The organism is Nocardiopsis lambiniae, from assembly GCF_031845465.1.
Taxonomy (GTDB): domain Bacteria; phylum Actinomycetota; class Actinomycetes; order Streptosporangiales; family Streptosporangiaceae; genus Nocardiopsis; species Nocardiopsis lambiniae.
Window position 1 is genome coordinate 229,584 of record NZ_JAVREP010000008.1, and the last position, 42,916, is coordinate 272,499.

Annotated in this window: 35 protein-coding genes, 1 other RNA gene and 1 pseudogene (1 of these 37 running past the window's edge); 18 read left to right on the forward strand and 19 right to left on the reverse strand. The window is 72.7% G+C overall.

Translation table 11 applies throughout. The annotated features are described in order from the left end of the window. Positions 1-1,023, forward strand: partial view of a septation protein SepH gene (gene sepH / locus RM479_RS14495; RefSeq protein WP_311512260.1) — the 3' portion only. 483 nt of this gene lie to the left of the window's left edge; the window shows 1,023 of its 1,506 coding nt (coding positions 484-1,506); its start codon lies beyond the left edge, outside the window; it ends in the stop codon at positions 1,021-1,023. A gap of 266 nt (positions 1,024-1,289) precedes the next feature. Further along, positions 1,290-2,687, forward strand: coding sequence for a carboxylesterase/lipase family protein (locus RM479_RS14500; RefSeq protein WP_311512261.1), 1,398 nt, complete (start codon positions 1,290-1,292; stop codon positions 2,685-2,687). 95 nt (positions 2,688-2,782) lie between these two features. Here the strand turns inward: RM479_RS14500 and RM479_RS14505 are convergent, their stop codons facing one another. Further along, positions 2,783-4,234: a PH domain-containing protein gene (locus tag RM479_RS14505; protein ID WP_311512262.1), complete on the reverse strand. Its 1,452-nt coding sequence runs from the start codon at positions 4,232-4,234 to the stop codon at positions 2,783-2,785. 530 nt (positions 4,235-4,764) lie between these two features. Then, complete coding sequence (locus tag RM479_RS14510) at positions 4,765-5,283, reverse strand: PH domain-containing protein (RefSeq protein ID WP_311512295.1); 519 nt, start codon at positions 5,281-5,283, stop codon at positions 4,765-4,767. 199 nt (positions 5,284-5,482) lie between these two features. Here RM479_RS14510 and RM479_RS14515 point away from each other — a divergent pair, with 199 nt between their 5' ends. Together RM479_RS14515 and RM479_RS14520 are read left to right on the forward strand one after the other, a co-directional pair. After that, on the forward strand, positions 5,483-6,439 hold the full coding sequence (locus RM479_RS14515; RefSeq protein ID WP_311512263.1) for an ATP-binding cassette domain-containing protein: 957 nt from the start codon (positions 5,483-5,485) through the stop codon (positions 6,437-6,439). Further along, entirely contained in the window at positions 6,436-7,266 is an 831-nt protein-coding gene (locus RM479_RS14520; RefSeq protein WP_311512264.1) for an ABC transporter permease, read from the forward strand. The genes RM479_RS14515 and RM479_RS14520 overlap by 4 nt, the downstream gene beginning before the upstream one ends. Positions 7,267-7,329: 63 nt before the next feature. On the opposite strand, the gene RM479_RS14525 is transcribed toward RM479_RS14520, so the two are convergent. Beyond that, the gene (locus tag RM479_RS14525) at positions 7,330-10,668 is read right to left on the reverse strand and encodes an AfsR/SARP family transcriptional regulator (RefSeq protein ID WP_311512265.1); all 3,339 of its coding nucleotides are present in this window, start codon (positions 10,666-10,668) and stop codon (positions 7,330-7,332) included. Between the two features lie 268 nt (positions 10,669-10,936). On the opposite strand from RM479_RS14525, the gene RM479_RS14530 reads away from it, so the two are divergent. The 3 genes from RM479_RS14530 to RM479_RS14540 all read left to right on the forward strand — a co-directional run bounded on the left by RM479_RS14530 (position 10,937) and on the right by RM479_RS14540 (position 16,782). Beyond that, positions 10,937-11,554 carry a YbhB/YbcL family Raf kinase inhibitor-like protein gene (locus RM479_RS14530; RefSeq protein ID WP_311512266.1) on the forward strand — a complete coding sequence of 206 codons (618 nt, stop codon included), beginning with the start codon at positions 10,937-10,939 and terminating at the stop codon, positions 11,552-11,554. Between the two features lie 349 nt (positions 11,555-11,903). Further along, a complete protein-coding gene (locus tag RM479_RS14535; RefSeq protein WP_311512267.1) occupies positions 11,904-14,084 on the forward strand; it encodes a hypothetical protein in 2,181 nt (726 codons plus the stop codon). A gap of 346 nt (positions 14,085-14,430) precedes the next feature. Further along, positions 14,431-16,782 carry a SulP family inorganic anion transporter gene (locus RM479_RS14540; protein WP_311512268.1) on the forward strand — a complete coding sequence of 784 codons (2,352 nt, stop codon included), beginning with the start codon at positions 14,431-14,433 and terminating at the stop codon, positions 16,780-16,782. Here RM479_RS14540 and RM479_RS14545 read toward each other — a convergent pair. The 5 genes from RM479_RS14545 to RM479_RS14565 all read right to left on the reverse strand — a co-directional run bounded on the left by RM479_RS14545 (position 16,734) and on the right by RM479_RS14565 (position 20,732). After that, positions 16,734-16,880 carry a hypothetical protein gene (locus tag RM479_RS14545; RefSeq protein ID WP_274811654.1) on the reverse strand — a complete coding sequence of 49 codons (147 nt, stop codon included), beginning with the start codon at positions 16,878-16,880 and terminating at the stop codon, positions 16,734-16,736. The genes RM479_RS14540 and RM479_RS14545 overlap by 49 nt on opposite strands. Before the next feature lie 1,074 nt (positions 16,881-17,954). Further along, an RNA gene (gene rnpB / locus RM479_RS14550) (RNase P RNA component class A) lies at positions 17,955-18,344 on the reverse strand. A gap of 50 nt (positions 18,345-18,394) precedes the next feature. Continuing rightward, a complete protein-coding gene (locus tag RM479_RS14555; protein WP_311512269.1) occupies positions 18,395-19,033 on the reverse strand; it encodes a histidine phosphatase family protein in 639 nt (212 codons plus the stop codon). Next, positions 19,030-19,776, reverse strand: coding sequence for a zinc ribbon domain-containing protein (locus RM479_RS14560; RefSeq protein WP_311512270.1), 747 nt, complete (start codon positions 19,774-19,776; stop codon positions 19,030-19,032). Before RM479_RS14560 ends, RM479_RS14555 begins: the two co-directional genes overlap by 4 nt. A gap of 86 nt (positions 19,777-19,862) precedes the next feature. Next, positions 19,863-20,732, reverse strand: coding sequence for a Nif3-like dinuclear metal center hexameric protein (locus tag RM479_RS14565; protein ID WP_311512271.1), 870 nt, complete (start codon positions 20,730-20,732; stop codon positions 19,863-19,865). A gap of 161 nt (positions 20,733-20,893) precedes the next feature. Between RM479_RS14565 and RM479_RS14570 the strand changes: the two genes are divergently transcribed. From RM479_RS14570 to RM479_RS14580, 3 genes are all read left to right on the forward strand, one after another. Next, a complete protein-coding gene (locus RM479_RS14570; RefSeq protein ID WP_311512272.1) occupies positions 20,894-21,772 on the forward strand; it encodes a deoxyribonuclease IV in 879 nt (292 codons plus the stop codon). A 675-nt stretch (positions 21,773-22,447) separates the two neighbouring features. Beyond that, positions 22,448-22,798 carry a hypothetical protein gene (locus tag RM479_RS14575; protein WP_311512273.1) on the forward strand — a complete coding sequence of 117 codons (351 nt, stop codon included), beginning with the start codon at positions 22,448-22,450 and terminating at the stop codon, positions 22,796-22,798. A 362-nt stretch (positions 22,799-23,160) separates the two neighbouring features. Continuing rightward, positions 23,161-25,554 (forward strand): Tex family protein, encoded by a 2,394-nt coding sequence (locus RM479_RS14580; RefSeq protein WP_311512274.1) that lies wholly within the window; start codon positions 23,161-23,163, stop codon positions 25,552-25,554. Between the two features lie 55 nt (positions 25,555-25,609). On the opposite strand, the gene RM479_RS14585 is transcribed toward RM479_RS14580, so the two are convergent. Further along, positions 25,610-27,097, reverse strand: a complete 1,488-nt coding sequence (locus RM479_RS14585; RefSeq protein WP_311512275.1) for a carboxylesterase/lipase family protein — start codon at positions 27,095-27,097, stop codon at positions 25,610-25,612. A gap of 185 nt (positions 27,098-27,282) precedes the next feature. On the opposite strand from RM479_RS14585, the gene RM479_RS14590 reads away from it, so the two are divergent. Beyond that, positions 27,283-28,239, forward strand: coding sequence for a quinone oxidoreductase family protein (locus RM479_RS14590; protein WP_311512276.1), 957 nt, complete (start codon positions 27,283-27,285; stop codon positions 28,237-28,239). A gap of 120 nt (positions 28,240-28,359) precedes the next feature. On the opposite strand, the gene RM479_RS14595 is transcribed toward RM479_RS14590, so the two are convergent. Continuing rightward, positions 28,360-28,653 (reverse strand): GNAT family N-acetyltransferase, encoded by a 294-nt coding sequence (locus RM479_RS14595; protein ID WP_311512277.1) that lies wholly within the window; start codon positions 28,651-28,653, stop codon positions 28,360-28,362. A gap of 154 nt (positions 28,654-28,807) precedes the next feature. Here RM479_RS14595 and RM479_RS14600 point away from each other — a divergent pair, with 154 nt between their 5' ends. From RM479_RS14600 to RM479_RS14615, 4 genes are read left to right on the forward strand one after another with little or no spacing between them, the layout of a single operon-like run. Beyond that, positions 28,808-29,563 (forward strand): SDR family oxidoreductase, encoded by a 756-nt coding sequence (locus tag RM479_RS14600; protein WP_311512278.1) that lies wholly within the window; start codon positions 28,808-28,810, stop codon positions 29,561-29,563. Continuing rightward, on the forward strand, positions 29,563-30,348 hold the full coding sequence (locus tag RM479_RS14605; RefSeq protein ID WP_311512279.1) for an SDR family oxidoreductase: 786 nt from the start codon (positions 29,563-29,565) through the stop codon (positions 30,346-30,348). The genes RM479_RS14600 and RM479_RS14605 overlap by 1 nt, the downstream gene beginning before the upstream one ends. Then, a complete protein-coding gene (locus RM479_RS14610; protein WP_311512280.1) occupies positions 30,341-31,348 on the forward strand; it encodes a phosphotransferase family protein in 1,008 nt (335 codons plus the stop codon). The genes RM479_RS14605 and RM479_RS14610 overlap by 8 nt, the downstream gene beginning before the upstream one ends. Next, complete coding sequence (locus RM479_RS14615; RefSeq protein ID WP_311512281.1) at positions 31,348-32,559, forward strand: acyl-CoA dehydrogenase family protein; 1,212 nt, start codon at positions 31,348-31,350, stop codon at positions 32,557-32,559. Before RM479_RS14610 ends, RM479_RS14615 begins: the two co-directional genes overlap by 1 nt. Before the next feature lie 59 nt (positions 32,560-32,618). Here the strand turns inward: RM479_RS14615 and RM479_RS14620 are convergent, their stop codons facing one another. The 3 genes from RM479_RS14620 to RM479_RS14630 form a co-directional block, all read right to left on the reverse strand. After that, the gene (locus RM479_RS14620) at positions 32,619-33,239 is read right to left on the reverse strand and encodes a TetR/AcrR family transcriptional regulator (RefSeq protein WP_311512282.1); all 621 of its coding nucleotides are present in this window, start codon (positions 33,237-33,239) and stop codon (positions 32,619-32,621) included. Positions 33,240-33,346: 107 nt separating this feature from the next. Then, complete coding sequence (locus tag RM479_RS14625) at positions 33,347-34,078, reverse strand: VOC family protein (RefSeq protein WP_311512283.1); 732 nt, start codon at positions 34,076-34,078, stop codon at positions 33,347-33,349. A gap of 56 nt (positions 34,079-34,134) precedes the next feature. Next, positions 34,135-34,551: a VOC family protein gene (locus RM479_RS14630; protein ID WP_311512284.1), complete on the reverse strand. Its 417-nt coding sequence runs from the start codon at positions 34,549-34,551 to the stop codon at positions 34,135-34,137. An 82-nt stretch (positions 34,552-34,633) separates the two neighbouring features. Between RM479_RS14630 and RM479_RS14635 the strand changes: the two genes are divergently transcribed. Further along, positions 34,634-35,251, forward strand: a complete 618-nt coding sequence (locus RM479_RS14635; RefSeq protein WP_311512285.1) for a TetR/AcrR family transcriptional regulator — start codon at positions 34,634-34,636, stop codon at positions 35,249-35,251. 10 nt (positions 35,252-35,261) lie between these two features. Further along, positions 35,262-35,771, forward strand: coding sequence for a GbsR/MarR family transcriptional regulator (locus RM479_RS14640; protein WP_311512286.1), 510 nt, complete (start codon positions 35,262-35,264; stop codon positions 35,769-35,771). 15 nt (positions 35,772-35,786) lie between these two features. Here RM479_RS14640 and RM479_RS14645 read toward each other — a convergent pair whose 3' ends face one another. The 5 genes from RM479_RS14645 to RM479_RS14665 form a co-directional block, all read right to left on the reverse strand. After that, positions 35,787-36,569, reverse strand: coding sequence for an ABC transporter ATP-binding protein (locus RM479_RS14645; RefSeq protein ID WP_397222191.1), 783 nt, complete (start codon positions 36,567-36,569; stop codon positions 35,787-35,789). Further along, a complete protein-coding gene (locus RM479_RS14650; protein ID WP_311512288.1) occupies positions 36,566-37,645 on the reverse strand; it encodes a FecCD family ABC transporter permease in 1,080 nt (359 codons plus the stop codon). The genes RM479_RS14645 and RM479_RS14650 overlap by 4 nt, the downstream gene beginning before the upstream one ends. Further along, on the reverse strand, positions 37,642-38,607 hold the full coding sequence (locus tag RM479_RS14655; RefSeq protein ID WP_311512296.1) for a FecCD family ABC transporter permease: 966 nt from the start codon (positions 38,605-38,607) through the stop codon (positions 37,642-37,644). The genes RM479_RS14650 and RM479_RS14655 overlap by 4 nt, the downstream gene beginning before the upstream one ends. Before the next feature lie 71 nt (positions 38,608-38,678). Beyond that, on the reverse strand, positions 38,679-39,710 hold the full coding sequence (locus tag RM479_RS14660; RefSeq protein ID WP_311512289.1) for an iron-siderophore ABC transporter substrate-binding protein: 1,032 nt from the start codon (positions 39,708-39,710) through the stop codon (positions 38,679-38,681). Between the two features lie 239 nt (positions 39,711-39,949). After that, on the reverse strand, positions 39,950-41,632 hold the full coding sequence (locus tag RM479_RS14665) for a glycoside hydrolase family 13 protein (RefSeq protein WP_311512290.1): 1,683 nt from the start codon (positions 41,630-41,632) through the stop codon (positions 39,950-39,952). A 212-nt stretch (positions 41,633-41,844) separates the two neighbouring features. Here RM479_RS14665 and RM479_RS14670 point away from each other — a divergent pair, with 212 nt between their 5' ends. Continuing rightward, positions 41,845-42,651 carry a cyclase family protein gene (locus RM479_RS14670; protein ID WP_311512291.1) on the forward strand — a complete coding sequence of 269 codons (807 nt, stop codon included), beginning with the start codon at positions 41,845-41,847 and terminating at the stop codon, positions 42,649-42,651. 109 nt (positions 42,652-42,760) lie between these two features. Here the strand turns inward: RM479_RS14670 and RM479_RS14675 are convergent. Beyond that, positions 42,761-42,916: pseudogene (locus RM479_RS14675) on the reverse strand (ATP-dependent Clp protease ATP-binding subunit ClpX); the annotation flags it as partial.

Consider the following 42,916-nt stretch of genomic DNA (forward strand, 5'->3'; position numbering starts at 1 on the left):
GAGGAACGCGTCGCCCACTGGCTGTACGAGCCCAGACACAACACCGTCTCCCCCGCCGACGAGGAGGCCGCCCGGTTCTCCTCCTCCGGGCCTCCGAAGACGCCCTCCACCACCGCGAACGTGACCCCTTTCGCCCCTCGGCGCACCGACTTCGAACCCTCGCGCGCCGCGATGCGTCCGGCGCCCGAGCGCGTGGGCGGCGCCCTGCGGCGACACGGGGCCCCGCCGGACGACCCCCTGCGGCCGTCGTCGGCACGGGAGGAGTCCGACCGGGCCGCCCAGCGCCCCGAACGGCGTGAGGAGCACGACCGGTGGCGGGCCGAGGAACAGCGCGAGCGCCCCGAGTACCGGGAACGTCGGGAGTACGAGGCGCCGCGGGCGCGCCCGGAACCGGCCGCCCACGACGGGTACCGCGAGGAGGAGCGGCGCGAGGAGGAGCGGTTCTTCGAGGAGCGCGGCCACCGGGCCGCGTACCGGCCGGAGCGGGACGAGTCCCGGGAACGACGCCACGAGGAGCCCGAGGACCGGGCCGGGCACCCCGCGCCGGTCGAGGAACCCGTACGCCCGGCGGCCCCGGTGTTCGAGGAACCGGCCGCGGACGGACGCCACGACGGACCCGCGCCCGACCCGATCGAGCGCCAGGGGGAACCGCAGGCAGAACGGCCCCGCGCCGAGCCGCGACAGCCCGAACAGGCTCCCGCGGAGCGACCCGAGCGGCGCACCGTCGAGCGGTCCGATCCGCGGGAACGCCCCTCCTGGCCGGCCGCCGGCGGGACGGAGCAGGCTCCGCCCGCGGCACCGTTGGCCCAACCCGCGCCCCGGCGCCGGCGTGCCACCATCGACCTCAACGACACCGGGACGCCGCGACGGGCCGCCGACCAGCCCCCGGCGGCGTCCCCGGCGCCGATCCCGGCCGCGGCGTCCGGCGGGGACCGCCCCGCGCCCAAGCGCAAGGGGCGCGGACGCCGCGCCTCGGTACCGTCCTGGGACGAGATCATGTTCGGGGCCAAGAAGGACGAGTGACCCCGGGGACACCGGACCCGACACCGCTTCCCCCGAGGACGGCCGCCACCGGCGGCCGTCCTCGGCCGTGTCCGAGGCCTCGCCGCTCTCCTCCACCCGGATGTCGCCGTCGCGCGGACCGGCCCCGCACGGGCCCGTGGAGGGCACGGCGACCCGGGCGACACCGCCGGCGCCGGTGGCAAGCGCCCATCGGCGGGGGCGCCCGGACCCGCCACCGAAGGCGGCGCATACGATCGCACTCCACCGTTCCCCCGAGGAGAGCACTCATGACCGTGGACGGACCCACCGTGCGCGTCGGCGCCGGCGCGCTGCGCGGTACCGCCGAAGGAGGGATCGTCCGGCACCTGGGCGTCCCCTACGCGGCCCCGCCCGTCGGCGAACACCGGTTCGCCCCGCCGGCGCCGCGCGATCCGTGGGAGGGCGTGCGCGACGCCACCGCGCACGGCCCCGGCGCCCCGCAGGCGCCCTACGAGGGCCCCATCGGGGAGATCCTGCCGTCGGTGGACCACGTCGGTGACGACTTCCTGCACGTCAACGTATGGGCTCCCGAACACGCCGAACCCGGTTCGCTGCCGGTGCTGTTGTGGTTCCACGGCGGCGCCCTGGTCCGGGGCGCCAACGCCCTGAGCGCCTACGACGGGACCGCGTTCGCCCGTGACGGTGTCGTGTTCGTGTCGGCCAACTACCGGCTGGGCTCGGAAGGGTTCTCCGTACTGGAGGGCGCGCCGCTCAACCTGGGACTGGCAGACCAGTTGGCGGCGCTGCGGTGGGTGCGACGGGAGATCGGCGCGTTCGGCGGCGACCCGGAGCGGATCACGGTGGCCGGGCAGTCGGCGGGGGCCTCCACCACCGCCGCGCTGGTGGCCCATCCCGAGGGCGGACGACTGATGCGACGGGCGATCCTCCAGAGCGGACCGCTCTCGGCGGTCGCCCCCGACAGGGCCGGGAGGGTGAGCCGGCTCATCGCCGAGGACCTGGGGATCCCCGCCACCCGGGACGCCTTCGCCGACACCTCCCCGAAGGAACTCGTGGCCGCCCAGCATCGGGCGATGGCCACGGGGAACCCGCTGGTGGGCGGACCGTCGTTCGCACTGGCGGTGGACGGCGACCTGGTACCGCGCTCCCCCTACGACGCGCTGCGCACGGGCGCCGCCGACCACCTGGACCTGATGATGGGCACCACCGTGGAGGAGCACCGACTCTGGTTGGCTCCCACCGGGGCCGACAGCGACCTGGGATGGCCGCTGCTCGCCCTGGGCTCGCTGCGGTTCGGGGTGGGGCCCGCGACCCTGCGCCGTTTGCGGGGCCGACGCCCCGACATGGGCACGGGCATGCTCGCCGGGGCCATGATCGGAGAGGTGGTCCTGGAACGCCCGATCCGTCGGGTGGCGCGGGCGCGCGCCGCCCGGGGCGTGGACTCGCACGTGTACGGGTTCGCCTGGCGCAGCCGGGTGGCGGGGCTGGGCGCGGCCCACTGCATGGAGCTGCCGTTCGTGTTCGACCGGCTGGGGACCCCGGGTGCCCTGGCCATGACCGGCCCGGACGCACCCGCCGAACTGGCGGAGCGGACGCACCGGGCCTGGGTGGGGTTCGTCCGCGACGGCGACCCGGGGTGGCCCGCGTGGGCCGACCGGGCCGGGCCGCACGTCCTGGACGCCGCCTGACGGGACCCGCCGGGTCGGCGAGACCCGGCGCGGCCGTCGGCGGGTGGGCGCCTCACCACCGGGAGCACTCGATCCGCGCCCCTGACCCGGCCGGGTCAGGGGCGCGGGTCGACCAGGAAGGGACGGACCATGTCCGGGGTGACGTCGGCGGCGAAGGCGACCGACGCGCCCAGGGAGGCGTCCTGCGCGGTGTACCCGCCCGCGCCGGCCCCCACGGTGACCTGGAGGTCGGCCAGACCGGACCTGCGCTGGAACAACGTCTGGCTCCAGGTCCAGCCGATCACCGCCGACCGCTCCACCGTGGACTGGGACCGGGAGATCGACCCCGAGCGCACGCTCACGCGTTCCCCGTCGTACCCGTGCCCCAGGGACCGGTAGCGGTCCACGCCCAGAGGCACCCCGGCGACCGTGAGGGCCAGCGTGAGGACGACCGTCCAGGCGGGGCCGAACGCGACCGCCGCGGCGACGGCCAGGGCCGGCGGGCCCACCGAGCGCAGCAGGCGGCGGACCAGCGCGGCGCGCGGGTGGCGGCGCAGCGTTCCGGTGTACCGGCCCAGGGCCCGGTCGACGACCGCCTCGACCTCGCTACGCGGGCCGATGGGCAGTAGCACCGATCGGCCGGCCGCGTCCCCGAGACCGGTGACGATGGCGCGCAGGCGCACGGCGCCGCGCAGACGTTCGAGCGGGTTGTCGGCCAGTTCGTAGCCTCGGATGCGCCGTTTCTCCAGGGTGACGCTGCGCCGGGTGAACAGGCCGCGTTCGGCCACCAGGGAACCATCGCGTTCGCGGAGCGTGAACCCCCAGTGGGTGATGGCGTAGGAGACCACCGCGAACACCGGCATCAGCAGCACGATGATGACGACGCCGGCCACGGCGAACATCACCAGTCCGCTGCGGTCGGAGTCCCGCACCCAGTCGATGAACGCGTCGGTGGCCCACTCCCCCGCCGTCTGCTGGACCGCGCCGAACAGGGTGGCCAGCACCGCGAACGGGGTGAGCAGGTAGCCCAGGCTCAGTGCCCCGTAGAGGTACCAGGAGCGGGGCACGGCGAAGTGGACGATCCCCTCGTCGGTCCCCCCGCCCTCCCCGGAGGGCGCGGAGGCGTCGTCCGGGGTGTCCGCGGACGCCCGCCCGGTCAGCACCTCCCGCCGGTGCAGCAGGACCCGGCGCAGCCGTTCGGCCTCGGCGATGTCCACGGCGTCGAGCTTGCCGTCCTCGGTGGCGCCGGCCGACCCGGCCGCGGCCTCGATGCGCACCACCGCCACGCCGAGGATCCGGTGCAGGAGGGTGCTGGTCACATCGACGCCCCGGACCCGTTCCAGGGGGATGGTGCGCCGGGAGCGGCGCACCAGGCCCCTGCGGATCTCCAGACGGTCCTCGCCCACCTCGTAACGTGTGGTCCGCCAAGTGACGAAGCCGTTGACGAGCAGGGCGACGATACCGGCACCGGTGGCGCCGAGCACCCACGGGTTGAACCCGCCGACGACCAGACCGATGAGGATCGGCAGCAAGAGGCTGCGGAGCTGGTTGACGGGGCCGACCACCATGCTGCGCGGGCTGAGCCGCCGCTCGCGCTCGGAGACGAGCGCGGTGGGGATCGGGTGTTCCCCGCCCCACCAGTCCCGAGCGCCCTCAGCGGTCTCCTCACGGGCGTCCGACGCATTCCGTGCGCCCGTTGCGCCCGCCGCATCCGGCGTGTCCGACGCGAGCCGAGCGCCCGGCGTGTCCAGCGCATCCGACGTGCCCGTCGCGTCCGACGCATCCCGTGCGCCCGGCACCTCCGCCACGTCCGGCGCGCTCGGCACGTCCGGTGAGCCCGAGGCGGTCGGCGCATCCGACGCGTCCGGCGCGTGCGACGTACCCGGCGCGCCCGAGGCCGTCGGCGCATCCGGCGCGTCCCGTGCGCCCGGTTCATGGGACATGTCGGGCGCGGGGTCCTCGGCCGCCCCACCGCCGGCCCCGGGACGCACCGCGTCCCCGGGAGTCGCGGAGGAGGAGGGGACATCGGGGTCGTGGGAGGCGTGCGGGGAAGGGGTGGAACCCGGGGCCACCCAGCCGTGCTCCTCGTGATCGGCCATCAGGTCGCGTCGTCCCGCAGCGCGCCCGCGCGCACGGCGAGCTCCTCGCTCAGTCCGCGCGCCTCCTCGGCGTCCAGGCCCTCGATGGTCGACGACCCGGCGTAGGAGGCGGTCTGCACCTCCAGCGTCGCCACCCCGAAGAGGCGCTCCAGCCACCCCTGGGTGTGGTCGACCGTCTGCAACCGGTTCACCGGGACCAGCTGCCAGGTGCGGCTCACCCACCCCGCGCGCGTGTAGATGACGTCCTCCGCGATCTCCCACCGGTGCACCCGGTAGCGCCAGGACGGCACGATCGCCGCCCTGGCCAGCGCGTACGTTCCGTAGACCAGGGGTACGAACGGAGCGTACTCGCGCACCCACGGCGATGGCCAGCCCCATCCGAGGGAGGTCACCGCCCACGCGGCCACGCTCAACATGAGCGTGACGAACACACCGCCCATCAGCAGGCGCACCGTCCACACGCCGACCGCGCGTCCGCTCACCCGACGCTCGGGTGGGCGGAGACGGGCCGTGGTCATCGGTTCCGACGTCGGGGGGATCTCGGGATCGGGCGGGGTGGAGTTCACGCACACGAGTCTAGGGCCGCGCGATGCCCGGTGGCCGGGCGATCCGGGGACACCGGGTGTCAGCCGGACGTGGGCGGCCCCCTCCCCATGTCAGCGTTCTGTCAGGGCCGAGGAAGAGACTGGTCATCGAACGTACGAACGGAGGAGCGCGATGACACACGCCATCCGCGCGGAGGGCCTGGTCAAAGAGTTCAAGGGCAAGAGGGCCCTGGACCGGGTGGACCTGACCGCCAGAACGGGGACCGTGCTGGGCGTCCTGGGCCCGAACGGATCCGGCAAGACCACCACGGTGCGCATCCTGGCCACCCTGCTGCGGCCGGACGCCGGACACGCGGAGGTCGGCGGGTTCGACGTGATGCGTCGACCCCACGAGGTGCGCCGCCTGATCGGTCTGACCGGCCAGTACGCCGCGGTCGACGATGAACTGACCGGGATCCAGAACCTGGTGCTGATCGCCCGCCTGCTCGGCTTCGACCGCGCCGGCGCCCGCGCCCGCGCCGACGAACTGTTGGAACGGTTCTCGCTGTCCGACGCCGGCGGCCGTCCCGCCAAGACCTACTCGGGCGGCATGCGCCGACGCCTGGACCTGGCCGCGAGCCTGGTCGGACGGCCCGCCCTGTTGTACCTGGACGAGCCGACGACCGGGCTGGACCCGCGCAGCCGCAACGGCCTGTGGGACGTGGTCCGCGACCTGGTGGACGACGGGGTGACCGTCCTGCTCACCACCCAGTACCTGGAGGAGGCCGACCGGCTGGCCGACGACCTGATGGTGCTCGACCACGGTCGGGTCATCAGCCGGGGCACCCCCGAGGAGTTGAAGAACCGGACCGGCGACCAGGTACTGGAGCTGCGCACCGTCGACCCCGGGCGGCTGCCGCTGGCCACCAGGATCATCGAGGCGGTCACCAGCGGCCCGGTCACCCGGGACGACCTGGTGGCGAGCGTCGCGGTCAGTGACCCGCGCGTGCTGCCCGAGGTGGTGCGCCGGCTGGACGAGCAGGGCGTGGCCGTCGCCGAACTGTCGCTGCGCAAGCCGAGCCTGGACGAGGTGTTCCTCGCCCTGACCGGGCACTCCGCCGAGGAAGAGACCGAAGGGACACCGGTATGAGCACCGTGACGACACGGGAGCCGTCGACGGATGACGGGGCCCTGCCCCTCGTGCCCGAGCGCATCACCCCCCTGACCACCGTGGGCAACGGCCTCCAGCTGGCCTGGCGCAGCGTCCTCAAGATCAAGGCCAACCCGGAGGAGGTCTTCGGGCTCATCCTCCAGCCCGTCATGTTCGTGACCCTGTTCGTGTTCGTCTTCGGACAGGCGCTGATGGGCGACTGGCAGGCCTACCGGGACTTCCTCATGCCCGGCATCGTGGCGCAGTCGGTGATCTTCGCGACCCTGGGCACCGGGTTCGCGTTGAGCCAGGACGTGGAGAAGGGCATCTTCGACCGGTTCCGTTCCCTGCCCATCGCCCGGTCGGCCCCGCTGATCGGAGCGATCCTGGGCGACCTGGTGCGCTACACGATCACCGTGGTGATGGTGATCGCCGTGGGTCTGATCATCGGGTTCCGACCCGAGGGCGGTGTGGTCGGTGTGGTCGCCGCCGGCGCGCTGGTGCTGCTGTTCGCGTTCGCCCTGTGCTGGATGTCGGCGTTCGTCGGCATGATCGTGCGCACCCCGATGGCGGTGCAGGCGTTCGGGATGATCCTGATGTTCCCGCTGACCTTCGCCAGCTCGGCGTTCGTCGATCCCGACAGCATGCCGTCCTGGCTGCGGGTCATCGCGTCGAACAACCCGGTCACGCACATCGTGGACGCCATGCGCGGGCTGATGCTCGGCGGCGATGTCGCCGGCCCGGTGACGTGGACGCTGGTGTGGGCGGCGATCATCACCGCCGTGTTCTTCCCACCCGCGGTGTGGGCCTACCGACGCCGCACCTGAACCGGTCCGCTCCGGTCGGCCGGGGACGTGTCGTCCCGGGGCGACCGGAGCGGACCGGCACGGTCACCGACGATGGGCGGACCCCGGATCGGGGACGATCCCGGACAGCCACCGTGAGGCCTTTTCGAGGATCTCCACCGCCGGTGACGCCGCCGCCTCCGACACGATCCGGGTGTACTCCCCGTCTCCGAGCCGGTCCCGGAGCCGTGCGTCGACGCGCAGCACGAGCGGGGTGGTGGTGTCGGGGACGCCTCGCAGCCCCACCGACCATCCCATCAGCAGGGCCGCCCGGTGGGGGTCCTCCTCCACCGTCATCGCGGCCATGACCTCCAACAGCTCCGAGCGGATCGGGCCCATGAGGCCGATGACCGACCACCACGAGCGCCCCGCCTCGCGCCAGGCCGCCTCCGTGTCACCGGAGGACCAGGAGATGGTCGCCGCCAAGGCGGACGAGCCGACCTCGACATAGGTCGGCGCGAACCCGCCGAGCGCCTCCACCAACGGACCGATCCGGTCCACCAGGGCGCGGGCGCGCGCGTGCTCGCCCCGCTCGCGCTCCCACTGGGCCTCGGCCAGCAACAGCAGCACCCGGTGCTCGGGCTGGGCGGGACCCCCCGCGGCCGACGCCAGATCCAGATCGGCCCGCGCGGCCACCAGATCGCCCCTGTCGATGTGGATCTGGGCGCGTCGGATCCGGAACACCCCGGCCATGCCCTCCAGGCTCCTGCCCTCGGCCAGGAGGATCCCCTCTGCCATGAGCTCCCGGCAGTGGTCCAGGTCGTCGTAGCGGCGCACGTCGATCACCTGGGCCAGGGCCTGGCACTGCCCCCAGGCGTCGTCGAGCGCGCGGAACCCCTCCAGCGCCTCGGTGGCCTGTTCCAACGCCGAGGGGAGTCGCCCGGAGAGGGCGTCGGCCAGGGACAGCAGGAGCCGCACCATGGCGCGCATCCAGGGATCGGGACCGTCCAGGGCGCGCGCGATCCGCGCCCTCGTGGTCCCGTCGCCCTCCAGTATCACCCGGTACATGAGGACGTAGACCAGCAGGGGGTGATCCTCGGGAAGGAGGCCTTCCACCGCGAGCGCCTCCTCCACCGCCCGCACGTGGCCCTGGACGTCGTCGAGGGAGGTCACGGACGAGGCCGACAGGTGGAACAGACAACTGGCGTGGGCGACCGCGCGTCCGGCCGGCACCTCGTCGCCCATCAGGTCGAGGACCTCCTTGGACCAGCGGGAGAGCGGTTCCCAGGAGTCGCCGAGGGTCCAGTACCACTGGGAGTACTCGATGAGGTCCAGGGCGGTGGCGACGTCGCGGCGCTCCAAGGCCCAGCGCACGGCGAGGGCGAAGTCGTCGTTCTCGTCATGCAGTCGGGCGAGCAGCTCGCCCTGCCGGGGACCGCGCAACAGCGGGTCGGCCGTGCGCCACAGGTCGCGAACGTGGCGGGCGTGCGCGTCGCGGACCCGATCGACCTCCCCCGCGTCGGCGAGACGCCCGGCGGCGTAGGCGCGCACGGTCTCCAGGAGCCGGTAACGGGGCGGGGCCTGGGCCCGTCGGGGATCCTCCGCGATGACCAGCGACTTGTCGACCAGGTCGAACAGGACCGTCCACACGTCGTGACCGGCGACGGTGCCGGGACGGTCGGGGTCCGCGCACACCCGTTCCAGGGAATCGAGGGAGGCGCCGCCGGCGAACACCGACAGGCGGCGCAGGAGCCGGCGTCCCGCCTCGTCCAACAGGTCCCAGCTCCAGTCGACGACGGCCCGCAGCGTGCTGTGCCGGGGTGTGCGGCGCACCCCGCCGCCCAGGAGCCGGAACCGGTCGTCGAGGCGGTCGGCGAGGTGGTCGGGGGTCATGACGCGCAGGCGGGCTGCCGCCAACTCCAAGGCCAGGGGCATCCCGTCGAGGGCTCGGACGATGCGGACGACGTGGGGGACGTTGTCGTCGGTCACGGCGAAACCGGGGCGGACGGCGCGGGCGCGTTCGGTGAACAGGACCACGGAGGGGGCCGCCGCGGCCTCCTCGGCGTCGGCGTGCTCGGCGGGCAGGGACAGCGAGGGGACGGGCAGGAGGTGCTCGCCGGGCGTGCCGAGGGGTTCGCGGGAGGTGGCGAGGACGCGCAGGCGCGGGCAGCGGGACAGGAGGAGGGCGGTGAACCGGGCGGCGTCGGCGACGAGGTGTTCGCAGTTGTCCAGGACCAGGAGCAGGGGCTGGTCGGCGATGAACGCGGCGACGCGTTCGGCGGGCGGCGGGGGCGGAGCCGATCGGGCCTGGAGGAGGGCGTGTTCGCGCAGGCCGAGCGTGTCGGCGACGGCGTCGGGGATGTCCACGCCCTCGGTGAGCGGGGCGAGTTCGACGAACCAGGCGCCTCGGTCGATCAGACCGGGGACCCGCGCGGCGAAGGCGGTGGCGGCCTCCACGGCCAACCGGGTCTTACCCGCCCCGCCGGGGCCCAGGAGGGTGACCAGGCGGTCGCGGGAGAGCAGGTCCACGGCGATGTCGACCTCCGCGCGCGGCACGAACCCGGTGAGCGGCACCGGCAGGCGCACGGGGACCGCCTCCACCGACACGGGGGCCCCGCCGGAAGGGGCCGTTCCCGCGGAGGGGCCCGGGCGATCGGGTACCGGTCGTGGGGCGCGCGCGGTCGCCGCCGCCGTCGTCGTCGGAGCGGAGAGTTCGCCGCGCAGCAGGCGCAGATGGACCTCGGCCAGACGCGGCGACGGGTCCAGTCCCAGGTCATCGGCCAGGCGGGCGCGGAACCGCGCGTAGACGTCCAGCGCGTCGGCGGTGCGACCGGCCGCCGCGAGGGCGCGGACGAGGAGTTCCAGCGGGCGCTCCCGGTGCGGCTCCCCCTCGGCCAGCGCCTCGGCCTCGGCCACCGCGTCGGCGGTACGGCCCAGGTCGAGCAGGGCCGCCAGCCGCTCCTCGCGGGCGGTCGACCGGGTCTCGGCGAGACGCGCGGCGACGCCCTCGGCCAGGCCGCGAGTGGTCAGGTCCACCAGGGCGGGTCCCCGCCACAGCCCCAGGGCCCGTTCCAGGTCGGCCAAGGCCGGGGCGGGGCGTCCGGCGGCACGGTGGGAGCGGCCCTCGCGGACCAGGTCCTCGAACACGAACAGGTCGACCCGGTCGGGCGCCACGGCCAACCGGTACCCCTGGGGACCACCCTCGATCTCCGCGCCCCCGGCCAGGGCGCGGCGCAGCCGGGAGACCAACGCCTGGAGGGCGTTGGTCGCTCCGACGGGAGGCGCGTCCTCCCACACGGACGCGAGGAGGCGGTCGGTGGTCACCCAGTGGTCGGGGCTGAGCAGCAGCAGCCCGAGGAGGGTGCGCAGCCGGGCACCGCCGATGGTCACGGGCTCCCCCGCGGCGTCGTGGACCAGCAGGGGACCCAGAGTGGAGAACCGCACCCCTCCATCATGGCCCCCCGGAGTCGGTGGGGTGTCGGCTCCCGGGGGGCGCGGTGGACATCCGGCGCCCACCGCGGTGGGCGGGGATCACGTGCGCCGGGTCCACAGTAGGGTTCGCTCAGGAACGTGTGCGGGTGTTGGCGCACGTCCCTCCGCCACGCCCGGCGCCGGGGCCGTCCCGGAGGCCGCGCCGCGAGCGGGTCCGTCCTGCGGGGCGCCGCGTCCCTGCCGCGTCCCGCGATTCCGAGAGTCCAGCAGGAGTCCCACATTGTTCCCGGCCCTCCCTTCCCCCCGGACGACCGGGGCGCGCCGCGCGCCCCGCACCTTCCCCGGCGCGCTCGCGGGCGCCCTGGCGGCGGGGACGGCGTTGACCCTGACCACGGGCTGCGGCCTGTTCTCCCCCGGCCAGAACGGGGACATGCCCGACGACATCACCGTCACCAGCCCCTTGATGCAGGAGGGCCGGCCGCTGGCCGACGCCTACAGCTGCGTCGGCGAGGAGACGGGGCAGGACGGGGAACGCGAGACCGTCTCCCCACCGCTGACCTGGTCGGGACTGCCCGAGGACACGGTGTCGATCGCGCTGGTGGTGGACGATCCCCAGGCCGCCGAGGTGTTCTGGGTGCTGTACGACCTGGATCCGCAGTTGGGCGAACTGCGGCAGAACACGGTGCCCGCCGACGCCCGGCAGGGGCTCAACAGCGCCGGTGAGGCCTCCTACGACCCGCCCTGCCCGGAGGAGGACGACCCGCACGGGTACCGGTTCACGGTCTACGCCCTTCAGGCGCCGTTGGACCTGCCCGAGGGCGCGGAGCTGGGATCGACGCTGGAGGCGATCGCCGAGCGTGCGATCGGGAGGGGTTCGCTCGTCACCGGCACCGGGTGATGTGGGTCATGATGGGCGCCTCTCCGCGGGTCCGCCCCGGGTGGACCCGTGCGGACGACGCTTCCGGGATTCCCCCAGGAAGCTCGGATCGCCCTCTGCACACAGGCCGCCACAGCGCATACAGTGGGGCAGTGCCCCCCGTCCCTTTTCAGATTGACCGATACCCGTCCACTCGCCGCGCGGCACGCTGACCTGAGACCGCACAGGAGTCGCCTGCACCACACCCGACCAGCAGGCCGGCCCTCCACGGGAACAGGCGGTCGCCGCCTCGCTCCGATAGGACCCGCCCGGACCGTTCGCCGGAGGAATCCGGGCGCGCGGCCGACCTCCCCAAGGTAGTGCGTACACCATGACCCTCACCGTCATCATCATCGCCGTCGTCGTCGTGCTGGCCGTGCTGCTGCTCCTGTTGCTGGGCATGCGCGCGCTCAACCTGGGGTCGCGTGACGACCGCTACGAGGACGACGACTACGAGTACGACGATGCCGAGGAGGGCGAACACGCGCCCGACGAGGAGGGCCACCGGGACGACGGTCGCGACGACGCACCGCGCGGACGCGGACGACGCCAGGGCGGCCGGCCCGAGCGACGCCCGGAGCGGCGGCCCAAGCCCAAGGCGCGGCGCAACAAACGCGAGGTGGACTGGGACGACGACGAGGACGGCGGCTTCTGGTCGAGTCTGGGCGGCGAGGACGTCGACGAGCGCGGCGGGGGCCGGGCCCGGGGCGAGCGGGCGGACGACCGGGGACCCAACGTCACCGCGTACGAGTACGAGGACGAGGACGACGGGTACGAGGACTACGACGACAACGAGGCGTCCGGTCCGGCCGGGGCCACCACCGTCCTGCCTCGCGCGACCGGTCCCGACCCCTCGTCCGACCTGGCCGTGCTGGCCAGTCTGGGCCGCAACGAGGAGCCCCCGCCGGTCCCGGAGGACGAGCGGGCCCTGCCTCCGCGTCCCGAGCGCACCGAACTGCCCTCCGCCGGATCCTCGACCGTGCCCGCGCCCGCGGGAGTGGACGACGATCCGCTGAGCTCCAGTTCCTGGAAGGTGAACACGCCCCCGTCGTCGGACACCCGGTCGCTGGCCGACCGGCTGACCGCCCCGAACACCGATCCCTCGGGCGGAGCGGGCCCCTTGGGCGGCCCCCTCGGAACCCCGCGTGACCCGCTCGGGGCCCCGTCGGCGAGCGGGTCGACGCCGCCCTCGGGAACGTCCCCCTACTCCCCGTCGTCCTACGACGGCGGCCGTGGGGGTTCCTCGCTCGACGCCGATCCGCTGGCCCCCGGTTTCCGGGGTTCCCCCTCCCCCGGTTCCACCACGGGATCACCGATCTGGTCGAGCCTGGACACCGGCTCCCACCAGCGACCGCAGGGCGGTTACGGGGCCGTTCCGGGCACGCCCGGCGACCCGCTGAGCGGTGGGTACCCCGCCCCGAACCGGCCCGACCCGTTGGCGGGCCACAACACGGGAACGCACCGGCGGTCCTCCCCGTACGACAGCGGGACGCACACCCGCTCCCCCTACGACACCGGGAGCCACGTGCCCGGAAGCCCCGTACCCGGGGATCCGGGCGCGCCGCGCCGTCCCGAGTACGACACCGGCTCCTACACCCGCTCGGAATACGACACCGGCTCCTACACCCGTCCGGAGTACGACACCGGCACCCACGGCCGGCCCGAGGACACCGGATCCCACACGCGTCCCGGGTACGACGGCGGAGCCCGCGCGCGGCCCTCCTACGACCCGTACGACAGCGGGACGCACACCCGCTCCCCCTACGACACCGGGAGCCACGTGCCCGGAAGCCCCGTGCCCGGAGGGCCGAGCGCGCCGCGCCGTCCCGAGTACGACACCGGCGAACACACCCGCCCCTCCTACGACACCGGCCCCTACACCCGCCCGGAGTACGACACCGGCACCCACGGCCGGCGGCCCGAGGACACCGGATCCCACACCAGGCCGCCGTCCCCCTCCCCCTATGGCCCGGGGCCGTCCTACGACACCGGATCCCACAGTCGGCCCGCCCGACCGGGCAACGACCCGTTGTGGGGGCCGGGCGAGGACTCCTTCGGCGCGCCGAGCACGCCCGGTGGCTACGGCGGCCCGGCTCCGACCGGACGCCCCGACCCGTTCGAGGGCGGCCCGGTCCCGCCGCGGCCCGACCTGCCCGGCGGCCCCTCCTACGGTGGCTTCCCCGGGTACGGCGCCCCCACCGGAGGCCACCCCGTCGACCCGACGCGCGGCGGCGCTCCGGTCCCGGGTCACGGTGCCCCCACCGGAACCAACCCGGCCTACGGGCGTCCCGCCGACGGCCCCGGGACTCCGGGCGACGGATACGACGACGTGCTGGGCGGGGAGTACCCGCCGCGCTCCCAGGAGCCGGAGTACGACGGTTACCGCCCCTTGGAGGAGTGGCACCGTCCCGGCGGCACGACCCCTGATCCCTACCGCGACGCCCCCTACGACCAGCGCGATCGCGATGACCGGGGGTACGACGACGGCTACGGCGACGGTCGGTTCCGCTGATCCCGCACCGCGGACACCGAGCGTGAACGCCGGTTCCGATTCGCGGTGAGGGCCGGGCGGTGCTCCGCCCAGGACTTCACACTGCCGAGGTGGCGGGTCTCGACCCGCCACCTCGGCTTTTCTTCTGTGCGTATTCGTACCCGTGTCATGTGAACTCGGGAAAATGGTTACCGAAACCACAACAGTCCGTAACACTGCGCTACCACCATTGACTACAGTTGGTGATTGACACGACACCCTTCGAGACATCTCGAAGAGTCCCCGTCGTGCCCGCACACCCCCCGGTCCGGACACCCGTCGTCCCGTGCGCCTACGCATCGCCTGCCCGAACAGAACAGGAGTCACCATGCGCAACGACGCCCAGGGAATACCGCCCGAACCACCGCTCACGGAGGTACCCGCTCCTCGCGCCGACCGCAAGGGCGCGGTCGCCGACGTCGGCGCCTCCCTCGTGGTCTTCCTGGTCGCCGTCCCGCTCTCCCTCGGCATCGCCGTCGCCTCCGGGGCGCCGCTCATCGCCGGGATCATCGCCGCAGTCGTCGGCGGCATCGTCGTCGGCCTCGTCGGCGGATCCGCCGTCCAGGTCAGCGGCCCGGCCGCCGGGCTGACCATCATCGTCGCCGATCTCATCGCCACCTACGGCTGGCGCGTCACCTGCCTGATCACCCTGCTGGCCGGGCTAGTACAGCTCGCCCTGGGGGCCTTCCGCATCGCCCGCGCCGCCTTGGCCGTCTCACCGGCGGTCGTCCACGGCATGCTCGCCGGGGTCGGCGTCACCATCGCCCTGGCCCAACTGCACGTCGTGCTCGGCGGGGAACCCCAGAGTTCCGCCCTGGCCAACATCGCCGACCTGCCCGCCCAGATCGCCCACAACCACACCCCGGCGGTGGCCGTCGGCGTCATCACCATCGCGATCATGTTCTGCTGGGGCAGACTGCCCGCCATCGGCAGGTTCCGTCCCGCCCTCGTCCCCGCCGCCCTGGTCGCGGTGGGCACCGCCACCGTGATCGCCACCATGGGCCGCTGGGAGGTCGAGACGGTCGCCCTGCCCGACTCGCTGGCCGACGCCTGGAACGGGCCCGCCCTGCCCCAGGACGGCCAGTGGCACGGCGTCTTCCTGGGCGTGGCCACCGTCGCCATGGTCGCCAGCGTCGAGTCCCTGCTCGCCGCCATCGCCGTGGACCGGCTGCACAGCGGACGCCGGGTCATGCTCAACCGCGAACTGTGCGGCCAGGGCGCGGGCAACGCCATCAGCGGCGCCCTCGGCGGCCTGCCGGTGGCCGGGGTGATCGTGCGCAGCACCGCCAACGTGCGCGCCGGCGCCCACAGTCCGCTGTCCACGATCCTGCACGGCGTGTGGATCCTGGTGTTCGTCGCCCTGTTCGCGCACGTGGTCGAACTGATCCCGATGGCCGCGCTGGCCGCGCTGCTGGTGTTCATCGGCGTGCAGATGGTCTCCATCGCCCACCTGCGCGACCTGCGCCGGCACCACGAGGCGGGCGTGTACCTGGTGACCCTGTCCGGCGTGGTGCTCCTGGGTCTGCTGGAAGGGGTGTTCCTCGGGTTCGCGCTGGCCATGGTGGTGTCCCTGCGCCGCCTGACCCGGCTCACCGTCACCACCGAGGAGCGCGACGAGCGCGTTCACATCACCGTGCACGGCTCCCTGACCTTCCTGGGCGTGCCGAGGCTCGCACACGTCCTGCGCACCGTCCCCGCCGGCGCGGCGGTCGACCTGGACCTGCACGTGGACTTCATGGACCACGCCGCGTTCGAGGCCATCCACGCCTGGCGGGTGGACCACGAACGCACCGGAGGCTCCGTGGACATCGACGAGGTGCACGAACGCTGGTACGAGCGCAGCTCACAACGGTCGGCACCGGCCACCAAGACCGCGCCGCGAGGGTTGGCCCGCTGGTGGGCGCCCTGGGAGATGCGCGGGGGCAGCGAGGCGGTCGACCCCATCGGCCTGCTCGCCGCGGGCGCCCGCGAGTACCACTCCAGCACCGCCGACCGGATGCGCTCGTTGATGAGCCGGCTGTCCCACGGGCAGAACCCGACCGCCCTGTTCATCACCTGCGCCGATTCCCGGGTGGTGCCCAACCTCATCACCGCCAGCGGCCCGGGGGACCTGTTCACCGTGCGCAACGTCGGCAACCTGGTACCGCCCCCGGACGGTCCCGGCGACGACTCGGTGGGGGCCGCCGTGGAGTACGCGATCGCGGTCCTGAGGGTGCCCTCGATCGTGGTGTGCGGCCACTCCCACTGCGGGGCCATGAAGGCGCTGCTGGAGAAGACCCACCTGGACCCCGACGCCACCGACACCTCGCACGTGCGGCGCTGGCTCACCAACGGGGCCACCAGCCTGACCCGCGCGGGCGAACCCGTCGGGGCGCTGGCGGGACTGCCCACCGCCGAGGCCCTGCGCCGCCTGGCCCAGGCCAACGTCCGACAGCAGCTCGCCCACCTGACACTGCACCCGCTGGTGCGCGAACGGTTGGAGTCCGGAGAGCTGGAACTGACCGGGATGTACTACGACCTGGAGACCGCCCGGGTACACCTGCTGGACACCGCGACCGGGGAGTTCACCCCGGTCCAGGATGTCCGGGACGTGACCGATCCGGTGCCGCACCCCCGTGAGGGGGACCTGGTTCAGCCGGTGGAGGAGTCGTCGGGCGCGTCGTCACGCCCGTCCTCCTGAACCCCCGAGGCCTGGTAGGTGGCGAGCAGCACGATCGCCACGATGGCCATGATCGGCAGGCCGAAGAGGATCACCCAGAAGCCGGTCGAGTCGAGCAAGAGTCACCCATTCCGTGGACGCGGATGCCCGCGAGGACCGACCCCGTCGGCCCCGCGGGTGTCCGCACCCCGCGTGTGCGGAGCGCGGAGCGCTCCGCCCAATCTATCGGTGCCCCCGCCGATGGACCATCACCACGGGGATGTACACACCTGCCCCACCCGCCGAAGCGGTGGGTGAGGAGGGAAGGGGGAGGGGACCGGCGAGCGGGCGTCCCGGATCGATCCGCCCCGACACCCGAAGAAGCCGCGCGACCTGTCGGTACAGGTGGCGCGGCTTCTCGCTGTTCCCTGGTGCTTCCCGGTCTCCGAGCAAGCATGGCCAAGGGCCGGGCAGCGCATGGCCACCTCGCCGAAAGCCGACATAACCGACATAACCGACTTCGACATCTTCATGCCCTGCGGGCTTTGTAGGCCTGTCGGACCAGATAGATGATCGTCCACGACAGAACCCGGCTGTTTCCATGCCCTACGGGCTTTGTAGGTCTACCGAACTGGCCTAACATACTCTGGTAGCCGAGGCTGCCGAGTGTTTCCATGCCCTAAGGGCTTTGTAGGTCTACCGAACCCTTCCCGATTCTCACAGGGTCCGGCCTGCGGTGATACAGCCCTTCTGCACGCAATACGCCTTCAACGCCGCCAAGGACACGTGACCGGGGTCACATTCTTCTCCCGCAAGGCCATGAACAGCGCAAACGCCGTGCACGCACAGAGGGGTTCTGACACCCGAATCGGATTCGGTGTACACGCCTCGACTGACAAAGACCTCTACTCACAGTCTGCCACGAGCACCCGTACACCCGCCTCCGGTTCTCCGCCTCCCGAACCGCTGGCTCCCTCACCCTGCTCGTGATTTCTCGATCGTCGTCCCGGTCCGGTTTCCGGGCATCCAGCCTCGACCTGCCCCGATGATCGGCTCATGCCCCTACCGGTCCCAGGTTGTTGAGGCGCGCCGCCGTCACGAACGAGCCGAGCGGGCAATCGGCCGCCGTGCTCGTCGGAGCGACACACGGGAGCAAACGGAACCGGAACACGGTCGGCTCCCCCGCGCTTCGGCGCAGGTCAGAGACTTGAAAGGAGGGGAGTCGGCCGGTAAGCCGGATTCTGTCGGTCCGTGAACGGACCGGGCGGTCATCCATCTGGGATCGCCGTTGCCGGCGACCTCGGTGCGGTCTACCCGCGGACTCGGGCGGGCCGCCCTCGATCATCCGCGCGGAGATCCGAAGATCCCCTTTTTGACCTTGCTCCGGGTGGGGTTTACCGAGCCGGCCGGATCGCTCCGGCCGCTGGTGGTCTCTTACACCACCGTTTCACCCTTACCACCGCGTGAGCGGTGGCGGTCTGTTCTCTGTGGCACTGTCCCGCGGGTCACCCCGGGTCGGTGTTACCGACCACCCTGCCCTGTGGAGTCCGGACTTTCCTCGAACCCGCGCACCCGGCGCGGTCCGCGACCGCCTGGCCGACTCCCCTCGCCGGAGAGTCTACCGCCGGTGGCCCGGGCCCGGGCCACCGGCGGTTCAGGCCAGGTGGGCGGTGTCGTTGAAGGACCGCATCACCATGGGACCGTCGGCGTAGACGTCCACCTCGGTGAGGGCCGCGGTGTCCAGGTGCATCCGGTACAGGGCGGACAGCGGCGCCGTCAGGGCCTGCTGGACCAGCACCTTGATGGGGGTGACGTGGGTGACCACCAGCACCGTGCGCCCCCGATGACGGGACACCAGGGCGTCACGGGCGGCGCACACCCGACGGGCCACCGCGGCGAAGCTCTCCCCGCCGGGCGGGCCGACCTCGGGGTCGGACACCCACCGGTCGACCGCCTCTGGCGCGTGGATCCGGGCCTCGGCGAAGGTCATCCCCTCCCAGTCGCCGAAGTCGGTCTCCACGAACCCGTCCTCGATCTCCACCGGCAGCCCCAGCGCCTTCGCGGCGAAGTCCGCGGTGCGCAGGGTGCGCTCCAGCGGCGAGGAGACCACCGCGTCGATCGTCCGGGCGGCCAGCCTTCGGGCGACCGCCTCGGCCTGGACGCGCCCCTGGGCGGTCAGGGGGATGTCGCCCCGACCGGCGAAGCGACGCTCCACGGACAGGGGCGTCTGCCCGTGGCGCAACAGCAGCAGTCGGGTCGGCGAGGTGTCGGGCGCACCCCAACCGGATCTCATCGGTTCTCGGGCTCCTCGACACGGACCAGGATGCGACGGCACTCCTCGCAGCGCACCACCTCGTCGGGGGCCGCGGAGCGGATCTCCCCGAGTTCGGCCGGGCTCAGCACCAGCTTGCAGCCGTCGCAACGCCCGTAGCGCAGCGGCGCGGCGGCCACGCCGCCGTACTGGGCGCGCAGCTTGTCGTACAGGGACAGCAGGGGCTCGGGAACGTCTCCCGCGACCCGGTTCCGGTTCTCCGTCACGCGGGACCGGTCCATGACGATCTGGGCGGTCGCGGTGTCGCGGCGGGCGATCACCTCGGTGTACTCGACGCGGGTGTCATGGGCGGCGGCGGTCAGTCGGACGACCTCGGCGGAGAGCGTCTCGACCTGCTCCATCACCTCCAGCACGATCTCCTCCAGTTCGGCCTGGCGGCGGCCCAGGGAGGCGATCTCCGACTGGAGGTTCTGCAACTCCTTGCCGTTGGAGATGCGCCCCGACTCCAGGCGTTCGGTGTCACGGGCGGCGCGGGAGCGCACCTGGTCGACGTCGGACTCGGCCTTGCGCTGGGCGCGCTCGGCGTCGGACAGGTGGGTCTGCGCGGCGATCAGCTCGCTGTCGAGCCGGTCGGCGAGTTCGGCGAGCCGGGTCGCCTCGGCGACCTCGGGCAGGCTCACCACGCGGTGCTCCAAGCGCTGGAGTTCGAGGTCCAGCTCTTGCAGGTCGAGCAGTCTGGCCTGCGCGGCGGGTTCGGCTTTCACGTGTTCTCCTGGCTGGTCGGAAAGGCTGGCGCCGTCCGCGCCCTCACTCTGTGCAGTTCGATGGGGTGCCCGACGGCGGGCTGGTGTCAGGCCGGCGGAATCGCCTGTGACCAGGCGTCCGTCACCGTCGTGGACACACGGGTCTCCACGTTAGCCCCATCCGGGCCGAGGCGGCGCACGAGGGAGTCCGTCAGGGCCGCCGCGCCGTCCGCGAGCCAGGGCCACTCGCTCGCGAAATGCGGGGTGTCGATCAGGGCGGGCGCGTTCGGCTCCTCCACGAACTCCGACGCGGGGTGATGACGCAGGTCGGAGGTGACGAAGACGTCCACACCCGCGGCACGGACCGCTCCGAGCAGGGAGTCTCCCGCCCCGCCCGACACGGCGACGGTGGTCACGATGCGGTCGAGATCACCGGCGACCCGGACACCGGGCGCGGTGGCGGGCAGGCCCCGGGCGACCCCGGCGGCGAAGTCGCGCAGCGTCATCGGTCCGTCCAGCCCACCGATCCGACCGATGCCCCGCCGCCCTTCGGGGTCGGTGGTGTCGGGTTCCAGGGGACGCAGCGGCCCCGTGACGCCGACCGCCCGGGCCAGGGCGTCGGACACCCCCGGAGCCGCGGTGTCGGCGTTGGTGTGCGCGGTGTAGAGGGCGATGCCGGCCCGGATGAGCCGGTGCGCGATCCGCCCCTTGGGGGTGTTCACCGCGACGCTGTGCACCCCCCGCAACATCAGCGGGTGGTGCGTGACGATCAGATCCGCCCCCCAGGTGACCGCCTCGTCGACGACGGCCTCGACGGGGTCGACCGCGAACAGGACCTTGGCGACCCGGTCGGCGGGGTCGCCGACGGCCAGCCCCACACGATCCCAGGAGGCCGCCCAGGAGGGCGGGTAGACCTCTTCGAAGGCGGCGACGACGTCGGCGAGTGCGGGGTGTCCGGTCTGGGTGCTCACGGGCACGAGAGTAGCGCCCTCCCGGCCCGGGGCGGGCGTTCGGCGACCCCGCCGATCCGGGTGGCGGTGTCCTGGCCGGGACCGGCCGAACAGGGCCCCGGCCTGGTGGAGCCGCCGCGGTCGGCCGGGGCGGACCGTCATCGGACAGGCTCTAAGCTGGTCGATCGATGAGTACCACGCAGCACACCCGCCCCCAGGGCCCCCCGTCCCCGGTCGGCGCGCACGTCCCGGTCGCCGGCGGTATGGCCGACAAGGGGTTGGCCTACGCCGAGGAGATCGGCGCCGAGACCGTCCAGGTGTTCGTGTCCAACCCACGCGGCTGGGCGACCAACGACGGTGACCCCGCCCAGGACGCGCGGATGCGCGAGCGGGCCGAGGCCGGGCTGCCGGTGTTCGTGCACGCCCCCTACCTGATCAACCCGGGCACCCCCCACGAGGAGGTGGCCGCCAAGTCGGTGGTCTCCCTGGAGCACGCGCTGCGCCGGGCTGCCGCGATCGGCGCGCGCGGCGTGGTCGTGCACACCGGTTCGGCGGTGTCGGGCGGCCGGGAGGCGGGGTTGCTCCGCACGCGGGAACGGCTGCTGCCCCTGCTGGATCGCCTGGGCGGGGAGGTCCCGCCGGTGCTGCTGGAACCGATGGCCGGCCAAGGCCAGGTGCTGTGCGCCACCGTCGACGACCTGGTGCCCTACTTCGAGGCCCTGGCCTGGCACCCGAACGTGGGCGTGTGCCTGGACACCGCCCACCTGTTCGCCGCCGGTCACGACATCTCCACCCGCGAGGGGATGCGCGCCGCGCTGGACCGGTTCGGCGAGGTCGTGGGCGCCGAGCGGCTGCGACTGATCCACGGCAACGACTCCAAGGCGCCGTGCGGCAGCAACAAGGACCGGCACGAGAACATCGGGGCCGGGTGCATCGGCGCCGACGCCTTCGGGGAGCTGTTCGTCCACCCGGTGAGCGCCGGGGTGCCGGTCGTGGTGGAGACCCCCGGCCCGGCCGGACCGCACGCCGCCGACGTCGCCACCCTGAAGAAGCTCCGGGACGGCTGACCCGACCCACCGTCCCGATCCGCGCGTTGGCGCACCGGTGACGGCACCGCGGAACCACCGACCCGCGCTCGGCGCCCCAGCCGCGCACCGGGAGGCGTCGATCGGACCCACGGCACCGGGGCGTCGCCCCGGGTCGATCCGTCCGTTCGTCCTCCTCGCGCTCTCCCAGCGTCGGCAGCACGGGGAAGACGTTGAACCGCACCTCGACGCTCTCGATCCCGGGGTGGCTCTCCGGGGTGCGCCCCTCGAAACGCCGTGCCCAGTCGCGCAGGAACGCGTAGAGCGCCTCGGTGAACTCCACCAATTCCCCGGGGTCAGCCGATGGTGCGGAAGGCGGTGGAGACCCGGCCGCGCAGGTGTTCGGGGACGACGGTCTGGAAGAAGAGCGACCCGGCGACGTTGGAGACGGTCATGGCGACACCGCTCACGGCCCATGCCTCGGCGGCGATCCGGGCGTCGGCGGTCTCGGGATGACCCGAACCTACGGCAAAGATCCCTTTGCGAAGGGATCACTGCAAAGAAATCTCTGCTAAACCCTCCGGAGCCCACCGGACACGCACCGCGAAGGGGAACTCCCGGTTCCCCTCCGTCGTCCCAGGAGTGAATGGGCGACAATGGAACGGGACCCCGCGCGGCCGGGCGGACCCGCGGATGGACGAGAAGAGGTGGTCACGGATGGATCCGTTCTCCATGGTGCTCGGTGCGGTGATCGCGCTCGGCGGCTTCGTGGCCGGACGCCTGGTCACCAGGCGCCAGACCAAGGAGGCCCTGGCACAACAGCGCAGGCAGGAACAGAGCCGCGCCCTGGGAGGCGGCGATCGAGCGCCCCAGCCCCTGTGCGGCTGCGGCCACCACCTCGTCTTCCACGACCAGCAGACCAAGAAGTGCCAGACCCAGGTGGTCATCCCGGGCCGCTGGACCGGCTCCCAGAGTTCCACCTACCGTCAGTGCATGTGCCAGGGCTACCGCGGCCCGGTCCCCCTCGACGAGTACTACGCCCCCGACCTGATGGAGGGCAACGGCTGAACCCTCCAGGGCCGCGAAGATCCGGACGTCGCGCACACCCCGACCCGCCCGGCCTTCGCGCTCTCCGCCGGGACGCCCCCGCCCCGCACCTCGACCGGCGAACGGGAACGTCCTCCCCCGTTCCGTCGCGCACTCCCCCGAGCCCGCGGGGCCGCCCCGATCACCCCGTCCGCCACCGACTCCCCCACCACCCTCCGAACCCGACAAGTACGGAACGCACCACCTTTCCGCGCGTTCCCCTCGGGAGAACCGAGGACCCGCGCCGGTTCCGGGCGCGGCCGGGATGACAATGTCCGCGGCCGGCAGCAGAATGGGCCCGCACCGAACAGCCGACGAGTGGACACGCACCAGTGACGACCCCTGTGACACCCACGATCGACCAGCGCATCGCCGAGGAACTCGGAGTCGGCGGCCACCAGGTCAAGGCCGCCGTCGAACTCCTCGACGGCGGGTCGACCGTGCCCTTCATCGCCCGCTACCGCAAGGAGGCCACCGGCGCCCTGGACGACGTCCAACTGCGCGCCCTGGAGGAACGCCTGCGCTACCTGCGGGAACTCGACGAACGCAAGGGCGCGATCCTGGAGTCGATCCGGTCCCAGGGCAAGCTCGACGAGGAACTCGAAGCGCGCATCCACGCCGCGGACTCCAAGGCCCGTCTGGAGGACATCTACCTCCCCTACAAGCCCAAGCGCCGTACCAAGGCCCAGATCGCCCGCGAGGCCGGACTCGAACCGCTGGCCGAGGCCCTCATCGGCGACCCGACCCTGGACCCGCAGGCGACCGCCGCCCCCTACGTCGACGCCGACAAGGGCGTCGCGGACACCAAGGCCGCCCTCGACGGCGCCCGCTCCATCCTCGTCGAGCGCTTCGCCGAGGACGCCGACCTCACCGGTCTGCTGCGCGAACGCCTCTGGGAGAAGGGCCGCCTGGTCTCCGCCGTCCGCGAGGGCAAGGAGGAGGCCGGCGCCAAGTTCTCCGACTACTTCGACTTCTCCGAACCCCTCACCAAGCTCCCCTCCCACCGCGTCCTGGCCATGTACCGGGGCGAGAAGGAGGAGATCCTCACCCTCACCCTGGAACCGGAGGAGGCCCCGGCCGAGAACGCCGACGGCACCGTCCCTCGCTCCTCCTTCGAGAACGCCATCGCCCACCACTTCGGCATCGTGGACCGCGGCCGTCCCGCCGACCGGTGGCTCCAGGAGACCGTCCGCTGGGCCTGGCGCACCCGCGTCCTGGTGCGCCTGGACATCGACGTGCGCATGCGCCTGTGGCAGCAGGCCGAGGACGACGGCGTCGGCGTGTTCGCCGCCAACCTGCGCGACCTGCTGCTGGCCGCGCCCGCCGGCACCCGGGCCACCCTGGGCCTGGACCCGGGTCTGCGCACCGGTGTGAAGGTCGCCGTCTGCGACCCCACCGGCAAGGTCGTCGCCACGGACACGATCTACCCCCACGCGCCCCGCCACGACTGGGACGGCTCCATCGACCGGCTGGCCCGCCTGTGCAAGGCCCACGACGTGGACCTGGTCGCCATCGGCAACGGCACCGCCTCCCGCGAGACCGACCGGCTCGCCGCCGACCTGCTCAAGCGCCACCCCGAGCTGTCCCTGACCAAGGTGATGGTGTCGGAGGCGGGCGCCTCGGTGTACTCGGCCTCCGCCTACGCCTCCGAGGAACTGCCCGACCTGGACGTGTCGCTGCGGGGCGCCGCCTCCATCGCCCGCCGTCTCCAGGACCCCCTGGCCGAACTGGTCAAGATCGACCCCAGGTCGATCGGCGTCGGCCAGTACCAGCACGACCTCGCCGAGGTGAAACTGTCGCGCTCCCTGGACGCCGTGGTCGAGGACTGTGTGAACGGTGTCGGCGTGGACGTCAACACCGCGTCGGTGCCGCTGCTGACCCGGGTGTCGGGCGTGACCTCCACGCTGGCCCGCAACATCGTCTCCCACCGCGACGCCAACGGCCCCTTCCGTTCCCGCGCGCAGCTGAAGTCGGTGCCGCGACTGGGCCCCAAGGCGTTCGAGCAGTGCGCGGGCTTCCTTCGGGTGCCCGGCGGCGACGACCCCCTGGACGCCTCCGCCGTGCACCCCGAGGCCTATCCCGTGGTGCGCCGCATCCTGGACCGGGTCGGCGCCGACCTGCCCTCCCTCATCGGGAACAAGGACCTGCTGGGCAAGGTGCGGGCCGAGGAGTTCGTGGACGAGACCTTCGGTCTGCCCACGGTCACCGACATCCTCGCGGAGCTGGACAAGCCGGGCCGCGACCCGCGCCCGGCCTTCACCACCGCCACCTTCAAGGAGGGGGTGGAGACGCTGAACGACCTCGCCGCCGGAATGGTGCTGGAGGGCGTGGTGACCAACGTGGCGGCGTTCGGCGCGTTCGTCGACGTGGGGGTCCACCAGGACGGACTGGTGCACGTGTCGGCGATGTCGGACCGGTTCGTGCAGGACCCGCGCGAGGTCGTCAAGCCGGGCGACATCGTCAAGGTCAAGGTGCAGGAGATCGACATCCCCCGCAAGCGGATCTCGCTGACCATGCGCCTGACCGACGAGACCCCCGCGGGAGGTGACCGGAGCGGCGACCGGGGAGAGCGGCGCGGCGGTGAGCGCGGCGGTGGTGAGCGCCGTCGCGGGGACCGTGGTGGTCGCGGTGGCAACGGCGGTAACGCCGGCCGGGGCGGTGGCGGTGGCAAGGGTGGCCAGCAGGCCCCGCAGGGCGCGATGGCCGAAGCCCTGCGCCGCGCCGGACTGAGCCGCTAGGCCACGGCACGGCCCCCGACCCCGGCCGGGATCGGGGGCCGTCGCGTGCCGCCTCCTACTTGGGGGCCAGGGGGACGTCCGCCCAGACCTCCCGGACCGGGGCGACGTGCCCGGGGTGCAGGACGTCGGGGGTGTTCCACTCCTTGACCACGGTGGCCTCCGCGGTCACGGACGCCCAGCCGGGGTCCCCGGTCGCGGCGAAGTCGCGCCAGGCGGCGACCATGCGGGCCGCCAGGTCGTGATGGGCCTCGGTGGGCGCGCCGTCGAGCAGGAACATCCCGAAGTCGCCGTCGAGGTTGCCGAACGCGAACGGCAGGTCCAGACCGTGGCAGGCGCCCAGACGCCCGTCCAGCACGGTGCTCTCGGCGGCGAACCTGAAGAAGAACGCGCGACCGCCACCGCAGGCGTGCGCCTCGGCGAAGCGGACGGTGTACTCGCAGAACACGGCGTCGCTCTGGACCGCGTTGAAGAGTTCGCGCACGGAGGCTCCGGGATGCGCCGCCCGGTAGACCTCCACCGCGTCCTCGCGCAGCCCCAGCCGGGCCACGGTGTCGCGCAGGACCTGTTCGTCGTCGATCCGCACCTCCTGGCCCAGTTCGGTGAACAGCCGGAACTCGTGGGCGTTGTGCCCGATGAGCAGATCGATCCCGGCCGTCCCGCCCCGGGCCGCCGCCTCCAGGGGCGACTCGGGCAGTTCGGGACCGCCGACCACCGGGGCGAAGCAGGTGAAGGGCTTGAACCCGCCGGAGGGCGTCTCGGCCAGGACCACGTCGATCGCGTCCAGCACCTTCTCCGGGGACAGCGCGGACAGGCTCTCCGCCTCGTAGGGGACCCCGGCCGCCGCGGCGATGCGCTCGGCGACGGACCGCGCGGTGTCGGGGGTGATCATGTCGCCGGGCACGCTGTGGGCGATGGCCCGGCGGAAGAGACCGCGGGCGTCGGGGGAGGCCATGAGGCACACCACCGATCCGGCCCCGGCCGACTCCCCGGCGACGGTGACGTTGTCGGGGTCGCCGCCGAAGTTCTCGATGTTGTCGCGCACCCAGCGCAGGGCGGCGGCCTGGTCGAGGATGCCGCGGTTGTCGGGGCGTCCGGGAACGTGCCCGAACCCCTCGAAACCGATCCGGTAGTTGATCCCGACCACGACCGGGCCGCTCTCGGCCAGGCGGGTGCCGTCATAGGAGGGTTCGGAGGAGGCGCCGACGATGTAGGCGCCGCCGTGGATCCACACCAGGACGGGGGCGCGGTCGCCGGGGCGGGCCGCGCTCCAGACGGTGAGGGTGAGGCAGTCGTCGGACATGTCGGGCGACCAGGCCGCGGCTCCGACGAGGTGGGGTTTCTGCGGGGGCGGCGGCCCGAAGGAGGTGTGGTCGCGGACTCCGTCCCAGGGCGCGGGGGGCGCGGGCGCGGCGAAACGGTGCTCGCCGAAGGGGGCTGCCGCGTAGGGGATGCTCCGGTGGACGATGACGGATCCGTCGGCGGAGCGCGGCGAGGCCGCACCCCGGACCCGACCGCCGGTCGTCGTCACCACGTTCTCTGTCACTGGTGCCCTCTCCTCGTGTCGTGACCTACACCACACCTAACAACGTTAGGTAACTCGGCGCAAGCCCCGCGCCGACGAACACCGACCCGGTCGACCCGCCGAGGGGACCGAGGGGAGGACAACGGGGCAACTCGCGGGTAACATACCACCCGGTCGGTATGACACGGACGAACGGAGAACCGCCCATGCGCGCCATTCAGATCACGGAGTTCGGCGGTCCCGAGGTCCTCACCCTCACGGATCTGCCCGATCCCGAACCGAAGCCCCATGAGCACCTGATCGAGGTGACCCGGGCCGGCGTCAACTACGCCGACACCCACCAGGCCGAGAACAGCTACCTCTCCCCCGCCACCCTGCCCCTGGTGCCGGGATCGGAGGTGGCCGGCCGCCTGCCCGACGGACGCCGGATCGTCGCCCTGACCAGTGGCGGAGGCTACGCCGAGAAGGCCGTCGTCGACCCGAACACGGCCTACGGCATCCCCGACGGTGTCTCCGACGAGGCCGCCCTGGCCCTCATCGTCCAAGGCGCGACCGCCTGGGTCCTGCTGCGCAAGAGCGCCCGCATGGAGGCCGGCGAGTCCGTGGTGGTGCACGCCGCCGCGGGCGGCGTGGGCACCCTGGCCGTACAGCTGGCGAAGCTGTTCGGGGCCGGCCGGGTGATCGCGGTGGCGAGCAGCGGGACCAAACGCGAACTCGCCCTGGAACTGGGCGCCGACGCCGTCGTGGACTCCGCCGCCCCGAACATGACCGAGGCGCTGATCGAGGCCAACGAGGGCCGCCGCGTGGACGTCGTCCTGGACATGGTCGGCGGCCGGGTCACCGACGAGAGCCTGCGCGCCCTGGCCCCGTTCGGTCGGCTGGCCTTCTACGGCATGGCCGCGCGCGAGACCCCCTCACCGGTGAAGCTCCCCAACCTCATGCGCTTCTCCACCACGGTGGCCGGCATGTGGCTGCCGCACGTGTGGATGCTGCCGGGCGACGTCATGGGGCAGGCGATGGAGGAGCTGTTCACCCTGGTGGCCGACGGCGACCTGCGAACGATCACGGGCGGAACCCACCCACTGGCCGAGGCGCGCGCGGCGCACGAGGCACTGCGCTCGCGGGGGACGATCGGCAAGCTCGTTCTCGACCCCACCGTCTGACCGTTGATCACGAACGTCACCTTGACGTTGTAGATCATGAAATGTTCGCTTTTGTACTCGGAGGGGTGCCCGTGCGCCGTCGCGCGGACACCCCTCACCCCGGCGCGCCGGGGGCGGCGCTCAGGCCTTCGAGGCCCCGTAGACGAGGTCGACGTAGTCGGGGTGGCGCTGGATCCAGCCCTTGACGAACGGGCAGAGCGGGAGCACGTCCAGGCCCCGGCCGCGCACGTCGTCCAGGGCCGCGCGGACCAGCTTCCCGCCCAGCCCCCGCCCCTCGTGGGCCGGGTCGATCTCGGTGTGGGTGAAGGTGATGAGCCCGTCGGTGAGGATGTACTCGGCGAAGCCGGCCACCTCCCCCTCGACGCGGATCTCGTAGCGCTTGTTCTCAGGGGCGTCGGCCACTTCGGTCGCCATGGAGGGTGCCTTTCCGGTGTCGTTCCACCGGCGACCCCGGAGGGGCCACCGGAGCCATTGTCCCGCTCGTCGGCACCGCCCGCCTCTTGCGGCGCGTCTCGCTCGGGCATAGAGTCCACTTGACATACCGACCAGTCGGTTTAAGGAGAACGTGATGACTTCCCGGTTCGGCGGCCGGACCGCCATCGTCACCGGTGCCAGCCGCGGCATCGGCCTGGCCATCGCCCGACGACTCGTCGACGAGGGGGCCCGTGTGTGCGTCACCGCGCGCAGGCCCGACCCCCTCCAGGAGGCCGTCGAGGCCCTGGGCGGCCCCGAGCACGCCATCGGCGTCGCCGGCGGCGCCGACGACCCCGAGCACCAGGACGCGGCCATCGCCGCCACCCTGGAGGCCTTCGGCGGTGTCGACCTGTTCGTCAACAACACCGGCATCAACCCGGTCTACGGCCGCATGGTCGACCTCGATCTCGACGCCGCCCGCAAGATCGTCGAGGTCAACGCCCTGTCCGCGATCTCCTGGGTACAGAAGGCGTACAAGGCGTGGATGGCCGAGCACGGGGGCGCCATCGTCAACGTCTCCTCCGTCGCCGGGATCAAACCCGCTCCGGGTATCGGCTTCTACGGTGCCACCAAGGCCATGCTCACCCACATCACCGAGGAACTCGCCCTGGAGCTGGCCCCGGACGTGCGGGTGAACGGCGTCGCGCCGGCCGTCGTCAAGACGAAGTTCGCCGCCGCTCTCTACGAGGGCCGCGAGGAGAAGGTCGCCGCCCAGTACCCGCTGGGCCGCCTGGGCACCCCCGAGGACGTCGCCGGCGCGGTCGCCTTCCTGCTCTCCGACGACGCGTCCTGGGTCACCGGACGCACCCTGGTCCTCGACGGCGGCACCACCCTGACCGGAGGCGTGTGATGGATGTGACGGGAATCGGCGCCGTGGTCACCGGCGCGGGCAACGGCATCGGCGCGGCCATCGCCCGGCGGCTCGCCGCCGCCGGCGCGCGGGTCGTCGTCAACGACCTCGACGCGAACGCGGCGTCCGCCGTCGCCGCCGAGATCGGCGGGGTGGCCGTCCCCGGCGACGCCGCGAGCGAGGCCGGGGTCACCGCCCTGATCGCGGAGGCCGCCGCCCACCTGAACGGCATCGACCTGTACGTCGCCAACGCCGGTGTGGGCGTCGGCGGCGGCCCCGAGGCCCCCGAATCCGACTGGGACCTGGCCTGGCAGGTCAACGTGATGGCGCACGTGCGCGCCGCCCGCGAACTGCTCCCGGCCTGGCTGGAGCGCGGCCGGGGCACTTTCGTGACCACGGTGTCGGCGGCCGGACTGCTCACCATGCTGGGCAGCGCCCCGTACTCGGTGACCAAGCACGCCGCCCTGGCCTTCGGCGAGTGGATGTCGGCCACCTACGGGGACCGGGGCGTCACCGTCCAGTGCGTGTGCCCCCTGGGCGTGCACACCAACCTGCTGGAGGGGAGCGGTCGCGAGGGCAAGGCGATCCTGGCCGGCGACGCGATCACCCCCGAGGAGGTCGCCGACGCGGTCATGGAGGGACTGGCCGACGGCCGCTTCCTGATCCTGCCGCACCCGCAGGTCGCCGGCTTCTACGCGGCCCGCGCCGCCGACCCCGACCGCTGGTTGACGGGGATGCGGCGTTTGCAGGCCAAGGTGTTCGACAACGAGGGAACGCATGAGTGAGGAACTGCCCGGGCTGGACCTCGAACGGCTGCGCGCGCACCTGGACCGGGTGGCCCCCGGCATGGCCGCCGGGCCGTTGAGCGGTGAGGTGATCACGGGCGGCAAGTCCAACCTCACCTACGTCGTCACCGACGGCACCGGCTCCTGGGTGGTGCGCCGCCCGCCGCTGGGTCACGTACTGGCGACCGCCCACGACATGGCCCGCGAGTACCGGGTCATGACGGCGCTGCGCGACACCGCCGTCCCGGTGCCGCGCACCCACCTGCTGTGCGAGGACACCGAGGTGCTGGGCGCCCCGTTCTACGTCATGGAGTACGTGGCGGGCACCCCGATCCGCACCGAGGAGCAGATCGCCCCGCTGGGCCCCGAGGGGACCCGGGCGGTCGCCGAGGCACTCATCACCACGCTGGGCGACCTGCACGCGGTGGTCCCCGAGGAGGTCGGCCTCGGCGACTTCGGCCGCCCGGAGGGGTTCCTGGAGCGTCAGGTGCGGCGCTGGCGCAAGCAGTTGGACGCCTCCCGCAGCCGCGACATCCCCGGTATCGACGAGCTGCACGAGAAGCTGGCCCGGACCCTGCCCGAGCAGTCGGCCCCCGCGATCGTGCACGGCGACTACCGGCTGGACAACGTGCTGGTCACCGACAAGGGCGAGATCGGCGCGGTCCTGGACTGGGAGATGGCCACGCTCGGCGACCCGCTGGTCGACCTCGGCCTGATGCTCGTCTACCAGAGGCAGCCCGTGGACGGGCGGTCCGCCACCACCGCCGAGGGCTACCCCTCCCCCGAGGAGCTGGTGGCGATGTACGCCCGCTCCACCGGCCGGGACGTGTCCCGGCTGGGCTGGTACGTGGCCCTCGGCTGTTTCAAGCTCGCGGTGATCGCCGAGGGCATCCACTTCCGGCACGCCCAGGGACTGACCGTGGGAGCCGGCTTCGACCGGATCGGCGAGGTGGTCGCCCCCCTGGTGGCGAACGCCCATGCCATGCTCAAGGAGGACTGATGGATTTCGCCTATGACAAGGAGACCGAGGAGCTGCGCGAGCGGCTGCTGGCCTTCATGGACGAGCACGTGTACCCGGCCGAGGCCGTGCTCGAAAAACAACTGGCCGAACGCGAGGACCCGTGGTCGACCGCCCCGGTGGTGCGCGAACTCCAGGCCGAGGCCCGCGAACGCGGTCTGTGGAACCTGTTCCTTGCCGGGCATCCCGAGCACGGCGGACTGAGCAACCTGGCCTACGCCCCCCTGGCCGAGATCACCGGACGCAGCTCCCGGCTGGCTCCGATCGCGCTCAACTGCGCCGCCCCCGACACCGGGAACATGGAGGTGCTGACGATGTTCGGCACCCCCGAGCAGAGGAAGCGGTGGCTGGAGCCGCTGCTGAACGCCGAGATCCGTTCGGCGTTCGCGATGACCGAGCCCGCGGTGGCCTCCTCCGACGCCACCAACATCGGCACGAGCATCGTCCGCGACGGCGATGAGTACGTCGTCAACGGGCGCAAGTGGTTCATCACCGGTGCGCTCAACCCCGAGTGCTCGATCTTCATCGTCATGGGCAAGACCGACCCGGACGCCGACCGGCACCGGCAGCAGAGCATGGTGCTGGTCCCGCGGGACACCCCGGGGCTGACGGTCGCGCGCGGCATGTCGGTGTACGGCTACACCGACGGCGACCACGGCGGCCACGCCGAGGTGGTCTTCGAGGACGTGCGGGTACCGGCCGAGAACCTCATCGGCGGCGAGGGCGAGGGGTTCGCGATCGCCCAGGCACGGCTGGGGCCGGGCCGGATCCACCACTGCATGCGGATGATCGGCATGGCCGAGCGGGCCCTGGAGCTGACCTGCCGTCGGGTGTTGGACCGCACGGCGTTCGGTCGGCCGCTGGCCGAGCAGGGCGTGGTGCGCGAGTGGATCGCCGAGTCGCGGGTGGAGATCGAGCAGTTGCGGCTGCTGGTGCTCAAGACCGCGTGGCTGATGGACACGGTGGGCAACAAGGGCGCGCACACCGAGATCCAGGCGATCAAGATCGCCACCCCGCGCACGGTGGAGCGGATCCTGGACCGGGCCATCCAGGCGCACGGCGCCGCCGGGGTGAGCCAGGACCTGCCGTTGGCGGGATGGCTGGCCGGTGCGCGCTCGCTGCGCCTGGCCGACGGCCCCGACGAGGTGCACCTGCGTTCGCTGGGCCGGGCCGAGCTGCGCAAGTACGCCTGACCGACGCGGCGAAGGGCCGGGAGCGGTTCACACGCTCCCGGCCCTTCGCCGCGTCCGGGTCACCCGCCGTTCGCGGGGCTCAGCCCGGCGACGAGCAGGTCGGCGAAGTGCCGGCCGACGTCCTCGCCGGTGAGCTGGCCCCCGGGGTGGTACCAGGTGCTCAGATGGTGGACCGAGCCGAAGAAGTAGTTGACCACCAGGTCGGCGGAGACGTCGTCGCGGAAGACGCCCTCGCCCTGGCCCTCCAGGACCATGCCCCGGAAGATCTCGTGATAGCGACGGCGCTCACGGCGCACCTCACGCTGTTTGTCCTCGCTGAGCTGGTGCATGGAACGGAAGAAGATGACGGTGTCGTCGAGGTTGGCGACGCTGGTGACGATGACGTCGGCCGCGGCGGCGCGCACCCGTTCGGCGACGGGGGCGTCCCGTTCGGAGATGCGGACCAGGTGCTCGGTCTGCATGCGCAGGACCCGGGCGTAGACCTCGTAGAGGAGGTCGTCCTTGGAGCCGAAGTAGTGGTACATGGCGCCCTTGGTGACGCCGGCGGCGGACACGATCTCCTGGACGGAGGTGCCCTCGTAGCCGCGTTCCGCGAACAGACGGGTCGCGGCGCCCAGCAGACGTTCGGGCACCGATCCGCGTCCGGTGCCCGCCTCGGCCGTGTGCCGTGCCATCGCCATGTTCCGCCTCGCCTCGTAGCCCCGTGACCGGCGGTTCCCCGACCGCACGCCCGGTCCAGCATACCGACCGGCTGGTATTGACGCACGTGCACCGAAGGTCGTCCGGATCACTCCACCAGCACGTCGACCGGGCGGCCGTCGGGGTCGGTGAAGGTGTACCGGCCCGGCTCCGAAGGCGGGTCGGTGCGGTGTCCCGGCACCGTGAGACCCAGCCGTAGCCCTCCGGTGAGCCGTTTCTCCGTGGCGGGGTACAGCTCCAGCACCAGTCCGCCGGCCAGGGTCGCCGCGTGGTGCTCGGGTCCGGAGCCGTGACGCTCGCGGACGAACCGCAGCCCCAGCCCCTCGTAGAAGGCGCGGCACTCCTCCAGGCGCGGAGTGTAGACCACGACGAGCGTCGTCCGCACCTCGGCGCCCTCCAGGACGGCGCGGGCCCGGGCGTACTTGGCGCGCAGCCGCGCCGCCTGCTCGGCGGGCAGGGCCGCCAGTCGCGCCTCGTCGGAGTTGTGGGCGTTGTCGGCCAGCTTGACCAGGCGGCCCAGGGGGTCGGCGGCGGCCCTCGCGATGAGGTCGTCGTAGGTCTCGTCGGGGCGGCGGCTGACCGCGAGCACGGCGCGCACGACCTCCTCGGGGCAGCCGTGGGCGCGCAGGTCGTCGGCGGTGAGGTCGGTGTCCTCCAGCACGTCGTGCAGGACGCCCGCGATCCGCGCGTGCTCGCCGTGCCCGGCGAGCAGGTCGCGGACCGCGAAGACGTGCTCGACGTAGGGGCGGCCGATCTTGTCGACCTGCCCGGCGTGCGCCCGTGCCGCCAGCTCCGAGGCCTGTTCCAGGGTCAGGGCCATGGTGTCGCCTCCAGGGGGATCAGAGATGACACCAGCGTAGGCGGGACGGGCCGGGTTCACCGCTCCAGGAAGTTCTCGGCGTACTCCTCGCCGGGCGGGATCTCGGTGATGACGTCCACGAGGACGCCGTTCGGGTCGGCCACGATGAAGTGCCGCTGCCCGAAGGTCTCGGTGCGGATCTCCAGTTCGGGGCGCAGCCCGCCGCGCACCACCAGACGCTCCCACTCGGCGTCCACGTCCTCCACCTCGACGTTGAGCAGGATCCCCCGGGCGGGCTCGCGAAAGCCCTCGGGGACGGTGGGGTGGGTCGGGTCCAGCAGGGCCAGCTCGGCGTCGGGCGGGCCGGGGCGACGGAGACTGACGTACCAGTCGGCGGCGAAGGTCTCCTCGAAGCCGAACCAGGTGACGTAGAAGTCGCGGGCCTCCCGGAGACGGGTGGCGCCCAGGACCGGATAGAACGAGCTCAGCCTCATGATGGCTCCTTTCACATACCTTGGGTATGCGAACTAGACTATTCGCGTACCACTGGTATGTCAAAGATCGGAGGGACCCACCATGCCCGAGGCCACCGGGATCCGCGCCCGACAGCGCGAACGGACCCGCCGCACCCTGCTGCGCGAGGGCCGCCGCCTGTTCGCCGAGCACGGCTACGCGGAGGTGGGCCTCAACGGGGTCGTCACGGCGGCGAAGGTCACCAAGGGCGCGCTCTACCACCACTTCGACGGCAAACCCGACCTGTTCCGGGCGGTCCTGGAAGAGGTGCAGGCGGAGGTCGCCGACGAGGTGGCCGGGGCCGCCGACGCCGTGTCCGCGCCCTGGGAACGGCTGACCGCCGGCTGCCGGGCCTTCCTCGTCGCCGCCACCGCCCCCGACGTACGACGGATCATGCTCGTGGACGGCCCGGCCGTGCTGGGCTGGAGCACCTGGCGGGAGATGGACGAGGCGAACTCGGTCCGCCACCTCACCGAGGCACTGACCGACCTGGTCGCCGCCGGCGTCCTGCCGCCCCGGCCGGTCGAGCCCGTGGCCCACCTGCTCTCGGGCGCGATGAACGAGGCCGCGCTGTGGCTGGCCGGCCGGACCGGCCCCGACGACCTGGACGAGGTGTGGGCGGTGCTGTCGCGCATGCTGGAATCGCTGCGCACGGACCGGGATCGGAACGATGACCGATAAGGTCGTCTCCATGCCGGAAGAACGGGACAACGAGGCGGAGCAGGGGTTCCGGGAGGATTTCGTCCGACGCTTCGCGGAGCACTGGCACGCTCAGGGAGGCCCCCGCTCCGAAGGGCGGATCCTGGGCTACCTGCTGGTGGCCGACGCGGAGGCGGTCAGCGCGGAGCAGATCGCCGAGGGGGCCGGCGTCAGCCGCGGCTCGGTGTCACAGGCGGTGCGCCGCCTGCGCAAGTCCGGGTTCGTCGACCTCGTCGAGACACCGGGCGAGCGCACCCGCCGCGTCACCGTGGACGAGGACGTGTGGGGCGGGTTCCTGCGCAACGAGCGCGCCTACCTCCAGCGGCAGAAGGGACTGGCGGCCGACGCCCTGAGGCTCCTTCCGGGGCTGGGCGCGCCGGCCCGCGCCCGACTGCGCAACATGCACGACTACATGACCTGGATGGACGACCACCACGACGCGCTCCTGGCCCGGTGGGAGGAGTACAAGGCCGCCCGGGACACGCGCCCGGACGGCCCCTGAGCCCGTCGTCGCCGGTCAGGTCCGCTCGTGCGGGATGACCAGCGGGGTACGGGTACGCGGGTCGGGCACGACGTCGCAGGGCAGCCCGAACACCTCCTCCACCCGGTGGGCCGTGATGACCTCCTCCGGCGGGCCGTCGGCGACCACCTCGCCCCGGTGCATGAGCACCAGGCGGGTGGCGAACCGGGCGGCCTGGGCCAGGTCGTGCAGGACCGCCACGATCGTGCGACCACGCCGGTGCAGGTCGGCGAACAGCTCCAGCAGGTCGTACTGGTGGGCGATGTCCAGGTAGGTGGTGGGCTCGTCGAGCAGCAGCACATCGGTGTCCTGGGCCAGGACCATCGCCACCCACGCCCGCTGGCGCTGACCGCCCGACAGCGATCCCACCGGGGAGTCGGCCAGGTCGCTCAGCCCGGTCAGTTCCAGGGCGCGATCGATGGCCTCGTCGTCGGCCGGGCTCCACTGGCGCAGCAGGGTGTGGTGCGGGAAACGGCCCCGGGCGGCCAGACCTCGCACGGTGATGCCCTCCGGGGCGATGGGGCTCTGCGGCAGCATCGCCAGCCGGCGGGCGACCGCCTTGGCCCGCTGGGCGCGGATGTCGGCGCCGCGCAGCAGCACCCGACCCGAGACCGGCCTGTTGATCCGCCCCAGCGCCTTGAGGAGGGTGGACTTGCCGCATCCGTTGGGGCCGACGATGACCGTGAACTCGCCCTCGGCGACGTTCAGGTCCAGGTCGCGCACGACCGGCTCGGCCCCGTACCCCAGGGTGAGGCCCTCGGCGGACAGTACCGGGTTCACAGGACTCCCTTTCGCCATTCGCGGATGAGCAGATATCCCAGGTAGACGCCGCCCAGGGCCATGGTGAACAGGCCGACGGGCAGGCCGTCCCCGATGGGCGAGCGCTGGACGGCCAGATCGGCGGCGGCCAGGACGAGGGCCCCCGTGATCGCCGACAGCACCAGGTTGGGCCCGGGCGCCCGACTGAGCCGACGGGCGATCTGGGGGGCGGTCAGCGCCACGAACGCGATCGGCCCCGCCACCGCGACGGCCGCCGCCGACAGCACCACCGACAGGCCGATGGCCAGGGTACGGGTGCGGCCGGCGGAGGCGCCCAGGGCGTCGGAGAGTTCGTCGCCCATCTCGTTGACGGCGATCGGCCCGGCCAGGAACATCAGCAGCGGCACCGAGAGCAGGACCGCGCCCCAGATGATCGCGGCGTGACCCCAGTCGCGGGCGCCCAGACTGCCGTTGATGTAGGCCGACAGCACGCTCGCCTGGTCGCGGGCCATCACGGACACGACGAAGTGGGTGAAGGCCTGGGCCATGGCGGCCACGCCGATACCGGCGACGATGAGCCGTCCGGGGTGGCGCAGCCCGGTCCCGGTGACGCTCGCGACGACGACCATGGCCAGGGTCGCGCCGAGCAGGGCCCCCACGGGGGCGGGGACGATCCCGGGCATCAGCAGGGCGGCGCAGGCCGCTCCGGCACCGGCGCCCGCGCCGAGCCCGATGACGTCGGGGCTGCCCAGCGGGTTGCGGGTGACCGACTGGAAGAGCGCCCCGGACAGGCCCAGCGCGGCCCCGGTGCCCAGGGCGACGGTCAGTCGGGGGCCGCGCAGGCGCCCGAACACGAACGCCTCGGTTCCCTCTCCCCCGCCGGAGACGACGACGGGGAGGCGCGGCAGCGGGATGCCCAGCCGCCCCAGGGAGAGGGTGGCGACCGCGACGCCGAGCACGATGAGCAGGAGCAGCAGGCACCAGAGGACGGAACGGGGGTGGACGGGCAGCGCGACCGTCCGGCCCAGCCGCACCACGGGGCCACGACGGGTGGGCGCGGGTGCGCCGAGGGCGGGTTCGACGAGGGTTCGGTTCACGATGTGGTCCGCATCTTCCGGACCGCGTACAACAGCACGGGAGCGCCGACGAACGCGGTGACCACGCCGACCATGAGCTCGATGGGACGCACGGCCGTGCGTCCCACCACGTCGGCGAGGAGCAGCAGGGTGGGGCCGACCAGCAGCGCGAACGGCACCTGAACGCGGAAGTCGACACCGACCAAGGCGCGCACCACGTGCGGGACGGCCAGGCCGACGAACGCGATGGGCCCGGCCGCGGCGGTGGCCCCGGCGGCGAGCAGGACGCCCGCCACCAGTCCGGCCGCGCGGGTCCACGTGGTGTCGGCGCCGGTGGCCGTGGCCGCCTCCTCCCCCAGCGCCAGGGCGTTGAGGCCGCCCATGGTGATCAGGGCGAGCAGGACCCCGACGCCGATGACGGGCAGGACCGAGCCGATGACGTCGAAGCCCCGGCCGGCCAGGGAGCCGACCACCCAGTAGCGGTAGCTGTCGAAGGTGTCGGGCATGCTCAACGCGATCGCCTGGACGTAGGCCATGAGCACGGCGGAGACCACCGCCCCGGCCAGGACCAGGCGGACCAGCCCCGCGTCGCCGCCGCGGGTGCCGACGCTGTACGCGGCCAGCCCGGCCAGCAGGGCGCCGGGCAGCGCCCACCACACGGTGGCGGTGACCGAGGTGGCGCCGAACAGGGCGGTGGCGGTGACCACGCCGGCGGCGGCGCCGGCGTTGACGCCGAGCAGCCCCGGGTCGGCCAGGGGGTTGCGGGTGATGCCCTGCATGAGCGTGCCGGCCAGGGCCAGGGCCGCGCCGACGATGACGCCGAGGACGGTCCGGGGGACGCGGCTCTCCACCACGGTGACGATGTAGGGGTCGGCCTCGCCGGTGAACACCCGCCACACTTCCGGGGGCGGGGTGGGCTTGCCGCCCGCGACGAGGCTGAGCAGGACCGCCCCGGCCAACGCGGCGACGCCCGCGCCGAGCATGAGCAGGGCGCGGGCGGGCCTGGCCCGGGGCGGCGTCGTGCGTGTCTTCACGGTCGCCTTACCGGGGGTGATCAGTCGTCGAGCTTCGCGGCGGCCTCTTCGATGAGGGGCACGTAGCGCTCCAGCGCCCACGGGACGGTGAGCGGGTTGATGATGGAGGACCCGGTGACGAAGGGCTGGTCCTCGGGGGCGACGACGGAGCCGCGCTCGATGGCCGGGATGGCCTGGTACAGGTCCTGGGCCTCGATCTCGTCCCGGTTCTCGGGGCTGCTGTAGAAGGTGAAGATCAGGTCGCTGTCGGCGAGCTCGTCGGCGTTCTCCAGGCCGATGACGGCGGAGTCGGTTCCCTCGGTCTCGGGGAAGGTCTCGACGACCGGGTCGACCTGGAGGCCCAGGGCGCGGACCATGGCGACGCGCTGCTCGTCGGGCATGAAGACGCCGAGGGTGCCGGGGCCGGTGTTGTAGATGTAGGAGAAGGTCAGGTCCGCGAACTCGGGGTGTTCGGCGGCGGCCTCCTCGAACCGCCCCTCGATCTCGTCGATGAGGCCCTGGGCCTCCTCCGGCTGCCCCAGGGCCTGGCCGATGATCTCGATCTGCTGGTCCCAGTCGGTGCTCCACGGCAGGTCGGGGTAGGCGACCGTGGGGGCGATGTCGCTGAGGACGTCGTACTGCTCCTGGGTGACGCCGGACCAGGGGGCGAGGATGACGTCGGGCTCCAGCTCGATGATGGCCTCGAAGTCGATGTCCTCGGCGCCGGCGAAACGGACGGGCAGCTCGGCGCCGGCCTCGGTGACGGCCTCGTGGACCCAGGGGAGGTAGCCGGTGTCGTCGCTGCCCCACTCGTAGTTCTCGACGCCGACGGGGACGGTGCCCAGGGCGATCGCGGTCTCGGCGGAACCCTGACCGAGGGTGACGATCCGCTCGGGCCTCTCGGGGATCTCGGCGGTCCCGAGGGCGCTCTCGACGCTGACGGGGAAGGTCCCATCGGCCGGGCCACCGGCCGCGGGGGTCTCCTCCCCCGCGGTGTCGCCGCAGGCGACGAGCCCCAGGGTCAGCAGGGCCGTGATTCCGATACCGCCGACACGGCGAAGGGTGGAGTCCATGTGAGCAAGAGCTTTCTTCGTGAGGATCGGCCACGTCGCGGACGGGCGGGCCGGTCACCGCGCACGGGTCGGGGACCCCGGGGGTTGCGCGGAGGGGCGGAACGGGATGATCCCGGCGGAACGAAGGTTAGTCTAACCTCACTTGATCCGTATTTCAAAAAAGTTGAAATCACATCGGGGAAAGCCCTCGCAGGTCACCCGAGGTGAGCGGCGCGTCACGTCCCCTCGGACCGCCTCGCTCACCGGGACAGATGGACCCGGGACTCCCACGGGCGCAGGGGGGCGAAGGGCTCCTCCGGGTCGGGATGGGTACCGATCAGGGGTTCGGGAGCGGGACCGGCGACGGCCGGATCCAGGTCCACCTCGACCGTGTCGGCGCTCCAGTTGGCGATCACCGTCAGCACCGTGCCGTCGAGCGCGCGGGTGTAGGCGTACACGGACGGGTGGTCGGGCAGCAGCGGGGTGTAGGTCCCGTGCACGATCACCGGGTGCTCCTTGCGCAGCGCGATGAGCCGTCGGTAGTGGTGGAACACCGAGTCGGGGTCGGCCAGGGCGGCCTCGGCGTTGATCTCCGTGTGGTCCGGGTTGACCGCGATCCACGGTGTGCCGGTGGTGAACCCGGCGTGGGGCGAGGCGTCCCACTGCATCGGGGTACGCGCGTTGTCCCGGCTCATCCGGGCGATCCCGGCCATCACCCGCGCCTCGTCGTGTCCGGCGGCCAGCGCCTCCCGGTGATGGTTGAGGGTCTCCACGTCGCGGTAGGCGGAGATGTCGGCGAAGTGGGCGTTGGCCATGCCCAGTTCCTCGCCCTGGTAGACGTAGGGGGTCCCCTTCATCATGTGCAGCGTGGTGGCCAGGGTCTTGGCCGAGGCCACCCGGTGCTCACCGTCGTCGCCGAACCGGGACACCGCCCGCGGCTGGTCGTGGTTGTTCCAGTACAGGCTGTTCCACCCCCGCTCGGCCAGCCCGAGCTGCCAACGGTCCAGGGAGGCCTTGAGGCGGCGCAGGTCCAGCGGGACGGGATCGAACTTGCCGCCGGGACCGTGGTCCAGGTCCACGTGCTCGAACTGGAACACCATGGACACCTCCCCGTTGGCCGGGTCGGTGTGCTCACGGGCCTGTTCCACCCCCACCCCGGGCATCTCCCCCACGGTGAGCACGTCCCGCCCGGCGAAGGCCGCCTCGTGGAGTTCGCGCAGGAACTCGTGCAGCCGGGGACCGTTGATGGAGTACTCGGCGAACAGCCCGTACCCGCCGTCGACGGGCGAGGGCCCGTCGGGCATCTCGGGGGTCTTGGACACGAAGTTGATCACGTCCATCCGGAACCCGTCGGCGCCCCGGTCCAGCCACCACCGGGCGATGTCGTGCACCTCCCGGCGCACCCGCGGGTTCTCCCAGTTCAGGTCGGGCTGACGGCGGGTGAACAGGTGGAGGAAGTACTCCCCGGTGGTCTCGTCCCGGGTCCAGGCCGGACCGGAGAACACCGAGCCCCAGTTGTTGGGCGGAGCGCCGTCGCGGCCGGGTCGCCAGAAGTAGAAGTCACGGTGGGGGGAGTCCTTCGAGGACCGTGATCCGACGAACCAGGGGTGCTCGTCGCTGGTGTGGTTGACCACCAGGTCCATGATCAGCCGCATCCCGCGCGCGTGCAGCCCCTCGCGCAGCCGGTCCCAGTCGTCCAGGGTGCCGAACCGGGGATGGATGTCCCGGTAGTCGCTGATGTCGTAGCCGTTGTCGTCCCACGGTGAGGGGTACACGGGCGACAGCCACACCACGTCCACCCCGAGGGTGTGCAGGTGGTCGAGCTTCTCGATGATCCCGGACAGGTCGCCGAAGCCGTCACCGTCCCCGTCCTTGAAACTGCTCGGATAGATCTGGTAGACGACGGCGGACTTCCACCACGCGTCGTCGTTCGGCTGGGACATCGAGGGACCTCCGGTCGTTCGCAGGGACCACCGCAGTGCTTCCTCCCCCGCCGCGCTCCCCGCCGAACCCCGTCCGCGGTCCGTGGGGGCCGGCGTCGTCCCCCGGTCGGCGGATCCGTCCGCCCCGGTCCCTCCTCCGGCGTGGGGGCCGATAGGTTGGCGCCGCCCGCGGGTCGGGCATATCGCAGGGAAGCGAAGGCGAGGAGCGGCGCATGTGTCTGAACGGAACCGGGGAGACCGTCCGGGCCCGGACGGAGGGCGCGGTCGCGACCGGTGACGACCGGGCGGGCCGCGGGGGGCCGGCACCGTCGTGGCCGCTCGGGTACCGGAGGGTGGTCGATCTCAGCCACGTGATCACACCGTCGCTGCCGGGGTGGGACGACGAGAAACCGCGCCGGGAGACGCTGGCCGGGCCGGCCCCCGACGGTGACTTCGGGTTCTACGTGCAGCGGTGGACGTTCAGCGAGCACACCGGCACCCACCTGGACGCGCCCGGACACGTGATCGGCGGCGGTCGCATGGTGCCCGACATCCGGCCGGAGGAGCTGGTGGCCCCCGCGGCGGTGATCGACGTGTCCGCCCGGGCCGCCGAGGACCCCGACACCGCGGTGACGGTGGACGACGTCCTGGCCTTCGAACGCGTGCACGGGCGGATCCCCGAGGGCGCGGCGGTGCTCATGCGGTCGGGGTGGAGCGCCCGCTGGGAACGGGGCGACGCGGCGGTGCGCGGTGTGGCCGACGACGGGTCGTGGCACTTCCCCGGGTTCTCGGCGGAGGCCTGTGCGTTCCTGATCTCCCGTCGGGGGATCGTCGGCGTGGGCGTGGACACGCTCAGCACCGACCCGGCCGTGTCCACGGACTTCGCCGCGCACGAGGTGGTGGGCCGGGCCGACCGGTGGGGGCTGGAGGCGCTGCGGGGGCTGGACCGGCTGCCGCCGGTCGGTGCCCTGCTCACCATCGGGGTGCTGCCGGGCGCCGACGCCTCCGGTGGACCCGCCCGGGTCCTGGCCCTGTGGTGAGGGAGCGCCCCACCCCGGCGGCACGGTGGTGGCGCCGTCGGTGAGAGGTCACCGAGAACGCGGACGAGAACCAGGCGAAAGGGGTGGTGGCGGGGCCGTGTGCCCTCGGTCAGGCGGACTTGCGCCGGGGTTCGGGCTCGATCTGGGCGCGGGGCACGATCGTGGGATTGACGTTGTCGATCACCGTCTCCCGCGCGATGATCACCCGACCCACATCCTCACGCGAGGGCACCTCGTACATCACCGACAACAACACCTCCTCGAT

What these genes read in the sequence shown, in the direction of transcription:
- RM479_RS14655 (WP_311512296.1), bottom strand. Translation starts at nt 38,607, where the DNA reads ATGCTCGGCGCGGGCGTCGCCGCGTTGGCCGGGGCGGTCCTGCTCAGC.
- RM479_RS14500 (WP_311512261.1), top strand. Translation starts at nt 1,290, where the DNA reads ATGACCGTGGACGGACCCACCGTGCGCGTCGGCGCCGGCGCGCTGCGC.
- RM479_RS14555 (WP_311512269.1), bottom strand. Translation starts at nt 19,033, where the DNA reads ATGAGATCCGGTTGGGGTGCGCCCGACACCTCGCCGACCCGACTGCTG.
- RM479_RS14575 (WP_311512273.1), top strand. Translation starts at nt 22,448, where the DNA reads ATGGATCCGTTCTCCATGGTGCTCGGTGCGGTGATCGCGCTCGGCGGC.
- RM479_RS14605 (WP_311512279.1), top strand. Translation starts at nt 29,563, where the DNA reads ATGGATGTGACGGGAATCGGCGCCGTGGTCACCGGCGCGGGCAACGGC.
- RM479_RS14610 (WP_311512280.1), top strand. Translation starts at nt 30,341, where the DNA reads ATGAGTGAGGAACTGCCCGGGCTGGACCTCGAACGGCTGCGCGCGCAC.
- RM479_RS14665 (WP_311512290.1), bottom strand. Translation starts at nt 41,632, where the DNA reads ATGTCCCAGCCGAACGACGACGCGTGGTGGAAGTCCGCCGTCGTCTAC.
- RM479_RS14625 (WP_311512283.1), bottom strand. Translation starts at nt 34,078, where the DNA reads ATGGCCCTGACCCTGGAACAGGCCTCGGAGCTGGCGGCACGGGCGCAC.
- RM479_RS14660 (WP_311512289.1), bottom strand. Translation starts at nt 39,710, where the DNA reads ATGGACTCCACCCTTCGCCGTGTCGGCGGTATCGGAATCACGGCCCTG.
- RM479_RS14540 (WP_311512268.1), top strand. Translation starts at nt 14,431, where the DNA reads ATGCGCAACGACGCCCAGGGAATACCGCCCGAACCACCGCTCACGGAG.
- RM479_RS14515 (WP_311512263.1), top strand. Translation starts at nt 5,483, where the DNA reads ATGACACACGCCATCCGCGCGGAGGGCCTGGTCAAAGAGTTCAAGGGC.
- RM479_RS14505 (WP_311512262.1), bottom strand. Translation starts at nt 4,234, where the DNA reads ATGGTGGTCGGCCCCGTCAACCAGCTCCGCAGCCTCTTGCTGCCGATC.
- RM479_RS14600 (WP_311512278.1), top strand. Translation starts at nt 28,808, where the DNA reads ATGACTTCCCGGTTCGGCGGCCGGACCGCCATCGTCACCGGTGCCAGC.
- RM479_RS14620 (WP_311512282.1), bottom strand. Translation starts at nt 33,239, where the DNA reads ATGGCGATGGCACGGCACACGGCCGAGGCGGGCACCGGACGCGGATCG.
- RM479_RS14635 (WP_311512285.1), top strand. Translation starts at nt 34,634, where the DNA reads ATGCCCGAGGCCACCGGGATCCGCGCCCGACAGCGCGAACGGACCCGC.
- RM479_RS14535 (WP_311512267.1), top strand. Translation starts at nt 11,904, where the DNA reads ATGACCCTCACCGTCATCATCATCGCCGTCGTCGTCGTGCTGGCCGTG.
- RM479_RS14570 (WP_311512272.1), top strand. Translation starts at nt 20,894, where the DNA reads ATGAGTACCACGCAGCACACCCGCCCCCAGGGCCCCCCGTCCCCGGTC.
- RM479_RS14615 (WP_311512281.1), top strand. Translation starts at nt 31,348, where the DNA reads ATGGATTTCGCCTATGACAAGGAGACCGAGGAGCTGCGCGAGCGGCTG.
- RM479_RS14670 (WP_311512291.1), top strand. Translation starts at nt 41,845, where the DNA reads ATGTGTCTGAACGGAACCGGGGAGACCGTCCGGGCCCGGACGGAGGGC.
- RM479_RS14520 (WP_311512264.1), top strand. Translation starts at nt 6,436, where the DNA reads ATGAGCACCGTGACGACACGGGAGCCGTCGACGGATGACGGGGCCCTG.
- RM479_RS14630 (WP_311512284.1), bottom strand. Translation starts at nt 34,551, where the DNA reads ATGAGGCTGAGCTCGTTCTATCCGGTCCTGGGCGCCACCCGTCTCCGG.
- RM479_RS14595 (WP_311512277.1), bottom strand. Translation starts at nt 28,653, where the DNA reads ATGGCGACCGAAGTGGCCGACGCCCCTGAGAACAAGCGCTACGAGATC.
- RM479_RS14510 (WP_311512295.1), bottom strand. Translation starts at nt 5,283, where the DNA reads ATGACCACGGCCCGTCTCCGCCCACCCGAGCGTCGGGTGAGCGGACGC.
- RM479_RS14640 (WP_311512286.1), top strand. Translation starts at nt 35,262, where the DNA reads ATGCCGGAAGAACGGGACAACGAGGCGGAGCAGGGGTTCCGGGAGGAT.
- RM479_RS14590 (WP_311512276.1), top strand. Translation starts at nt 27,283, where the DNA reads ATGCGCGCCATTCAGATCACGGAGTTCGGCGGTCCCGAGGTCCTCACC.